This is a genomic window from Nonomuraea antimicrobica (assembly GCF_039536965.1).
Taxonomy (GTDB): domain Bacteria; phylum Actinomycetota; class Actinomycetes; order Streptosporangiales; family Streptosporangiaceae; genus Nonomuraea; species Nonomuraea antimicrobica.
In genome coordinates this window covers 1-57,671 of sequence record NZ_BAAAZP010000170.1, presented here as the reverse complement: position 1 = coordinate 57,671, position 57,671 = coordinate 1, and the positions used below count along the sequence as shown (strand labels likewise).

At 69.9% G+C, this 57,671-nt stretch carries 49 protein-coding genes (1 of these 49 running past the window's edge); 26 read left to right on the top strand and 23 right to left on the bottom strand.

Translation table 11 applies throughout. The annotated features are described in order from the left end of the window. From ABD844_RS40910 to ABD844_RS40855, 12 genes are all read right to left on the bottom strand, one after another. Positions 1 to 138 carry part of the coding region annotated (locus tag ABD844_RS40910) for an acetyl-CoA carboxylase carboxyltransferase subunit beta (RefSeq protein ID WP_344890949.1) on the bottom strand (this coding region is incomplete at its 3' end). The annotated region extends 651 nt beyond the left edge of the window, so 138 of the 789 annotated nt are shown. Next, positions 135 to 272 carry a hypothetical protein gene (locus ABD844_RS40905; RefSeq protein WP_344890946.1) on the bottom strand — a complete coding sequence of 46 codons (138 nt, stop codon included), beginning with the start codon at positions 270 to 272 and terminating at the stop codon, positions 135 to 137. The genes ABD844_RS40905 and ABD844_RS40910, both read right to left, overlap by 4 nt. A 13-nt stretch (positions 273 to 285) precedes the next feature. Beyond that, a complete protein-coding gene (locus tag ABD844_RS40900; protein WP_344890942.1) occupies positions 286 to 579 on the bottom strand; it encodes an antibiotic biosynthesis monooxygenase family protein in 294 nt (97 codons plus the stop codon). Continuing rightward, positions 576 to 884 (bottom strand): antibiotic biosynthesis monooxygenase family protein, encoded by a 309-nt coding sequence (locus ABD844_RS40895; RefSeq protein WP_344890938.1) that lies wholly within the window; start codon positions 882 to 884, stop codon positions 576 to 578. The genes ABD844_RS40900 and ABD844_RS40895 overlap by 4 nt, the downstream gene beginning before the upstream one ends. A 1-nt stretch (position 885) precedes the next feature. Beyond that, complete coding sequence (locus ABD844_RS40890; RefSeq protein ID WP_344890935.1) at positions 886 to 1,629, bottom strand: SDR family oxidoreductase; 744 nt, start codon at positions 1,627 to 1,629, stop codon at positions 886 to 888. Continuing rightward, positions 1,629 to 2,096, bottom strand: a complete 468-nt coding sequence (locus tag ABD844_RS40885) for an anthrone oxygenase family protein (protein WP_344890931.1) — start codon at positions 2,094 to 2,096, stop codon at positions 1,629 to 1,631. Before ABD844_RS40885 ends, ABD844_RS40890 begins: the two co-directional genes overlap by 1 nt. Continuing rightward, a complete protein-coding gene (locus tag ABD844_RS40880; RefSeq protein WP_344890928.1) occupies positions 2,093 to 2,548 on the bottom strand; it encodes an SRPBCC family protein in 456 nt (151 codons plus the stop codon). The genes ABD844_RS40885 and ABD844_RS40880 overlap by 4 nt, the downstream gene beginning before the upstream one ends. Further along, entirely contained in the window at positions 2,545 to 2,802 is a 258-nt protein-coding gene (locus ABD844_RS40875; protein WP_344890925.1) for an acyl carrier protein, read from the bottom strand. Before ABD844_RS40875 ends, ABD844_RS40880 begins: the two co-directional genes overlap by 4 nt. A 41-nt stretch (positions 2,803 to 2,843) precedes the next feature. Beyond that, positions 2,844 to 4,055, bottom strand: coding sequence for a ketosynthase chain-length factor (locus ABD844_RS40870; RefSeq protein WP_344890922.1), 1,212 nt, complete (start codon positions 4,053 to 4,055; stop codon positions 2,844 to 2,846). Next, complete coding sequence (locus ABD844_RS40865) at positions 4,055 to 5,320, bottom strand: beta-ketoacyl-[acyl-carrier-protein] synthase family protein (protein WP_344890919.1); 1,266 nt, start codon at positions 5,318 to 5,320, stop codon at positions 4,055 to 4,057. The genes ABD844_RS40870 and ABD844_RS40865 overlap by 1 nt, the downstream gene beginning before the upstream one ends. Then, positions 5,310 to 5,750 (bottom strand): cupin domain-containing protein, encoded by a 441-nt coding sequence (locus ABD844_RS40860; protein ID WP_344890916.1) that lies wholly within the window; start codon positions 5,748 to 5,750, stop codon positions 5,310 to 5,312. Before ABD844_RS40860 ends, ABD844_RS40865 begins: the two co-directional genes overlap by 11 nt. Further along, entirely contained in the window at positions 5,747 to 6,067 is a 321-nt protein-coding gene (locus ABD844_RS40855; protein WP_344890913.1) for a TcmI family type II polyketide cyclase, read from the bottom strand. The genes ABD844_RS40860 and ABD844_RS40855 overlap by 4 nt, the downstream gene beginning before the upstream one ends. Positions 6,068 to 6,258: 191 nt before the next feature. On the opposite strand from ABD844_RS40855, the gene ABD844_RS40850 reads away from it, so the two are divergent. The 5 genes from ABD844_RS40850 to ABD844_RS40830 are packed head-to-tail and all read left to right on the top strand — an operon-like array spanning position 6,259 to position 12,700. Next, complete coding sequence (locus tag ABD844_RS40850) at positions 6,259 to 6,717, top strand: anthrone oxygenase family protein (RefSeq protein WP_344890909.1); 459 nt, start codon at positions 6,259 to 6,261, stop codon at positions 6,715 to 6,717. After that, positions 6,714 to 9,188, top strand: a complete 2,475-nt coding sequence (locus ABD844_RS40845; RefSeq protein ID WP_344890905.1) for an MFS transporter — start codon at positions 6,714 to 6,716, stop codon at positions 9,186 to 9,188. Before ABD844_RS40850 ends, ABD844_RS40845 begins: the two co-directional genes overlap by 4 nt. Next, positions 9,158 to 9,541 (top strand): SchA/CurD-like domain-containing protein, encoded by a 384-nt coding sequence (locus tag ABD844_RS40840; RefSeq protein WP_344890902.1) that lies wholly within the window; start codon positions 9,158 to 9,160, stop codon positions 9,539 to 9,541. The genes ABD844_RS40845 and ABD844_RS40840 overlap by 31 nt, the downstream gene beginning before the upstream one ends. Before the next feature lie 9 nt (positions 9,542 to 9,550). Beyond that, positions 9,551 to 11,767 (top strand): multicopper oxidase family protein, encoded by a 2,217-nt coding sequence (locus ABD844_RS40835; protein ID WP_344890899.1) that lies wholly within the window; start codon positions 9,551 to 9,553, stop codon positions 11,765 to 11,767. A 12-nt stretch (positions 11,768 to 11,779) separates the two neighbouring features. Beyond that, a complete protein-coding gene (locus ABD844_RS40830) occupies positions 11,780 to 12,700 on the top strand; it encodes a DUF6410 domain-containing protein (protein ID WP_344890894.1) in 921 nt (306 codons plus the stop codon). A 46-nt stretch (positions 12,701 to 12,746) separates the two neighbouring features. Here ABD844_RS40830 and ABD844_RS40825 read toward each other — a convergent pair whose 3' ends face one another. The 5 genes from ABD844_RS40825 to ABD844_RS40805 form a co-directional block, all read right to left on the bottom strand. Beyond that, complete coding sequence (locus ABD844_RS40825) at positions 12,747 to 13,190, bottom strand: response regulator transcription factor (RefSeq protein ID WP_344890891.1); 444 nt, start codon at positions 13,188 to 13,190, stop codon at positions 12,747 to 12,749. Positions 13,191 to 13,992: 802 nt separating this feature from the next. Then, positions 13,993 to 14,799, bottom strand: a complete 807-nt coding sequence (locus tag ABD844_RS40820; RefSeq protein ID WP_344890888.1) for an AfsR/SARP family transcriptional regulator — start codon at positions 14,797 to 14,799, stop codon at positions 13,993 to 13,995. A gap of 370 nt (positions 14,800 to 15,169) precedes the next feature. Next, positions 15,170 to 16,108 (bottom strand): cytochrome d ubiquinol oxidase subunit II, encoded by a 939-nt coding sequence (locus ABD844_RS40815; protein ID WP_344890885.1) that lies wholly within the window; start codon positions 16,106 to 16,108, stop codon positions 15,170 to 15,172. After that, entirely contained in the window at positions 16,108 to 17,355 is a 1,248-nt protein-coding gene (locus ABD844_RS40810; protein WP_344890882.1) for a cytochrome ubiquinol oxidase subunit I, read from the bottom strand. Before ABD844_RS40810 ends, ABD844_RS40815 begins: the two co-directional genes overlap by 1 nt. A gap of 3 nt (positions 17,356 to 17,358) precedes the next feature. Beyond that, positions 17,359 to 17,568 (bottom strand): hypothetical protein, encoded by a 210-nt coding sequence (locus ABD844_RS40805; protein ID WP_344890879.1) that lies wholly within the window; start codon positions 17,566 to 17,568, stop codon positions 17,359 to 17,361. Positions 17,569 to 17,943: 375 nt separating this feature from the next. Between ABD844_RS40805 and ABD844_RS40800 the strand changes: the two genes are divergently transcribed. The 18 genes from ABD844_RS40800 to ABD844_RS40715 all read left to right on the top strand — a co-directional run bounded on the left by ABD844_RS40800 (position 17,944) and on the right by ABD844_RS40715 (position 47,202). After that, positions 17,944 to 18,966, top strand: coding sequence for a methyltransferase (locus ABD844_RS40800; protein WP_344890875.1), 1,023 nt, complete (start codon positions 17,944 to 17,946; stop codon positions 18,964 to 18,966). Between the two features lie 9 nt (positions 18,967 to 18,975). Continuing rightward, the gene (locus ABD844_RS40795) at positions 18,976 to 20,601 is read left to right on the top strand and encodes an FAD-dependent monooxygenase (protein WP_344890870.1); all 1,626 of its coding nucleotides are present in this window, start codon (positions 18,976 to 18,978) and stop codon (positions 20,599 to 20,601) included. Next, entirely contained in the window at positions 20,598 to 29,795 is a 9,198-nt protein-coding gene (locus tag ABD844_RS40790) for a type I polyketide synthase (protein WP_344890866.1), read from the top strand. The genes ABD844_RS40795 and ABD844_RS40790 overlap by 4 nt, the downstream gene beginning before the upstream one ends. 83 nt (positions 29,796 to 29,878) lie before the next feature. Continuing rightward, entirely contained in the window at positions 29,879 to 31,699 is a 1,821-nt protein-coding gene (locus tag ABD844_RS40785; protein WP_344890863.1) for an asparagine synthetase B family protein, read from the top strand. Then, positions 31,696 to 32,742: a PLP-dependent cysteine synthase family protein gene (locus ABD844_RS40780; protein WP_344890860.1), complete on the top strand. Its 1,047-nt coding sequence runs from the start codon at positions 31,696 to 31,698 to the stop codon at positions 32,740 to 32,742. Before ABD844_RS40785 ends, ABD844_RS40780 begins: the two co-directional genes overlap by 4 nt. 14 nt (positions 32,743 to 32,756) lie before the next feature. Then, on the top strand, positions 32,757 to 33,974 hold the full coding sequence (locus ABD844_RS40775) for a M24 family metallopeptidase (protein WP_344890856.1): 1,218 nt from the start codon (positions 32,757 to 32,759) through the stop codon (positions 33,972 to 33,974). Then, complete coding sequence (locus ABD844_RS40770) at positions 33,971 to 35,770, top strand: carbamoyltransferase family protein (protein WP_344890853.1); 1,800 nt, start codon at positions 33,971 to 33,973, stop codon at positions 35,768 to 35,770. Before ABD844_RS40775 ends, ABD844_RS40770 begins: the two co-directional genes overlap by 4 nt. Before the next feature lie 16 nt (positions 35,771 to 35,786). Further along, a complete protein-coding gene (locus ABD844_RS40765; protein WP_344890850.1) occupies positions 35,787 to 37,877 on the top strand; it encodes a hypothetical protein in 2,091 nt (696 codons plus the stop codon). Between the two features lie 611 nt (positions 37,878 to 38,488). Continuing rightward, on the top strand, positions 38,489 to 38,926 hold the full coding sequence (locus ABD844_RS40760; protein WP_344890846.1) for a Fur family transcriptional regulator: 438 nt from the start codon (positions 38,489 to 38,491) through the stop codon (positions 38,924 to 38,926). 35 nt (positions 38,927 to 38,961) lie between these two features. Further along, positions 38,962 to 41,181: a catalase/peroxidase HPI gene (gene katG, locus ABD844_RS40755; protein ID WP_344890843.1), complete on the top strand. Its 2,220-nt coding sequence runs from the start codon at positions 38,962 to 38,964 to the stop codon at positions 41,179 to 41,181. Between the two features lie 165 nt (positions 41,182 to 41,346). Next, a complete protein-coding gene (locus tag ABD844_RS40750) occupies positions 41,347 to 41,787 on the top strand; it encodes a hypothetical protein (protein ID WP_344890840.1) in 441 nt (146 codons plus the stop codon). 120 nt (positions 41,788 to 41,907) lie between these two features. Next, positions 41,908 to 42,822: a hypothetical protein gene (locus ABD844_RS40745; protein ID WP_344890837.1), complete on the top strand. Its 915-nt coding sequence runs from the start codon at positions 41,908 to 41,910 to the stop codon at positions 42,820 to 42,822. A 499-nt stretch (positions 42,823 to 43,321) separates the two neighbouring features. Further along, positions 43,322 to 43,630, top strand: a complete 309-nt coding sequence (locus ABD844_RS40740; RefSeq protein WP_344890834.1) for a hypothetical protein — start codon at positions 43,322 to 43,324, stop codon at positions 43,628 to 43,630. 635 nt (positions 43,631 to 44,265) lie between these two features. Beyond that, entirely contained in the window at positions 44,266 to 44,424 is a 159-nt protein-coding gene (locus ABD844_RS40735) for an ATP-binding protein (RefSeq protein ID WP_344890830.1), read from the top strand. After that, positions 44,415 to 45,212 (top strand): hypothetical protein, encoded by a 798-nt coding sequence (locus ABD844_RS40730; protein ID WP_344890827.1) that lies wholly within the window; start codon positions 44,415 to 44,417, stop codon positions 45,210 to 45,212. Before ABD844_RS40735 ends, ABD844_RS40730 begins: the two co-directional genes overlap by 10 nt. 122 nt (positions 45,213 to 45,334) lie before the next feature. Then, the gene (locus ABD844_RS40725; protein ID WP_344890824.1) at positions 45,335 to 45,868 is read left to right on the top strand and encodes a hypothetical protein; all 534 of its coding nucleotides are present in this window, start codon (positions 45,335 to 45,337) and stop codon (positions 45,866 to 45,868) included. A gap of 470 nt (positions 45,869 to 46,338) precedes the next feature. After that, a complete protein-coding gene (locus ABD844_RS40720; protein ID WP_344890820.1) occupies positions 46,339 to 46,758 on the top strand; it encodes a hypothetical protein in 420 nt (139 codons plus the stop codon). A 237-nt stretch (positions 46,759 to 46,995) separates the two neighbouring features. Beyond that, positions 46,996 to 47,202, top strand: a complete 207-nt coding sequence (locus ABD844_RS40715; RefSeq protein WP_344890817.1) for a site-specific integrase — start codon at positions 46,996 to 46,998, stop codon at positions 47,200 to 47,202. A gap of 151 nt (positions 47,203 to 47,353) precedes the next feature. On the opposite strand, the gene ABD844_RS40710 is transcribed toward ABD844_RS40715, so the two are convergent. Together ABD844_RS40710 and ABD844_RS40705 are read right to left on the bottom strand one after the other, a co-directional pair. Further along, entirely contained in the window at positions 47,354 to 48,604 is a 1,251-nt protein-coding gene (locus ABD844_RS40710) for a hypothetical protein (protein WP_344890814.1), read from the bottom strand. 340 nt (positions 48,605 to 48,944) lie between these two features. Then, a complete protein-coding gene (locus ABD844_RS40705; RefSeq protein ID WP_344890811.1) occupies positions 48,945 to 49,262 on the bottom strand; it encodes a hypothetical protein in 318 nt (105 codons plus the stop codon). 465 nt (positions 49,263 to 49,727) lie between these two features. On the opposite strand from ABD844_RS40705, the gene ABD844_RS40700 reads away from it, so the two are divergent. After that, positions 49,728 to 50,471: a DUF6928 family protein gene (locus tag ABD844_RS40700; protein WP_344890808.1), complete on the top strand. Its 744-nt coding sequence runs from the start codon at positions 49,728 to 49,730 to the stop codon at positions 50,469 to 50,471. A 272-nt stretch (positions 50,472 to 50,743) separates the two neighbouring features. Here ABD844_RS40700 and ABD844_RS40695 read toward each other — a convergent pair whose 3' ends face one another. From ABD844_RS40695 to ABD844_RS40685, 3 genes are all read right to left on the bottom strand, one after another. Next, a complete protein-coding gene (locus ABD844_RS40695) occupies positions 50,744 to 51,016 on the bottom strand; it encodes a hypothetical protein (RefSeq protein WP_344890805.1) in 273 nt (90 codons plus the stop codon). A 342-nt stretch (positions 51,017 to 51,358) separates the two neighbouring features. Beyond that, positions 51,359 to 52,303 (bottom strand): DUF6924 domain-containing protein, encoded by a 945-nt coding sequence (locus tag ABD844_RS40690; protein ID WP_344890802.1) that lies wholly within the window; start codon positions 52,301 to 52,303, stop codon positions 51,359 to 51,361. 781 nt (positions 52,304 to 53,084) lie between these two features. Further along, positions 53,085 to 53,795, bottom strand: a complete 711-nt coding sequence (locus ABD844_RS40685; RefSeq protein WP_344890799.1) for a hypothetical protein — start codon at positions 53,793 to 53,795, stop codon at positions 53,085 to 53,087. A gap of 645 nt (positions 53,796 to 54,440) precedes the next feature. Here ABD844_RS40685 and ABD844_RS40680 point away from each other — a divergent pair. After that, positions 54,441 to 54,998 carry a DUF4365 domain-containing protein gene (locus ABD844_RS40680; protein WP_344890795.1) on the top strand — a complete coding sequence of 186 codons (558 nt, stop codon included), beginning with the start codon at positions 54,441 to 54,443 and terminating at the stop codon, positions 54,996 to 54,998. Beyond that, the gene (locus tag ABD844_RS40675) at positions 54,998 to 56,296 is read left to right on the top strand and encodes a hypothetical protein (protein ID WP_344890792.1); all 1,299 of its coding nucleotides are present in this window, start codon (positions 54,998 to 55,000) and stop codon (positions 56,294 to 56,296) included. Before ABD844_RS40680 ends, ABD844_RS40675 begins: the two co-directional genes overlap by 1 nt. Positions 56,297 to 56,721: 425 nt before the next feature. Here the strand turns inward: ABD844_RS40675 and ABD844_RS40670 are convergent, their stop codons facing one another. Further along, entirely contained in the window at positions 56,722 to 57,063 is a 342-nt protein-coding gene (locus ABD844_RS40670) for a hypothetical protein (protein ID WP_344890788.1), read from the bottom strand. Positions 57,064 to 57,671: the final 608 nt, after the last annotated feature.

Sequence of the window (57,671 nt, the reverse complement as noted above, 5' to 3'; positions counted from 1 at the left end):
GCGCTGGGGGGCGCTCAGCCGGGTGTGGTGCCCGCACTCGGGGCACACGCCCAGCTCGCGGGCCAGGCGGTTGCCGTACACCAGGGACCGGCAGCCGCCGCAGGCCAGCCAGGCCGCCGCGGGTGCGGTCGTCGTCATCGCCACGGGTCCTCCCACGTTTCCTCTTGGCCCGGCGGCGGCAGGGGCGGAACCCCGAACCACCACAGGCCCGTCGCCGCGAACGCGTCCAGGAGCGTGCGCAGCCAGCGGGCCCACAGGCGGCTGTCGTCCACGTGTTCCTCGGTGTCAGAAGGCGGATACCACTTCATAGATCTCGTACCGGTCGGCGTAGGGGCGCAGCGGGGACGTGGCGGGCCGGTGGTCGATCCCCTGCTCCCACTTCTGGAAGCTGGCCAGGCTCTCCCACTCGCTCATCACCATCACCCGCAAGGGGTCGTCGAGCCGCCTGAGCAGTTCGTTGCCGAGCAGGCCGGGGGTGCCGGCGAGGTCGCCGCTGATCTGGTCGTAGGCGCGTTCGACGGCGCCCGGGTCGTCCCCGGGGGCGACGTACCACACCAGGACGCGTGCGCGACCGCTCACGCCGCGGCCCCGCGCAGCTCGTGGACGACGCTCATCGTGTTCATCGAGCCACCCCTGCGGTACGGGTGCAGCTTCTTGCGGTGCTCGACGTGCTCGTCGCTGTGCTCGAACTCGCGGAAGCGCTCCTCGTTCACCCAGTCGCTGATGACGTAGTAGATGCCGGCCTCGTCGGAGCCCCGCAGCAGCCACTGACCGATGTTCGCCGGGTGGCCGGTGATGACGGAGCCGATCGACAGCCAGGTGTCCTCGAACCCCTTCTCCATCCCGGGGTTGATCTCGAAACGCAGCAGTACGCGGAAGGTCATGTCAGATTCCTCCATCGACCCGGATGGTGGTGCCGGTGACATAGCGGGATTGGGGACCGGCCAGGAACAACACCACGTCGGCCACCTCGTCCGGGGTCCCCAGGCGGCCGAGTGAGGTCAGGGCGCGGTAGCGGGCCTGGAGCGCGGCGTACTGCTCCTCGCTCAGACGGGCCGCGGCCTCGGTCTCGATCACGCCGGGCTCCACGACGTTGACGCGGATCCCGCGCCCCCCCAGCTCCTTGGCCAGCGAGCGGAAGAAGCCCACCAGGCCCAGCTTGGCCGCGGTGTAGTGGGTGCGCTGGGCGAGGCCGACGGTGGCCACCCGCGAGCCGATCCCGATGATGGACGAGCCCTCGGACAGCACCGGCAGCGCGGCGCGTACGAGCAGGTAGGCGGCGGTGAGGTTGGTGTCCACGACGCGGTGCCACTCGTCCGGCTCGATGTCCTCGGCGGACAGGTGGCTGATCACGCCCGCGTTGTGCACGACGACGTCCAGACCGCCCGGACGGAACTCGTCGACGAGCATCGCCACGTCGTCGGGCCTGCGGACGTCGGCCCGCAGCACCCGGTGGTCCCCGGGGATCTTCTTCAGCTCTCGCGCCAGATCGTCGGCGGCCTCACCGCCGGAGACGTGGCAGGTCACCACGTTCGCCCCGGCGCGGGCCAGCCCCAGGGCGATGCCCCGGCCGATGCCCCGCGATCCTCCGGTGACCAGGGCGTTCTTTCCACTCAGTTGCAGATCCATCAGACTCCTCCGAGCACGACGGCGGCGGCCACGGCGTTGCCGGCCAGTGCGGTCACGGCGAACGCGGTGCGCAGCAGGTTCCAGTTGCGCCAGCGGACCCTGGGGTCCGCCGCCGCCCAGTCCTCCGGCAGGGCCTGCGGGTCGAGCCCCGCCACGTAACGGTTGATCGGGACGTTCTTGCCGAGCGAGACGTAGATCGCCCCCAGCAGCGCGGCCAGCGCCACGGCCAGCGGGATCCTGGTCGCCTCTGGGGCGGTGAACAGGAGCAGCACGTCGCACACCGTCGCGGTGACCATGCAGATCGGCATGAACGGGTCAAAGCGGGTCACCAGGAACTGGTGCACCGGCACGTACTGCTCGCGCGGCAGCCTCTCCAGCAGCGGGGCGCCGCCGAGAGAGGCGATCATCAGCCCGCCGGCGGCGAGTCCGCCGCCGGCCAGCGCCAAGGGGAGGAGCAGCCAGGTCATCGGCCCGCCGCGGCCTCCTCGATCCGCTGCTTGATGGCGGCCATCTGGATGGCGGTGTTCTTCTTCAGGTGCGCGGCCATCTCCTCGTCGCCGTAGGACATCGCCTCGTTGACGTGGAACTCCTGCACCCAGCGCATCTGGACGCCGCCATCGTGCTCCGTGTAGTCCCAGTAGATGTTCATGTAGTCGAAGGCGTGCGACTCCACCCGGCGGGCGCGCACCGTGCGCGTCTTCGGGTCGGCCGTGCGCTCCGACTCCCAGGCGTGCACACTGCCGTTCTCGTCGGGGTGCATGGTCAGGCGGAACCGTACGGTGTCGCCGTCGCGTTCGAGCACCTCGACCTTGGCGTACTCGGTGAACAGGTTCGGCCAGTTCTCGAGGTCGTTGGTCATGTCCCAGACCACGTCCATGGACGCGTCGATGACGACCGTGGCCTCCGTGCGCCCGCTCATGAGGCGACCGCCCCTTCCTGGTTGACGAAGCCGATCAGCTTGCGAGGGGTCTCCAGCTCGACGATCAGGTCGTCGGGGATCGCGACCCCGAACTCCTTCTGGATCTTGTTCGCGATCTCCAGCACGGCCAGCGAGTCGTACCCGAGCTCCCCGAACGGCACATCCACGATGTCGCCGTCCAGGTCGACCGAGTCGTCGACGCCGACCGTGCCGCGGATCACCACGCGCAGGTCTTCGGCGGTGAACTCCGGCATTGCCTCTCCTTCCTGAGGTCCTCCCTTGGGGCGGCCCTCTCTTAGGCGGCGCGCACTACGAGCGCCGAGTTGAAGCCCCCGTGACCGCGGGCGAGCACGAGCGCCGTACGGACTTGCGACGGCCGCGGGCCCTCGCGGACGAGGTCGATGGAGCAGCCGGCCGCCAGCCGGGTGACGTTGACGGTCGGGGGGATGAGCCCGTCCCTGATGGACAGCAGCGCGGCGGCCACGTCGAGCGCGCCCGCCCCGGCGTAGATGCGGCCGGTCATCGTCTTGGGCGCGGTGACCGGCACCCCGTACGGGCCGAAGACCGCGGAGATGGCCTCCGCCTCGACGAGGTCCAGCTCGGGCACGCCGTAGGCGTCGGCGAAGACGACGTCCACGTCGCGCGGGTCGGCCTGCGCGTCCGCCAGGGCCTGCCGCATGGCCCGTTGCAGGCCGGGCGGCCGACCGGTGCCGGGGCGCGGGTCGAAGGTGGCGGCGTACCCGGCGATCTCGCCGTAGATCGTGGGCGCCCCGCGCTCACGGGCCGAGTCCGCGTCCTCGACCACGAGGAGGGCGCCGCCCTCCCCGCCCACGTAACCGTTCGCGTCGGCGTCGAAGGGCAGGTACGCGCGGCTCGGCTCGGCCCGGGTGCTCAGGTTCCGCGTGGGGATCTGGGCGACCACGCCGGCCGGCGACAGCGCCGACTCGGTGCCACCCGCCATGATCATGCGGTGGTCGGCGCGCAGCGCGCGGCGGGCCTGCCCGAGCGCGTCGAGGCCGCCGGCCTGCTCCGACAGCACCACGCCGCAGTGGCCGCGCAGCTTGTGCCGGATCGACAGTTGCCCCGTCGTCGCCGCGAAGAACCAGGCGATCGACATGTACGCGCTGACGTGGCTCGGCCCCTGGCTCCACAGGTTCTGCAGCTCCCGCTGGCCGAACTCGACGCCGCCGGTGGCGTTGGCGGTGATGACGCCCCGCTCGTACTCGGGCAGGTCGGCCGGGTCGAGCCGGGCGTCCGCCAGCGCCAGCTCGGCGGCGGCGAAGGCGATGTGGCTCATCATCGAGGTCTCCGGCCGCAGCCGTCCCGGCACGTGCTCGGCCGCGTCGAACGAGGCCAGCTCGCCCGCCAGCGTCACCGGGTAACCCGTGCAGTCGAAGCGCCGGATCCGGTCGATGCCGCTCTTGCCGTCGCAGACGGCCGACCAGTACTGCTCCGCCCCCATGCCGTTCGGGGCGACGACCCCGAGGCCGGTCACCACGGCGCTCATCACGCCACCCCCGCGAAGAGCACGGCGCTCTGGAACCCGCCGAACCCGCTGCCCACCGACAGCGCCACGTCCGTGCGGTGCTCCCGCGCGGTCAGCGGCACGTAGTCGAGGTCGCACTCGGGATCCTTGGTGTGCAGATTGGCCGTGGGCGGGACCACGTTCCTGTCGATGGCCAGCGCGCACGCCGCCGCCTCGATGGCGCCGATGGCGCCGAGCGAGTGGCCGACCATGGATTTGATCGAACTCATGGGAACCTCGTGGGCGCGGGGGCCGAGGGCCCGTTTGACCGCGGCCGTCTCGTGGCGGTCGTTCTGCTTGGTGCCCGAGCCGTGCGCGTTGACGTAGTCGACCCGGTCGGGCGAGATCTTGGCGCGGTCCAGCGCGATCCTGATGGCCTCGGCCATCTCCCGCCCGTCCGGCTTGAGCCCCGTCATGTGGAAGCCGTTGGCCCGGGTCGCGTAGCCGGGGATCGAGCAGTAGACGCGCGCTCCCCTGCGGCGGGCACTGGCCAGCGTCTCCAGCACGAACATGGCCGACCCCTCGCCGAGCACGAGACCCTTGCGGTCGGCGTCGAACGGCCGGCACGCCTCCTCCGGCCGGTCGTTGAGCGTGGAGGTCGCCTTGATCGCGTCGAAGCAGGCCACGGTGATCGGCGACAGCGGGGCGTCCGTGGCGCCGGCCACGACCACGTCCGCCGCGCCCTCCTCCAGGAGGCCGACCGCGTAGCCGAGCGCGTCGATGCCGGAGGTGCAACCGGACGACACCACCGCTACTGGGCCCTCCGCGGCGCAGTCCCAGGCGACCTCGCGGCCCAGCGAGCTGGGGGCGAAGTAGTCGTACAGCTCGGGGACGGCGTACTCGTGGTCGACGACCCACTTGCGGCCGCCGTCGCTCACGACCGTGTACTCGCGCTCCAGGCCCATCGTGCAGCCCACGGCGTTGCCCACCGACACCGCCGTGCGCTCGGGCCGCAGCTCGGGACTGCCCGCGTCGGCCAGCGCCTCCCGCGAGGCGACGACCGCGAGCTGCGCCGCGCGGTCCATCCTGCGGATCTCCTGGGGCGTCAGCCCCGCCGCGCGCGGGTCGAAGTCGCATTCCGCCGCCACCTGGCAGCGGAACCCCTCGGGGTCGAAGAACGTGATCCGCCGGGTCGCCGTCCTGCCTGACGTGATGCGCTCCCAGAACGCCTCACGCCCGAACCCGCCCGGCGCCACCACGCCGATGCCCGTCACCACGACGGTGCGCTCGTCTGCGCTACCTGCCACCGCCGACCCGCCCTTCTCCCGGAGCGCCCACCTGGAGCTGCGGCTGATGCTCGGCTCCTGGCAGGGTCTCCAGGTCCACGTGGCCCAGCTCAGGGCGCGGGGCCAGCGGGCCCAGATGGAAGATCACGTACGCCTGCTCGTCTCCGTCGTTCTCCATGCGGTGCCGTACGCCGATGGGCACCATCAACGCGTCGCCCGGGCCGAGCCGCTGGGGCTCCCCGTCGACCCGCATGATGAGCGAGCCGCGCACCACGTGGATGAACTCCTCCGAGTAGGGGTGATAGTGCTCGCAGATGTACTGGCCGGGCTCAAGAGTGAGCGCGCCGCCGAAGCCCGAGGTCGACTCGACGGTCCGCGGGCTGAGCAGCACCCTGACGTCTCCGCCCCGACGCCGGTTCGACACGACGTCGTCCCAGGTCACGACCTTCATTCGCGCGTCCAGGAGTAGAAGGGCTCGGCCATGGCGTCCTTCGGCTCGCGCCAGTTGGGGTCGTAGGGCGTCATGTACTCCGCGAGCTTGTTGTGGATGTCCTGGTACAGCGGGTGGCTGCGCGCGCGGTAGAGGTTCTCGGTGATGTCCTTGTCCGCCTCGATGAGCTGGAAATAGAGCCCGTGGAAGCGGAAGAGGGTACGCCGGTCGACGCCGATCATGTGGGGCAGTTCGGTCGCATCTGATTCCGTCCAGACCCGCGCGACCCGCTCGGTGTCGCTCGGGTCCATGCGCGCGACGATCAATGCACGGTGCACGGTTCCTCCCTCTCGCGGCCCGCGCCTCCCGGGCCAACGCTGAGCACGCTCGCACCCCCGCCTCGCGTCCCGGTCCAGCACCGCTGGAGACCCGCGTTCCAGCACGGCCCCACCCTCCCTCGAAGCGCGGGCGGCACCCTGGCGGCTGGTCCTCTGGCGAAACTCGGACAAGGCGAAGAGGTGACCGGCGCATGTTCACCGCGCTCTTGGAGGTCGTCGCGATCGTCGGCAGCGGCATCGTCGCCGGCGTCTTCCTCGCGATCGCCGTCAGCGTGCTGCCCGCACTGCGCGCGCTGCCCGCCGACCGCTACATCGACATGCACCGGCGACTGGGCAAGGGGTATCACCCGATCATGCCGCTGACGGTGAACGGCGGCATGTTCGCCGACCTCGTCCTGGTCTTCCTGGCGCCCGTCCCGGCCCGCTATCTGTTCGCCGCGGCGTTCGTCCTGATGCTCGGCACGCAGGGCGTCTCCCACCTGGCGAACGTCCCGATCAACAAGCGCATCCACGCGATGGACCCGGCGGCGCTCACCCCCGACTGGGACGACCCCCGCCCCCTGTGGCAGAACTGGCACCTGCTCAGGACCGTGCTGGCCGTCGCCGCGCTGGCCGTCAACGCCGCCGGCGCCGCCCTGGCGGCGTCATGAGGAGCCGCCTGGTGATGGCGGCCATGCTGCCGGTCGCCTTCCTGGGGTTCTTCGAGGTCAGCGTCATCTACGTGATCGCGCCCGCGATCCGGCACGACCTGGACGCCTCGCACACGGCCACCCAGATGATCATCCTCGCCTACACGCTGCCCTTCGCCCTGCTGGTGGTGACCGGCGGCCGGCTGGGGGACCTGTGGGGGATCCGCCGGGTGTTCCTCGCCGGGGTCAGCGGCTTCGCCGCCGCGTCCCTGCTGGCGGCGGTGGCCTGGGACGTCCCGTCGCTGCTCGCCGCCCGGGGGGCGCAGGGCATGTCGGCGGCTCTCATGACCCCGCAGGTGCTGGCCGCCATCAGGTATCTCGTGCCGGCCGCGAGCCGGGGGAAGTCGTTCGCCCTCTATGCGGTGGTGGCGTGCCTGGCGGGCGCGTGCGGACCGCTGGTCGGCGGCTTCCTCTCCCAGACCGCGCTCGGCTGGCGGATCGTCTTCCTCATCAACGTGCCGATCGCCCTGATCGCGGTGGTCGTCGGCGCCCTGTGCCTGCCCGGCCCCGGCGAACGCACGGTGAAGCCGCAGATCGACCTGGTCGGGACGCTGCTCGCGGCGGCGACCGTGCTGCTGCTCATCTACCCGCTCACGACGGGCATGTCGTGGGAGTGGGCGCTGCTGCCGTTCGCGGCGGTCCCGCTGGCGCTCTTCGTCCGGCACGAGCGGCGCGTCGAACGGGCCGGCGGGCAGCCCCTGGTGTCGCTCGGGCTGTTCAGGGTGCGGGTCTTCACCGCGGGCCTGATCGTCTCCGTGCTGGTCGCGGCCATCATCAACGCGTTCTTCCTGCTCTTCGTCATCCTCCTCCAGGACGGCCTGCGCCTCGACGGGCCGAGCATCGGCCTGACCATCACCCCGTGGGCGATCGGCACGGCGCTCGGCGCGATGCTGGCCACGCCCCTGGTCCGCAGCTCAGGGCGCAAGGCGCTGGCCGGCGGCGCCGTGCTGATGACGCTGGGCACGGCCGCCTTCGTCTACGTCGTGCCCGCCGCCTACACAGGAGGCGGCTCGCAGGTGCCGCTGGCGCTGGCCCTGCTGGCCACGGGCGTCGGCACCAGTCTCGTCACCACGCCGGTGCTCGACCTGGTCATGAGCGCGGTGCCGGTCACCGAGGCGGGCAGCGCGGCCGGCATGTTCACCACGTTCCGGCAGGTCGGCTCGGCCGTCGGGGTGGCCGTGGCGGGCGCGGTCTTCTACGTGCTGCTCGGCGATCCGGCCGTGGCCGGGCGGGAGGCGTACGTCGAGGCGCTCGCCATCACGGTCCTGCTCTACGTCGTCCTCTGTCTGATCACCCTGAGGTTGGTCTTCATGCTGCCACGTTCAGCGGCCACCGCCGAAACCGCCGCCGAAACCGCCGACGTCCCGGCCCCGCCCACGCCCGCCACCCCGTCCGCCCGGCCGGTCGCGCTGCTCTTCCCCGGCCAGGGCGCGCAGTCCGCCCGGATGGCCGCCGGGCTCTACGGGCACGTGCCGGTCTTCACCGACACCATGGACACGGCCTTCTCCCTGCTCGGCCGCGACGGCGAGCAGCTCCGCGCCGAGTGGCTGGGCGAGCGGCCCAGCGCGCTGTTCGACGACGTCACCCGGGCCCAGCCGCTGCTGTACGCGATCAACTGCGCCCTGGGCAGGACCGTCATCGACTGGGGCGTACGCCCGGCCGCGCTGCTCGGCCACAGCGTGGGCGAGATGGCCGCCGCCACGCTGGCCGGTGTCTTCGACTTCGAAGAGGGCCTGCGGCTCATGCGCGACCGGGTCGACCAGATCAAGGACAGCCCGGCGGGCGGCATGCTGGCGGTGGCCGGCTCCCCCGGCGACCTCGAACCGTACCTGAGCGGGCACGTCGTCGTCGGCGCGGTCAACGCGCCCAGGCAGACCCTGCTCGCCGGCCCCGCCGAACCGCTCGACGAGGTCAGGAAGCGCCTGGTCGCCGACGGTTTCACCTGCCGCCCGACGCGCGCGCTGCAGGCGTTCCACAGCCCCGCGCTCGCGGAGCAGGCCGCCGCCTCGGTGCCGGCCTGGCACGCGGCCCGGCTGCGCCCGCCCGCCCTGCCGCTCTATTCCGCCTACCGCCCCGGCCCGCTGGGTGAGGACGACGTCCTGGACCCCGAGTTCTGGGCGGCCCAACCGGCGCAGCCCGTGCTGTTCATGACCGCGCTCGACCGGCTGCTCGACGACGGCGACTTCCTGCTGGTGGAGGCCGGCCCGGGGCAGGGACTGTGCGCGCTGGCCCGCCGCCATCCGGCGGTGCTCGCCAGGCGCAGCGCCGTGACCGGGCTGCTGCCCGCCCGCTCGGGCGACGACGCCAAGGACCGCGAGGCGGTCGCCGCCGCATTCGACCGAATCCACGCCGAAGGGCATCCGCTCGACCCGGCGTTCCTGGTGAATCTCGAAGGAGGATCATGCCGTACGCAGCAATCACCTACAGGGTAAAGCCCGGCAACGAGGACGAGATCGAGAAGATCTTCGCCGGCTTCCGGCGCGTGAGCACCCCGGTCATCCGCAACGAGGCCGGTGAGAAGGTCGGCGAACTGCTCGGCAGCGCCGTCTTCATCAAGGACGAGTTCATGGTCCGGGTCATCCACTACGAGGGCTCCATCATCGAGGTCGGCAAGCACATGGCCACCCAGTCGGGCGTGCACGACCTGGAGGAGAAGCTCGCCCCCTACCTCGCCCAGCAACGTGACACCAAGACGCCCGAGGGGTTCAGGCAGCACTTCGCGAACTCGATCATGAGATCGATCGCGCAGCTCACGCCCGAGAACTACCCCGGCGAAAACGCGTAAGGACGGCACATGTACCGGGCCGACTACTTCGAGGAACTGCTCAACATCGACGTCGTGCTGTCGCTCGCGGTCCTGCTGCCGTGGTGGTGGGCCGCCCACGCCGCCTACCGCCTGGCGTACCGCGCGCCGGGGCGGCGGCTGCGGGTGGGCGCGTGGGTCCTCCTCGCGGTGCTCGCCCTCGCCACCCTGCTGGTCGCGGCCCGCGTGGTCACCAGTGTCCGGCTCCTCGGCTACGGCTGGGAGTTCGGCGCGGACCGGGTGCTGGTGGCCGGTCCGGTCGTGCTGCTCCCGCTCGTGGCGGTGGCCTGGTGGACGGTGCCGCGCCTGTGGCGGCTGCGCTCGCGTACGGACGGGGCGGACGCCCCCGCCACACCAGGCGCCACACCAGGCGCCACACCAGGCGACACGGACGACCCAGCGGACACCACCGCGGACTCTCAGCACGTATTGCCGGAGGAGGCGACGGTCCCGGGCAGCATGCCCGACGGGCCGCGCAGGGCCGCCGCCGACCCCAGGCTCGCCTGGCCCGTGCAGACGACCGCGCTCGGTGCGGCCGTCGGGTTCATGCTGGCCTTCCCCTGGCCGATCACCCCGCCGTTCACGGGTGACGCGCTGATCGCCTACGCCGTGTTCATTCTGGGCTCGGCGGTGTTGTGGACGAGGCTCGCGCGGCGCGTCCGCGACACCGTTCCCGACCGCCCCCGCCTGCGGGTACGGGCCCTGCGCCGCCTCCTCGCCGGAACGCTGGTCGTGGCGCTCGTCGGCGGCTGCGGGGCGTTGTCGGCCCGCACCAGCGAGCACCCCTCGGTCATGGCCATGCACGGTCCTGAGCATTCGGCCGCCCACGGTTCCGCGCAGTCGCCGTTCTTCGGGGACGCGCCGGGGTCCGCGGAGCGCGCCGACGACGCGGCGAGCGTCACCGAGCTGACCGAGCCGGACACCGGCCCGCCGGACCGCCGGTTCAGGCTGGAGGCCGGCGAGATGACCGTCCGGCTCGCCTCCGGGGCGCTCGTCGACGCGTGGGCGTTCAACGGGCAGGTGCCCGGGCCGGAGCTGCGGGTGCGCGAGGGCGAGCTGATCGAGGTCACGCTCGTGAACCGGCTGCCGTCGGCCGAGGTGACCGTGCACTGGCACGGCGTGGACGTGCCGAACGCGGCCGACGGCGTCCCCGGCGTCACCCAGGACGCGGTGCGGCCCGGCGGGACCTACACCTACCGCTTCCGCGTGCCCATGGGAGACGTCGGCACCCACTGGTACCACTCCCACCAGGCCTCCTCCGAGCAGGTGCGCCGCGGCCTGTTCGGCTCGATGATCATCGAACCCGCGGCCGGGCTCGGCGACGAGGACATCGTGGACCGTACGGTGATGCTGCACACGTGGCAGTCGCAGGGCCGCGACCACCGCGCGTTCGGGATCGCCGACCGGCTCGACCGCTGGGCCATCCCGGCAGGTCGCAAGGTGCGGCTGCGCCTGGTCGTCTCGGCGCCCACGCCGAGGTTCTTCACGATCGACGGAACCTCGTTCATGATTACGGCCGTGGACGGCAATCCGATCAACGGCCCCACCCCGTTGTCCGGCGTACGCCTGATGCTCGGCGCGGGCGGCCGCTACGACATCGAGTTCACGATGCCCGACGGCCCGCTGCGGATCACCGAGTCGGAGGCGATGGACGCCGGCCTGCTGATCAGCCCCGACGGCACCGGCGAGGTCACCCCGGGGCGCAACCTGCCCGACTTCGACCTCACCACGTACGGCAAGCCCGCCGCGACGGAGTTCGACCACACGAGCCGCTTCGACCGGACCTTCACCTACGTCTTCGACAACCGGCCCGGCTTCTACAACGGCTCGTTCACGTTCCTGTGGACGATCAACGGCAAGGTCTTCCCCGACGTGCCCACCCCGGTGGTGCGCGAGGGCGAGCTGATCAAACTGCGCTTCTTCAACCGCAGCCGCCTGGACCATCCCATGCACCTGCACGGCCACCACGTGCAACTGCTCACCAGGAACGGGCGGCCGGTGACGGGCAGCCCGCTCCGGCGCGACGTCGTGGACGTCCAGCAGGGCGAGGTCTGGGAGGTCGGCTTCCGCGCCGACAACCCCGGCGCCTGGATGGACCACTGCCACAACCTGCTGCACGCGGTGGCCGGGCAGATGATGCACCTCATGTACGACAACGTGGAGTCTCCCTACAAGACAGGCAGCTCCACGCCCAACAACCCCCTATGACGGAGGCGTGCGGTGACGGCGACGGAGAGCTTCCCCCTGTTCATCATCGGCCGTGACACGGGTCCGGCGGGCCGGATCTTCCGGCTGCTGGCCGGCCTGGCCGGGCTAGGGCTCCTCGCCCACCGCCTGACCGGGGCCACCCTCGGGTACATCGGTCTGGTGGTGGTGTTCTTCCTGCTGCTGGTCGCGGCGTACGCGGCGTTCTGGCGGCTGCTGGCGGACCGGTTCATCGCCCGGGTCAGCCCGTGGGTCACCAGCGCGCTGCTGCTCCTGCCGGTGATGGCGTACGCCACCGACCCGGGCGGCTCGGCGTTCTTCAACGGCATAGCCGGTTACCTGTCGACCTCGCTCATCGTCAACGCGGCCAGCGGCTACGGAGGCGTCGAGGCGGCCGCCATCCCGGCGGTGCTGTGGCGGCGCAGGTATCCCACCTACAGTCCCTTCAACACCGTGGACCTGCTGGAGCGGGCCTACCGTGAGCGGTCTCCCGGGGCCGCGTCCGCGGTCGCGACCGTGGTGTCCGCGACGATCTCGGCGCTGGTGTTCGCCGCCTACTGGCTGGTCCCGCTGTTGGCCTATCTTCCGTCGGTCGCCTCGTTCGGGGAGGACCTGCCCGGCGTGGCCGCGGCGGTGCTGCTCGTCCCTGCGGCGCTGTTCGGCTACGAGGCGCTGCGCCGGCGCTCGGCGACGGCCAGGTTCGACCCCGTGCAGGGTACCGCCGCGGGCGCGGCGCTGCTGCTCACGCCCGCATTCGTCGTCCTGTCCGATCAGGGTGGCGGCCCTCAGGGCATCCTGTGGGGGTTGATCACGCTCGTCGGTCTGATCGTCGGCGTGGTCGCTCTGGTGCGGCGGCTGGTGTCGGGACGCGTGGTGGGCGAGAAGGCCGAGCCGTCTCCCAGCGCGACTCCGTCCGCGGGCGGGCCATCGCAGTGACGTGCACACGTGCAGGCCGCCGGTGGTCGCGCCGGTGGCCTGCCGTTCAGGCTCCCGCGGTTCCCGTGGCTCCCGGCGACGCGGGCCGGTTGGTCACCACACCCCCTTTGATCACGGCGTCCATGCGCGAAACGGCTCCCAGCTTGCCGAAGATGTTGCGCAGGTGGCGCTTGACCGTTCCCTCCGTGATTCCCATGCGGTTGGCGACCTGCGCGTTGCTCAGCGCCTCCGCCACCAGCGACAGCACCTCGCGTTCGCGGGGTGAGAGCGCGCTCGGCAGCGGGTCGTCGTCCGGTTGGTCGGGGACCTCGTCGGCGAGCGCGCCCACGCCGACGATGATGACCGTGGAGTGCGCGGGCGCGGCCTGGCGCAGTGCCTGAACCGTCGTCGAGAACTCGTTCTCAAATGCAATGATTTCCGCAATCGCCTCCCGGGTGCGCTGATCTCCACCTAGAACCAGGACGGTGTCGTCGTTTACCTTCTGCTTCATTTTAGATTTCCTCGCCAGACCTCTGACCGCGTCGAGCAGGCTTAATCACATCCGGTGAAGAATGCCGTACGGGACCGACCGGATAATTCTCCATACCTGTTGATCGCGGGCTTTTCCAGGCAAAGCTTTGGGAATATAAGTCATCCAGAACGCACGACGGGAAGACCGCGTACGCCGGAGACGCCGGCAGACCGTTCACGGGACCGGAGAACGGGCCGGGGCGAGGTGCGGGACCACCGGACGGCCGGCGCGGCACCTGTCGCGCGGATGGCCGTCGGGAATGACCGGACGCCTAAGGTGAGCGGACGGCATGGGCGACCGGAGAGGTGGTGCCATGAGGGCGACTGGGGGTGGCCGGTCGGTGGCCCCGTTCGCGGCGGTGGCGGGCGAACTGGAAAATGTGGGCGCCGACCTGGGCTTTCATGGCCCCGGCGAGCTTCCGGACGATGCGTGTCGCGACAGGCGCGGGCGGTGGGCGGTAGATGGGCGCGGCGAGGTCGCCCTCTTCGGTGTCGGCTGGGTTGACGGGACAGGGACTGACGGTGAGCACAGGTGTGCCTTCCCGACCGACGCGGGCGCGCCGGTCATGCATGAGACCTAAGTGATCACCGGACAAGGCCAGTCCCTCCCCCGAAGATCTGCCAGGTTCTTTGCACTTTCGTCGTCAAACAAGCTTGACAAAATTGCGCTCAGTTTCACAGAGATGCTATGTCGCCTCACGGGGCGTGTCTAGGCAATAACTACACATCCGATCCAGGAAAATCGATTTCCGAGGACGTTGAATTCACTCGGGCTTCTGCTCTTACTTCAGCCCCAGTGACCCCACTGGAGACACGAGCCCGTTACGTTCCGTGTCTTGGTCGAGCGCCGGCTCGGCGCCGTCGAGGATGGAGCGCTGGAGGCGCTGCAGCGGAGCGGCGGGTTCGAGCCCGAGTTCGTCACGCAGAGTCATCCGCATGTCCTGGTACGCCCGCAGCGCCTCCCCGCGGCGACCCGCGCGGTATAGCGCCTCGATGAGGCGGGCGTGGAACCACTCGTTGAGCGGATGGAGAACGACCAGCGAACGCAGCTCGGCGATGAGAGTACGGGCCCTGCCGAGCCGCATGTCGGCCTCGATCCGGGTGGCCAGCGCGCGTATCCGCAGCTCTTCGAGGTGTACGGCGTGCGCCTGGAGCAGCACCCCGCACGGGGTGTTGGCCAGCGGCGGCCCCTTCCACAGGGCCAGTGCCTCGCTCAGCACGTCGGACGCCTCGCTCGGGCGCCCCTCCTCCAGCAATCGGTTACCCTTGTCGATCAGCTTCTCGCACGATCGCGCGTCGAGCTCGTCCCCGTCGAGCCTGAGCAGGTAGCCGGGCGGTTTCGTGATCAAGCGCTGGGTGTCGCGGTTGAGCTCCTTGCGGAGCTGGTAGATGTAGGTCTGCGTGGTCGTGACGGCGCTCATCGGCGGCCGGTCACCCCACAGTTCGGCAATGACCGACTGCATATCCACGACACTGTCGGCCCGAAGAAGCAGCAGACCTAAAACTCGGCGCAATTTCGGCGCGCTCGGTGTCCTGACACAGTCGTCGCGGTATACCTCGAGTGGACCAAGAACCTTGAATCGTAACATGACGCCCCCTGGCGACCGGCACGATCTTAATATGTCAGGAATTAGCGTAGGCGCAGCCTCATTGCCGGGCAAGGTTGGTGCCCATAAAGGGGGACGTATGCCTCGAAGGGCGCATGTGCATTCGAGCGGGCCTCGACCACTCCTCCATTACCCCTCAATACCCTCGCGCAAAACCCACACAGCCGAACAGGAAGTCTCATGCCGAATCGAATTCTGCGTGGCGGCTTCGCACCCGTTCAGAACGGGTCAAACGCCGTCGAGCTGCGAGTCGAGGGGGTCGTGGGGTCGTTCCTGAGGCCCGAGCGCGGCGCTCGCACCGGCGTGCCGCCCAGGAGCGGCACGCCGGTCAGGAGAGGGATGGAGACATGGGTCAGAAGAACGTCACCGAGCGCTCGTTCAGCCGGTGCCGGTTGACCCACCAGAGCACCGCCTGGGCGACGAGCAGGAACGGCAGGATCGGCATCGCCAGCAGCGTGAGCTGGTCGATCGCGCCCTGCCCTGCCACCCCGTCCAGCAACCGCTCGGCCATCAGCGCGCCGACGGTCAGCGGCAGGAAGACGGCCGCGACGGCGGTCGAGGCGAACGTCAGCCCGTCGCCGCCCCTCCTGACGCCCAGCCAGGCCACCGCGGCGGCGACCGGGCCGACCAGCCCGAGGACGAACGCGATGGGCGTGACCCCGGTCGCCGTCACGAGCGGCGCCGTGCCGATCAGGGCCAGCAGGAGCACGACCACGACGGGCGCCAGCCGCCCGGCCGTGTGCCTGGCCCGCTCGCGCAGCTCCCCCGTGGTACGCAGCGCGAGGAACGCCGTACCGTGCAGGGCGAACAGCGCCGTCACCGCGAGCCCGCACAGCAGCGCGTACGGGTTGAGCAGCCACAGCAGACCGTCACCGGGAGTCTGGACGGCGCTGCCGAGGAAGAGCCCGGTCGCCGCCGCGAACACCACGCTCGCCACGGCCTGGGTCGTCTCCCACCGCGCCTGCCACCGGGCCTCGGGCCGGCGCGCGCGGAACCACATGCCCGCGTCGCGCACCAGCCACGCGGCGATCATCAGCACCAGCACCGGGTACAGCGAGATGAACAGCCCGGCCTTGGCCTCCGGGAACGTCACCGCCAGCACCCCGGCGAAGGCGATCAGCCAGACCTCGTTGGCCAGGAAGAACGGCCCGACGGCGGCGACCACCCGGCGCCTGGCCGGGGCGTCGCCCTTCAGCCTGGACAGGAACATGCCCGCGCCGAGGCTGAAGCCGTCGAGCCCGGACCAGCCGGCCAGCAGCAGGCCGACGATGACCAGCCAGACGATCTCCATCAGCGCTCCCCGGCTAGTTGGGCGGTGGGCTCCTCGGACTCGCCCAGGACGCTCCCGAGCACGAGCGACTCAGGGCCTCTCCTGGCGATCCTGGCGATCAGCACGTAACCGATGATCACCAGGGCGACGTAGAGGGTCGTGAAGATCACCAGCGAGGCCAGGATGCTCCCGGCGCTCACGTTCGAGACGGCCTCACTGGTGGGCAGGACGTCGTAGATGATCCAGGGCTGGCGGCCGATCTCCCGGACCGTCCAGCCGAGGATGACGGTCACGAAGGGCACCGGGATCGTCCAGACGCCTATCCCGAGCAGGAAGCGCCGCCGTTCGATCCGGCCCTTGCCGAGCATCACGATCGGGACGAGCGCGCCGATCACGTAGACGTAGGCGACCGCCAGCATCAGGCTGAGCGCGAGGGGGACCCAGGTGGGCGCCATGTAGTCGCCCGGGCCGTGTTCTGCGACCATCTGCGCCACGACCTGCTCGGCGCCCGCGCCGAGCTTCGTGGGCTGGTTGTTCACCACCCACAGCACCGAGGCGTCGCCGAACCCGATCGTGAAGAACGTGGCGACGTAGCCGACCACGAGCCCGAGCCGCATGGAGAAGCGGAAGAAGGGCACCTCGCCGGTGCCGCGGCGGAAGTGCCACGCGCTGACGCCGGCCATGAAGAACCCGGCGACCATGAAGGAGGCGGGCAGGATGTGGCCGACGGCGAGCAGGGCGGCCGGGTTGCTGAACACGGCGGCGATGTCGACGACCCGCAGGACCTCGCCTTCCTGGACGAAGCCCACCGGGTTCTGCAGGAAGCCGTTGGCGACCACGATCAGATAGGCCGAGCCGATCGCCGCGATCGCGACCACGTAGAACGTCAGCAGGTGCAGCACCTTCGGCATCCGGCCCCAGCCGAAGATCCACAACCCGAGGAACGTCGACTCGATGAAGAACGCGTACAGCGTCTCCATCGCCATGGGAGCGCCGAACAGCTCACCGGCGAAGTGCGTCAGGCCGCTCCAGTTGAGACTGAACTGGAACTCCAGCAGCAGGCCCGAGATGATGCCCAGGCCGTAGTTGACGATGTAGATCTGTCCCCAGAACTTCGTCAGCCGCTCGAACAGGGGATTCTTGCGCACGACCCAGGCGGTCTGCAGGAAGGCGATGAGCGGCGCCATGCCGAGCGTCAGGGCGACGAACAGGAAGTGCATGCTCGTCGTCAGCCCGAACTCGAGCCTGGCTAAGGTGAGCGCGTCCATGTCTCAGCGCCCGGCCCGCCGGAAGATCCCGAACTCGAGCAGCACGCCCAGCAACGCGCCACCGCCGAAGGCGATGAGCTCGTCGAAGCCGAGACCGGTGTCCCGGTTCATCAACAGGGTGACCACCACGTTGCCGATGACGATCCCCACGACGATGAGGATGACGAGCCTCACCGTGGGTGCGACAGATCCTTTGGCCTGGTTGTCGCTCATCAAGAATGCCCCTTCCAGGTGAGCCGGAGACGCCTCAACAGTAGACAGCCTACATGTACAGCGCGGAGTCGCGATCATACTCGGGGATAAGTCACGCTCATACCGTCGATTAAGGGACGCGTCATATTCCGGGAGGCGGCACGCCACTTCGCGCGGCGCAGCCTGGGCGACCCCCATCACTCTCCTCCCCCGTGGCGGTCATGTCACGATCTCGTGACGTGACCCTGTGACACGACTCCGTTACCCGGCCATCGTCCGCCCGCCACCTCGAACTCCGGTCGAGCACGCGTGGAAGGCCCCGCCCCAGTCACGGTCGACCCTCCCTCTAGAACGGCCGGTCACCCTTGCCCTCGGAACCCCTCACAGGAGGACGACGTGGACGAGATCACGGGCCCCCGGACGGCCGGTCCCCCGGACCGGGCTTCCGTCGTCGCGGCGGCGCGCGCGTACTGGGCCGCGAAGGTCCTGCTCAGCGCCGTCGAACTCGGCCTGTTCAAGCGGCTGGGACGCGGCCCCGCGGCCGGCGCGGACATCATGCGTGACTGCGGGATCCACCCCCGGACCGGCGGCGACTTCCTGGACGCGCTGGTCGGCCTGGGATACCTGGAGCGCGAGGGGGACGTCTACGCCAACGCGCCGGCCACCGCCCGGTTCTTCGCCGAGGGCCCCGACTCTCTCGACGGCCTGATGCGGCTGCTCAACTCGCACTTCCCCGTGTGGGCCGAGCTGACCGGCCAGCTCAGGGACGGCGGCCACCGGGCCGTCCAGAGCCGGGACTTCAAGAAGTTCTACGAGTACCCGGCCTCCGTCGAGCGGTTCATGGCCATGATGGACGCGGCCAGCGCCGAGATCGGCCCCGCGCTGGCCCTGGCCCACGACTGGGCCGCCCGCGGCTCGTTCGTGGACCTGGGCGGAGCGCGCGGCAACGTGGCCGCGTCCGTCGTCCGGGTCCACCCCCACCTCCAGGCGGGCGTGGCCGACCTGCCCGCGGTCGAGGACGCCTTCGGCCGACACATGGACCGGCTGGGCCTGACGGGCAAGGTCCGCTTCCACGCCCTCGACTTCTTCACCGACCCGCTGCCGGAGGCCGAGGTGATGGTCCTTGGGCACGTCCTGCACGACTGGAACGCCGAGCAGTGCGTGAAGCTGCTGCGCCGCGTCCACGAGGCGCTCCCTCCCGGCGGGCGAGTGCTGATCTACGACTCGATGATCGACGACGAGCGCCGCGACCCTGACCGCCTGCTGCTCAGCATCAACATGAAGCTGATCACCCCCGGGGGCACCGGTTACACCCCCGGGCAGGCGCGGTCGTGGCTGGCCGAGGCGGGGTTCGCGGAGAGCGCGGCCACGCCACTCACCGATTCAGACACCCTGGTCGAAGGCCGCAAGGCCGGTTGAGGAGCGAGCGTGCGTGAGGAAACCACACCCGTCCTGATCGTCGGAGGGGGCTCCGTCGGACTGTCGGCGTCGCTGTTCCTTTCGTGGCTGGGCGTACGGTCCGTCCTGGTCGAGCGGCACCCGACCACGTCCATCCACCCCCGGGCGTGGGGCTGGTACCCGCGCACGCTGGAGCTGTTCCGCCAGGTGGGCGCCGCGGACCGGGTCCTGCACGAGAGCCTGGGCTTCGTCGGGCACAACGCCAACGGCAAGGTCGAGTCGCTGGCGGGCAAGGAGATCCACGTCTCCCGCATCCCCGAGCCGGAGGAGGTCGGCGGCGTCAGCCCCATCCCCCGGATCATCTCGCTGCCGCAGGACCGCGTGGACCCGATCATCCGCGCCCGCGCCGAGGAGCTGGGCGGCGACCTGCGCTTCGGCACCGAGCTGAGCGACCTCGCCCAGGAGGGCGACGGGGTCGTCGCCACCGTCGTGAAGGACGGCGTCAAGCAGACCATCAGAGCCCAGTACGTGATCGCCGCCGACGGCGCCCGCGGCCGCCTGCGCGAGTCGCTCGGCATCGCCCGCCACGGCCGGGGCGTGCTGCGCCACCAGATCAGCATCCTGTTCCGCGCCGACCTGCGGCAGGCGCTGGGCGAGCGCCGCTTCGCGGTCTGCCAGGTGGAGAACGCCGAGGTCGACGGCGTGCTCGGCCACGACGACACGCTGCGGCAGGGCACCCTGATCATCACCTTCCACCCGGAGAAGGGCGAGCGGGCCGAGGACTACACCCCCGAGCGCTGCGTCCACCTGGTCAGGGCCGCGGTCGGCGTGCCGGACCTCGACGTCGAGCTGCGTGACGTGCTCCCGTGGGAGATGGGCTCGCTGGCCGCCGAGACGTACGCGGCGGGCCGGGTGTTCCTGGCCGGCGACGCCGCCCACGTGATCCCGCCCATCGGCGGGTACGGCGCGGGCACCGGCATCCAGGACGTGCACAACCTGGCCTGGAAGCTCCGGGCGGTGCTGTCCGGCTACGCCTCCCCCAGCCTGCTGGACACCTACGACGCCGAGCGCCGCCCCGTCGGCGTCGCCACGATCGAGCAGGCGGGGCTCCGCCTGGCCGCCCGCGCCGGGTTCGCCACCCCCGAGCAGGCGGCGAAGGTCGCGGACACGATTTCGGTCACGTTCGGCTACGCCTACCGCTCGCCGTCGATCGTCCAGGAGGAGCCGTCGGCCGCCCCCGGCGGGGAGCCGGTCTTCGTGCACCCGCGCGAGCTGACCGGCCGCCCCGGGACGCGCGCGCCGCACCTCTGGGTGCGCCGCGACGGCGCCGTCAGCTCCGTACTCGACCTGTTCGGCGCCCAGCCGGTCCTGCTGGCCGGAGAGGACGCCGCCGACTGGTACGCCGCCGCCGGCGAGGCCGCTGGGGCCCTCGGGGTGCCGCTGCGCGTGCACCGGTTCGGCCACGACCTGCTGCCCACGGACGGCGAGGACCGCTCCCCGTACGACGTGTACGGCATCACCCCGTCGGGGGCGGTGCTGGTGCGGCCGGACGGGTTCGTGTGCTGGCGGTCGCCCTCATCCGGTTCCTCCCCCGAGACCACCGTCGGCGAGGCCCTCGCCGCGATGCTGGGCCGACAGCCCGAGGAAGGCTCATGAGGTCATCCGAGACACCCATCGCGATCATCGGCGTCTCCTGCCGACTGCCCGGGGCCGCGGACCCCCGCGCGTACTGGCGGCTGCTCCACGAGGGTGCGAGCGCCGTGCGTGACACTCCGCCGCCCGGGCGGGAGGGCCCGCTCGGGCCTGGCGGGTACCTGGAGCGGGTGGAGGAGTTCGACGCGGACTTCTTCGGGATCGCGCCACGCGAGGTGGCCGCGATGGACCCGCAGCAGCGGCTCGTGCTGGAGCTGTGCTGGGAGGCCCTGGAGGACGCGCGGGTCGTGCCCGCGCGACTGCGGGGCAGCCGGACCGGGATCGTCATGGGGGCGGCCTCCGACGACTACCTGGCCATGACGTACGGGCAGGCCGCCGAGATCGGCCCGCACACCCTCACCGGCCTGCAACGCGCCATGATCGCCAACCGGGTCTCCCATGTGCTGGGCCTGCGCGGCCCGAGCCTCACCGTGGACGCGGGCCAGTGCTCCTCGCTGGTCGCCGTGCACGAGGCGTGCGCCAAGCTGCGTACCGGGGAGGCCGACCTGGTGCTGGCCGGCGGCGTCAACCTGATCCTGACCGAGGCCGGCAGCCTGAGCGCCCGCCGGTCGGGCGCCCTGTCGCCGGACGGCCGCTGCTTCACCTTCGACGCCCGCGCCAACGGCTACGTACGGGGCGAGGGCGGGGCCGCTCTCGTGCTCAAGCCGCTGCCCGCCGCGCAGGCCGACGGCGACCGCGTCTACTGCGTCATCCGGGGCAGCGCGGTGAACAACGACGGCCCGGCGGACGCCCTCACCGTGCCCAGCGGGCAGGCCCAGGAGGAGGTGCTGCGCGAGGCGTACCGGCGGGCGTGGGTGAACCCGGCCGAGGTCGGCTACGTCGAGCTGCACGGCACGGGCACGCCCATCGGTGACCCGGTCGAGGCGGCCGCGCTCGGCGCGGTCCTGGGCGCGGCCCGCGCGGCGGGCGCCCCGCTGCCGGTCGGCTCGGTCAAGACCAACATCGGCCACCTGGAGGGCGGCGCGGGGATCGCCGGGCTGCTCAAGGCGGCGCTCAGCATCCACGAGGGCGTGATCCCGCCCAGCCTGAACTTCGCCTCGCCCAACCCGCGCATCCCCCTGGACGAGCTGCGGCTGCGCGTACCCGTCGAGCCGGAGCCGTGGGACGGCGGGCCGCGGGTGGCGGGCGTCTCCTCCTTCGGTCTCGGGGGCACGAACTGCCACGTCGTGCTCTCCCAGGCCCCCGCCCCGCCGGAGACCGTCGCGGGGAGCGCGCCCGCGGGCGTGCCCTGGCTGATCTCGGGACGCTCCGACGCGGCACTGCGGGCCCAGGCCGCGGCGCTCGTCCCCTTGGCGGACGCCGACCCGGGCGACGTGGGCTTCTCGCTGGCCACCACGCGAACCGCCTTCCCCCACAGGGCTGCCGTGGTCGGCGGCCACGCCACGGGCCTGGCGGCCCTCGCCCAGGGCGAACCCGCCCAGAACGTGGTGACCGGTACGCCCGCCGAAGGCGATCTGGCCTTCCTCTTCCCCGGCCAGGGCAGCCAGTACGCCGACATGGGCGCCGCCCTGTACGCGGCGTTCCCTGCGTACGCGGAGGCGTTCGACCTGGTCACGGCCGAGCTGGACCCCCTGCTGCCGCGCCCGCTGAGCGAGGCGCTGCGCTCCGGCACGGCGCTGCGGGACACCCGCTACACCCAGGCGGGCCTGTTCGCCGTCGGCGTCGGGCTCTACCGGCTGTTCGAGAGCTGGGGCGTGCGCCCCGACTGGGTGGCCGGCCACTCCATCGGGGAGATCGCCGCCGTGCACGTGGCCGGCGCGCTGCCGCTGGCCGACGCCTGCAGGCTGGTCGCGGCCAGGGGCACGCTGATGTCCGAGATGGACGACAGCGGCGTCATGGTCTCGGTCCAGGCCGCGGAGTCCGACGTGCTGCCCCTCCTCGACGGGGACGACCGGGTCGCGATCGCCGCCGTCAACGGCCCCCGCTCGACCGTGATCTCCGGTGCCGAGGCCGAGGTGACGCGGGTGGCCGAGCGGCTCGCGGCCATGGGCAGGCGTACCAGGAGGCTCGACACCGGCCGGGCCTTCCACTCCCCGCACATCGACCCCATCATGGAACGCCTCGCGGCCACGGCCGGCGAGCTGGGATTCGGCGACCTCGACGGGATCCGGATCGTCTCCACGGTCACCGGCCGTCCCCTCACCGCCGCCGAGCTGGGCGAGCCCGGCTACTGGGCGCGTCAGGCCCGCCTGCCCGTCCGGTACGGCGACGCCGTGGCCGCCCTGCACGCGGCCGGGGTGCGTACGTTCTGCGAGCTGGGCCCCGGCGCGCAGCTCAGCACGATGGGCCGCGCCTGCCTCACCGACTCCGCGGCGGCCTTCGTGGCCTCCCTGCGCCGGGGGGACGAGGAGCACTCGGTCATGCGGGCGCTGGCGGGCCTGTGGGTGCGCGGCGTGGAGGCCGACTGGGCCGCCGTGTTCGGTGCCGGGCGGCGGGTGGTGGACCTGCCGACGTACCGGTTCCAGCGCCGCCGCCACTGGCTGACCGACTCCGACGCGCCCGCGCCCGAAACGTCCGCCGCCGCTCCCGCCGACCCCCTGCACCTCGTACGCGCGCACACCGCCGCCGTGCTCGGCCACTCCGGCGCCGACGCCGTCGACGCGGGGCGTACGTTCAAGGACCTGGGCATCACCTCGGTCACGGCCGTCGAGCTGAGCACCGCGCTCTCCCAGGCGCTCGACCGCGACCTCCCGGCCACCCTCGTGTTCGACCACCCCACCCCGGCCGCCCTCGCCGCGCACCTGACCGAGGCCCCGCTCCAGGAGCACACGCCCCGGGCCACGGCGCACGCGGATGCGCCCCTGGCGATCATCGGCATGGGCTGCCGCTATCCCGGAGGCGCCGCCTCCCCGCAGGACCTGTGGCGGCTCGTCGCCGAGGGCCGCGACGCGATCTCCCCGTTCCCCTCCGACCGCGGCTGGGACCTCGCCCGCGTCTACGCCGCCGACTCCGAACGCCCCGGCACCTCCTACTCCCGACACGGCGGGTTCCTCGACGACGTGGCCGGCTTCGACGCCGACTTCTTCGGCATCAACCCCAAGGAGGCCGAGGCCATGGACCCGCAGCAGCGGCTGCTGCTGGAGGTGTCCTGGGAGGCGCTCGAACGGGCCCGTCTCCACCCGGCGCGGGCGGCGGAGCGGCGCGTGGGCGTGTTCGTCGGCGCCACCGCCCAGGAGTACGCCCCGCGCCTCCAGGACGCCGGGCCCACCGGCGGCTACGCGTTCACCGGCAGCACGGTCAGCGTCGCCTCGGGGCGCATCGCGTACTGCCTCGGGCTGACAGGACCCGCGCTCACCGTGGACACCGCGTGCTCGTCGTCGCTGGTGGCGATCCACCTGGCGGCGCGGTCGCTGCGCAGCGGCGAGTGCGATCTCGCGCTGGCCGGCGGGGTGACCGTCATGTCGACGCCGGGCATGTTCGTGGAGTTCAGCAGGCAGCGCGGGCTCGCGCCCGACGGGCGGTGCAAGCCGTTCGCCGCCGCGGCCGACGGCACCGCCTGGGCCGAGGGGGCGGGCATGCTGGTGCTCGCCCGCCTGGAGGACGCCGTGGCCGCGGGCCATCCGGTCCTCGCCGTCCTGCGCGGCAGCGCGATCAACCAGGACGGCGCCAGCAACGGGCTGACCGCCCCGAGCATGCGCGCCCAGGTACGCGTCATCCAGGAGGCACTGGCCGACGCCGGGCTGCGGCCGCAGGACGTGGACGCCGTGGAGGCGCACGGCACCGGCACCACGCTCGGCGACCCGATCGAGGCCGGTGCGCTCATCGAGGCGTACGGCCGGGGACGCGACCCGGAGCGGCCGCTCTGGCTGGGCTCGCTCAAGTCCAACCTCGGGCACACGCAGGCCGCCGCCGGGGTGGCCGGCGTGATCAAGATGGTGGAGGCGATGCGTCAGGGCGCGCTGCCCAGGATGTTGCACCTCGACGAGCCGTCGCCGCACGTGGACTGGTCGTCGGGCACGGTCGTGCCGCTGGGCGAGGAGCGGCCCTGGCCCCAGGACGGGCGGCCGCGCCGCTGCGGCGTCTCCTCCTTCGGCATCAGCGGCACCAACGCCCACGTCATCCTCGAACAGGCCCCCACCGCCACGAACCCGACCAGCCAGACCCCACCCGACACGACCGGTCAGTCCTTCTCCGGCCGCGCCATCGGCACGGGTGCGACCGGTGACGAGGCTCCCGGTCTCGTTCCGCTGCTCGTGTCGGCCAAGGGCGAGGCCGCGCTGCGGGCCCAGGCCGAGCGGCTCGGCACCCTGCTCGACACCCCGCCGGACACCCAGCCGGACACCCAGCCGGACGCCCCGCCCGGCACTCCGCCGGACACCCTGCCGGATGCCCTGCCCGGCACTCCGCCGGACACCCTGCCCGGCGCGGTGAGCGAGGCGGCTCCGCGTCTGGCGGGCCTGGGCCGCGCGCTGGCCACGAGCCGTGCGCGCTTCCCCCACCGGGCCGTGGTGCTGGCCGACCCCGCCGACCCGGCCTCGGCCCGTGACGGGCTCGCCGCGCTGGCGGACGGCCGCAGCGCCGGGAACCTCGTCCGCGGCAGGGCCGTCCCCGGCCGTACCGTGTTCGTCTTCCCCGGCCAGGGGGCCCAGTGGGCGGGCATGGGGGTGGAGCTGGCCGTGGCCGAGCCCGTCTTCGGCGAGCGTCTGCGCGAATGCGCCGACGCTCTGGCCCCGCACACCGGCTGGTCCCTGATGGACGTGCTGCGCGGCGCTCCCGGCAGCCCCGGGCTCGACCGGGTGGACGTCATCCAGCCCGCCCTCTTCGCGATGATGGTGTCGCTGGCCGCGCTCTGGGAGTCGCGCGGCGTACGCCCCGACGCCGTGGTCGGCCACTCGCAGGGGGAGATCGCCGCGGCCTGCGTCGCGGGGGCGCTCTCCCTGGAGGACGCCGCCACGGTGGCGGCGCTGCGCAGCCAGGTGATCGCGGAGCTGGGCGGCACCGGCGGCATGGGCTCGATCGCTCTGTCCGCCGACGAGGTACGCGACCGCCTGCGCGGCACCGGCCTGCACGTGGCCGCGATCAACGGCCCCGCGTCCGTGGTGGTGGCGGGCGAGGCGGCGGAGCTGGCGGACTTCCTGGCCCGCGCCGAGGCGGACGGCCTGCACGCGCGCCGGGTCAACGTCGACTACGCCTCGCACACACCCCTCATGGAGCCGATCCGCGAACGGGTCCTGAGCCACCTGGCTGGCATCGAGCCGCGGGCGGCGTCCGTGCCGTTCCGGTCCACGACCCGCGGCGAGCTGCTGTCGGGCACCGAGCTGGACGCCGCGTACTGGTACGAGAACCTGCGCTCGCCCGTGCTCTTCGAGGACGGCGTCGCCTCGCTCGCCGGGACGGGGCACGGCCTGTTCATCGAGGTCAGCCCGCATCCCGTGCTGACACTCGGAGTGAGCGACACCCTGGAGTCGCGCGGTGCCACGGCCGCCGCCATGGGCACCATCCAGCGCGACGACGGCGGACGGACGCGTTTCCTGACCGCCCTGGCCGAGGCGTACGCGCACGGCGCGCAGGTGGCGTGGGAGGGGCTGCTCGGCAGCGGGCACACCGATGTCGATCTCCCCACGTATCCCTTCCAGCGCCGCCGGTTCTGGCACCTCCCGACGGCCGGGGCGGACCTGCGTGAGGCCGGGCTGTCGGCCAACCGCCACCCCTTCCTCGGCGCCAGGACCGAGCTGCCAGGGACCGGCGGTCTGCTGCTGGCCGGACGCCTCTCGCAGGAGAGCTGGCTGCGGGACCACGCGGTCTCGGGCCGGGCGATCCTGCCCGGGACGGCGTACCTTGACATCGCCGCCCACGTCGGGGAGCTGACGGGCCTGGTCCGCGTCGGCGAGCTGACCATGGAGCACCCCATCGCGCTCCCTGAGGAGGGCGGGCTGCGGCTGCGGGTCACGTCCGAGGACGGCGGGCGCCGACTCAGCGTGCACTCCCAGCCCGAGGACGACACCGGCCAGGCCCCCTGGACCCTGCACGCCACCGGCACGCTGCGGCCCGCCGGACCTGAGGGCGACGTCCCCTCCCTCACCTGGCCGCCGCGCGGAGCGGACGAGATCGACCTGGACGGCGCGTACGCCGACCTCGCGGCGCGCGGCCACGGCTACGGCCCGGCCTTCCGCGGGCTGCGGCGTGCACTCCGGCTCGGCGACGAGGTGTTCGCCGAGGTGGCACTGCCGTCCGAGCTGACCGGCGACCTGACCGGCGCCCCGGCCGACGCGACTGGCGGCCCGGCCAGCGCGACTGGCGGCACGGCTGGCGGCACGGCTGGCGGCACGGCTGGGGACGCGGCTGGGGATGGGTTCGCCGTGCACCCGGCGCTGCTCGACGCGGCCCTGCACGCCTGGCTGCTGGCGCGGGAGTCCCGTGTGGTGCTGCCCTTCGCCTGGCGGGACGTCCGGATCCACGCTCGCGCCGCCACGGAGCTGCGCGTGCGGATGGCCCCGGTCCCGGGCACCGGCGAGATCTCGCTCACCGCGACGGACGCCACCGGGCGGCCGGTGTTGTCGGTGGCCGGGCTCACGCTCCGCCCGGCGCCCGCCGGGGACCGGGACTCGCTGTTCCAGGTGCGCTGGCGGCCCGCGGACCTGCCCGAGGCGCCCGCGGAGTACCGCTACGCCGTCATCGGCAACGTCGCGGGCCTCGTCACCGCTGAGTCCGCGGCCACCGGCGAGGTGTCCGCGCACGGCGACCGGTACCCGGACCCACCGGCCCTCGCGGCGGCCCTCGCACCGGGCCACGCAACGGGCACGGACACCGGCGCGCCCGCCCCGTCGTTCGCCGTGACCACGATCTACTCCTCGCACCCCGACGAGGCCGCCCGCGAGGCGCTGGCGGTGCTGCGTTCGTGGCTGGCCACCGACGGCCTGGAGGACGTCCGCCTGGTCCTCGTCATCCGCCCCGGCCCGGCGCACGCCCCCGTGGCGGGCCTGATGAGAACCGCCCAGTCGGAGAACCCCGGACGCATCACCCTCCTGGAGACGGCCGAACCGTTCACCGCCTCCGCCCTTGCCCGCGCCGCCGCGGGCGACGAGCCGCACCTGCTCTTCGACGGCACCCGGTTCCGCGTGCCCCGGCTGTCCCGGCCCTCGGCCGACGACGTCCTCGACCCGCCGAAGGACGGGCCGTGGCGGCTCGACCTGACAGAGAAGGGCCTCATCGAGAACCTCACGATCGTCCCGGCCGAGCGCGGGCCGCTGGGCCCCGGGATGGTGCGGGTGGGTGTTCGCGCGGCGGGGATGAACTTCCGCGACGTCGTCGTGGCGCTCGGCCTGGTGCCGGGTGAGGAGGGCCTCGGGCTCGAAGGCGCCGGCGTGGTGCTGGAGACCGGACCCGGCGTGACGGGGCCGCGTCCTGGCGACCGGGTGTTCGGGCTGCTCAAGGACGCCTTCGGCCCCGAAGCCGTGGCCGACGCCCGTACGCTGGTGCCGATCCCGGACGGCTGGACGTTCGCCCAGGCCGCCTCGGTCCCCGTCGTGTTCCTCACCGCCTACCTGGGCCTGGTGGACGTGACGGGGCTGCGGCCGGGGGAGCGGCTGCTCGTGCACGCCGCGGCGGGCGGCGTGGGCATGGCCGCCGTACAGCTCGGCCGGCACCTGGGGGCCGAGGTCTTCGGCACCGCCCATCCGCGCAAATGGGATCTCCTGCGCACGATGGGCCTCGACGACGCGCACATCGCCTCCTCCCGCTCCACCGACTTCGCCGACGCCTTCCCCGGCATGGACGTGGTGCTCAACTCGCTCGCCGGGACCTTCGTCGACGCCTCGCTCCGCCTCCTCGGGCCGGGCGGGCGCTTCGCGGAGATGGGCAAGACCGATCTGCGCGATCCGCGGGCGGTGGAGGCGGAGCATCCTGAGGTCACGTACCGGCCGTTCAACCTGCCGGACGTGCCTCCCGACCGGATCCGCGAGATCTTCGCCGAGCTGATGCCGCTGTTCGAGCGCGGTGTGCTCCGTACGCTGCCGGTGACCGCGCGCGGCATCCGCCGGGCCCGCGCGGCGTTCCGCGAGATGAGCCGCAGCCGGCACACCGGCAAGGTCGTGCTGACCGTCCCCCACCCGATCGATCCGGAGGGGACCGTCCTGATCACCGGCGGCACCGGGACGCTGGCCGCCCGCGTGGCCAGGCACCTGGTGTCCCGCCACGGGGTCCGGCACGTCGTGCTCGCCGGGCGGCGCGGCCACACCCCGGCCACCGAGGAGCTGGCCGCCGAGCTGGCCGGGCACGGCGCGCGGGTGACGGCCGAGTCGTGCGACGTCGCCGACCGCGCGGCGCTCGAACGGCTGCTGTCCCGCCTGCCACGCCCGCTGACGGCCGTGGTCCACGCGGCCGGGGTGCTCGACGACGGCGTCGTCACCTCGCTCACGCCCGAACGGCTCGACCGGGTGCTGCGCCCGAAGGCGGTCGCCGCCCGCCACCTGCACGAGCTGACCCAGGCGATGGACCTGTCGGCGTTCGTGCTGTTCTCCTCGGCCTCGGGCGTGCTCGGCGAGCCCGGTCAGGGCAACTACGCCGCGGCCAACGCCTACCTGGACGAGCTGTCCCGGCACCGGCGGGAGCTGGGGCTGCCCGCGACCTCCATCGCGTGGGGCCTGTGGGCCGAGCGCAGCGGCATGACCGGGCATCTCGGGGAGGCCGACCTGGCGCGGATCCGGCGCTCGGGCATGGCGCCGCTGCCGACCCAGGAGGCGCTGGAGCTGTTCGACGCGGCGCTGGAGCTGGACGACGCCGACGCCGTACCGATGCGGCTGGACGCGCAGGCCGTACGCGGCTCCGGGATCCCCCCGATCCTGCGCGAGCTGGTCCGGCCCGTGGCCACGCAGGCGGCGGACAGCGCGTCCCCGGTCGCCGGAGAGCGGTTGCTGGAGCTGATCTGCGCCGAGGCCGCCGGCGCGCTCGGGTACGGCGAGGGCGCGGTGCTGCCCGAGCACGACCTCAAGGAGCTGGGCTTCGACTCGCTTACCGCGATCGAGCTGCGTAACCGGATCGCCGCGGCCACCGGCGTCCGGCCGGCGGCGAGCATGATCCTGCGCTCCCGCACCCCCTTGGCGATCTACCAGCGGCTGGCCGCTGAGCTGGCCGCGAGCGGCGCTCCAACCACGGTAGACGGGCCCTCGACGGGGCCCGGAGAAGCTGAGTTCGGCTGACCCGGCAAGTTCGGCTGATTCGGCCGGCTCGGCAGGTAAGGCACTCGTAGCAGTTCAGGCACTCGTACAGAAAGGGCGATCCGATGTCAGGTGTCGTCGGGTGGATCGACTACTCCAGAAACCTGGCCCTGGAGCGGCCGCTGATGAGCGTGCTCACGGGGAATCTCGCACAGCGCGGGCCGGACGGGGAGGCCGTATGGGTCTCGCCGCACGCCGCGATCGGCTACCGCGAGCTGTCGTTCGGGGACGACGGGCGGCCGTTCCAGCTCGAACCCGGGCCGGTCACGGTGTGCGTCGTGGGCTCCCCGTACAACCTGGGTGAGCTGCGCCACCGGCTGCCGTCCGCGCCCGCCCCCGAGGCGTCCGCGTCCGAGGTGGTCGCGCGCGCCTATCTCGAATGGGGCACCGAGTTCGTGCCGTGGCTGGACGGCCCGTTCGCGATCGTCATCTGGGACGGCCGCACGCGGGAGCTGGTCCTGGCCAGGGACCGCATCGGCGGGCAGCCCCTGTTCCACACGGCCACGCCGACCGGGGTGCTGTTCGCCTCGCGGCGGGAGACGCTGCTCGAACACCCCGAGGTCGCCCCCGTCGTCGACGTCGGCGGGCTGCGTCAGGTCATCTCGCACGCGCTCCCGACCGGCCCGATCTTCGCCGGGTTCGAGAGCGTGGGACCGGCCGAGATCGTCACGTTCGACGCCGACGGCCGCGCCCGCCGCGAGCGCTACTGGAGCCTGACCACCCAGGAGCACACCCACGACCTGGACGCCACCGTCGCGACGATCCGGGAGCTGCTGGAAGAGAGCATCCGGCTGAACATCCCGGAGGACCCCGCGCAACTGGTGGCCATGCTCTCCGGCGGCATCGACTCCTCCTCCGTGGCCGCGCTGGCCGCCGCCGAGCTGCGCCGCCGTGGGCTCGGCCCGCTGCGTACGTTCACGATCGACTACCTCGACAGCGAGTTCCAGGCCGACGTCATGCGCCGGACCAAGGACGAGCCGTACGCGCGCAAGGCCGCCTCCCACATCGGCGCGGCGCACACGGTGGTCACCCTGCGCCCCGCCGACATCCTGCACCCGCTGGTGCAGCAGGGCCTGCTGGCGGCCACCGAGGCGCCCGCGCGCATCTACGACATGGACGCCGGTCAGCACATCTTCCTGCGCCAGGCCGCCGCGCAGAACGGCAAGATCATCTTGACCGGGTTCGGCGGGGACAACGCGTTCCTCGGCTCCAACTGGGCGATCGACAGAGGGCTCGTGGAGTCGGGCACGTTCCCGTGGCTGGCGCTGGCGCAGCGGCACGGGGCGGCCAACGGCTTCGGCACCGGGCTGCTCAGCAAGGAGGCGCTGGACGTCCTGGACTTCCCCGTCTACTACCGCGACACGTACGCCACCGCGATCGCGAACGTGGTGCACCTGCCCGGCGAGGACGCCTGGCAGCGCGCCCTGCGGCGGGTCTCCTACCTGGTGATGACGCTGTTCAGGACCGACTACGCGATGTTCACCGCCGCGGGGCTCCAGGCGCGCTCGCCGATCAACGGCCACCGCCTCCTGGAGTACGCCTTCAACATCCCCGCCGACCTACAGGCCCACGGCGGCATCGAGAAGGGCCTGCTCAGAGCGGCCGTGAAGGACCTGCTGCCGGAGGAGATCATCCAGCGGCGGCGCAGCGCCACCCCGGTCGGCAACAACCCCGACTACCCGCGCCAGCTCCAGGTGGAGCTGAAGGAGATCCTCGCGGACACCGAGGCCCCCGTCCGTCCGCTGCTGGACCTCGACCTCGCGGCGGCCCGCGCCGGCGACCCGGCGATCCTCGCCGAGAACCGGCTCGCGCGGGCCGACGTCGAGATGATGATCCAGATCAACAACTGGCTCACCCGCTACCGGGTGCGATTGGCACTGCAGTGATCCACAACGACATCCTGAGCACGATCGGCGGCACGCCCGTGGTACGGCTGCGGCGGCTGACGATCCCCGGCACGGAGATCCTGATCAAGCTGGAGGGCTTCAACCCCGGCGGAAGCATCAAGGACCGCGCCGTCCTGTCCATGATCCGCCGGGCCGAGCTGAACGGACGCCTGCGGCCCGGCGGCACGATCATCGAGTCCACCTCGGGGAACGTCGGCAAGGCGCTGGCCCTGATCGGCGCGGTCAACGGCTACCGGGTCATCCTCGTCGTGGACCCGAACGCGCCCCGCTCGAAGCTCGACTACGTACGGGCGCTCGGCGCGGAGATCGTGGTCGTGGACACGGCCGACGACAGCGGCCTGTACCAGCGGCCCCGCATCGCCAGGGTCAAGCAGTTGCTGACCGAGATCCCCGGCTCCTTCTGGCCCGACCAGTACAACAACCCCGACAACCCGCGAGCCCACGCCGAGCAGACCGCGTACGAGGTGCTGAGCGACGTGCCCGCCTTCGACACCCTGGTGACGTCGGTGGGCACCGGCGGCCACATCAGCGGCCTGTCGTCGACGCTCAAACGCGAGCTGCCCGGCCTGACCACCGTCGGCGTCGACGCGCTCGGCTCGGCCGCCATGGGCTTCCCCTTCACCGGCTACCAGATGCGCGGCCTGGGGCTCCCGTGGCAGCCCGGCTGCCTCGACCCCGACCTCATCGACCACGCCCACCTCGTCACCGACCACGAGGGCATCGCCACCAGCATCGCGCTGGCCAGGACCGAGGGCATCCTCGTGGGCGAGTCGTCGGGGGCCGCGGTGTTCGGCGCGCTGCACCACGCCCACACCCATCCGGGCGCCCGGATCGTGGTGATCGCGGCGGACGACGGCATCCACTACCTCGGCGAGTCGTTCGACGAGGACTGGGTGCGCGGGCGGGGACTGCACGAGGCCGTCTTCGGGGCCGGGCTGACCGACCCTGAACGGCTGGTCGAGGCCGCGCGCAAGCCCACGTCCCCGCCGGTCCGGCTCGGCCTGCGGTACGCCACCACCTGATGAGGAGATGTCCGATGCCGGCGAACTTCGAGCGGCTGCGTGCGCGGATGGACGAGCTGGGTCTCGACGCCGTGGTCGCGACCACGAAGGAGAACGTCCTCTACCTGACGGGGATCTCCAACGTGACCCTGGACGTGCACCCCCACGGCGGGCAGTGCTACGTCCTGGTGACCCGTGACCGGCCCGACCGGCCGTACGTCGTCTCTCCCCGCTGCGACCTCGACCAGACGCTCGACGCCGACGTCGAGATCGCGGGGACGGTCGGCTTCGGCGACTTCTTCCGCGAGATCGACCCGGCGGCGAGCCTGGACCGGGACGAGCGCGACCTGCGCCGCGTGGCCGTCGACGGTCCGCACGCCGCGACCGCCCTGGACGCGCTGGTGCTGGCCGCCTCCCGTGCCGGGTGCGCGACCGGGACGATCGCGGTGGACGAGGACGGCGTGCCGTACGGCTTCCTCGACGCCGTCACGGAGGCGCTGCCCGACGCCCGCGTCCGTACGGGCGCCGACGTGCTGCGCTGGACCCGCAAGGTGAAGACGCCCGCGGAGATCGACCGGCTGACCCGGGCGGCGGCGATCACCGAGGACGCCATCAGGGCCGCCACCGCGATCGCCCGCCCGGGCGTCACGGAGATCGACCTGGTACGCGAGTTCGACCGGACGATCGTCGCGGCCGGGGCGCGTCCCGCGTTCACCCTGATCAAGTTCGGCCGCGCGGCGGTCGGCGGCCAGCGGCTCCCCCGCGACGTGCCGCTCCGGGCGGGCGAGACGGTCTGGATGGACGTGGGCTGCGTGCACCGCGGCTACTGGTCCGACCTGGCCCGCGTCTACAGCGTGGGCGAGCCGCCGGACAAGCTCGTCCGCTACCACGCGGCGATGAAGGCCGGCACCGACCGCGCGCTGGCCGAGGCCCGCCCCGGCATGAGCGGCAAGGAGCTGTTCGACATCGTCATGGAGGCCGTACGGGCGGCGGGCGTGCCCCACTATCGCCGCCAGCACGTCGGCCACGGCATCGGCGTGGAGATCTACGACCGCGTGCTCATCACGCCCACCAGCGACGACGTGCTGGAAGAAGGCACGGTCGTCAACGCGGAGACCCCCTACCACGAGCTCGGCTTCGGTGCCGTCCAGATCGAGGACCCCTTCGTCGTCGGACGGTCGGGCAACAGGCTGCTCACCTCCCTCGGCCGGGACCTGGCCACCATCGACATCCCAGGCGGTGAACCACAGTGATCATTGTTGGTATTTCTGCGCTGTTCCACGATTCCGCGTGCGCGGTCGTCATCGACGGCCGGCCCGTCGCCGCCGCGCACGAGGAGCGCTTCACCCGCCGCCGCTACGACCGGTCCATGCCGATCAACGCGTTCCGGGCGTGCCTGATGGACGCCGGGATCGGCATCGACGACGTCGACGCCGTGGCGTACTACGAGAACCCCGTGGCCAAGCTCTCACGCCAGTTGTGGGCGGGCATCCCGGGCAAGGACACCGATCCGATGCTGGAGTTCGACTACACGGCCGCGGGCATGCCGCGCCTGCACGGGGAGAGCCTGGCCCGCCTCGACGCCGCCCGCCCTGAGCGCGAGATCCGCGAGCTGCTCGGGTACGAGGGCCCGATCCACACCTTCACCCACCACGAGTCGCACGCGGCCAGCGCGTTCTACTGCTCCGGCTTCGGCGAGGCCGCGCTGTTCACCGCCGACGCGGTCGGGGAGTGGACGACCACCAGCTACGGCCACGCGAGCGCCGAGGGCCTGCGGCTGCTGGAGGAGGTGCGCTTCCCGCACTCGCTCGGCCTGTTCTACAGCGCGATCACCTCCTACCTGGGCTTCGCCGTGAACAGCGACGAGTACAAGGTCATGGCGCTGGCCTCGGCCGGCAAGCCCCGCTACGCGGACCGGATGCGGCAGATGCTCAGGAACGGGCCGGGCGGCGGCTTCGAGCTCGACCTGACGTACTTCTCCTTCGGCACCTCCGACCACATGTACACCCCGGCGGTCGCCGAACTCCTGGGCGCGCCGCCGCGGGTGCCGGAGAGCGCCATCGACTCCCTCCACGAGGACATCGCGAGCAGCCTTCAGGTCGTCCTGGAGGAGGTGCTGCTGGACAAGATCCGCCACCTGCACGACCTGACCGGCGCCGACAGCCTGGCGCTGGCCGGCGGGGTGGCGCTGAACTGCGTGGCCAACAGCCGCCTGCGCAGGGAGGGCCCCTTCCGCAACGTGTTCGTCCAGCCGGCCTCCGGCGACTCGGGCGGCGCCCTGGGCGCGGCGCTGCTCTGCCACCACCGCCTGACCGGCGCGTACGAGCCCGAGCCCCTGCGTGACGCCCGCCTCGGCCCGCGCTACGACGTCCGGCACGTCCACGACGCCCTGGTGCGCGCCGGGGTGCCGCACCGCGACTTCCGCGGGGACGAGCCCGGCCTGCTGCGCCTGACCGCCGAGCTGATCGCCGAAGGGGCGGTCGTCGGCTGGTATCAGGGCCCGATGGAGTTCGGCCCGCGGGCGCTCGGAGCCCGCTCGATCATCGCCGACCCGCGTGACGGCCGGATGCGCGACCACATCAACGCCCTGGTCAAGAAGCGGGAGGGGTTCCGCCCGTTCGCGCCCGCGGTTCCCGAGGAGCGCTGCGCGGAGTTCTTCGACTGGGACACGCCGGCGCCGTTCATGCTGGAGACCGCCCAGGTCCGCCGCGCTCCCGAGCTGCCGGCCATCACGCACGTGGACGGCTCGGCCCGGCTGCAGACCGTCAGCAGCGAGACCGATGCCCGCTTCCACGGCCTGCTCACGGAGTTCGGCCGGCTGACGGGCTTCCCGATCCTGCTCAACACCTCCTTCAACATGCGCGGCGAGCCGATCGTGTGCGACCCGGCGGACGCGCTGGCCTGCTTCATCCGGTGCGGCATCGACGTGCTCGTCCTCGACGAGCTGCTGATCCGGCGGGAGGACGTACCGGCAAGCTGGGCCATCGCCGAGGCGGCCATCCCGCGCCACCCGCCCGTGTCGAGAAGCGACAGCTACACGTTCTTCTAGAAGGGTCGTCGACACCATGCACACCAACAACAGGGACGGCAACCCTGCCGTCAGCCAGGACGGCGGCGCTGAGGTGGCCCGCCTCGCGGAGCTGCTCTCGGACACGCGCGGCGCGGAGATCCTCGCCGAGCTCCAGAAGCTCGAAAGGGCCTCCGGCACCGTGACCGGCTCGGCGGAGGCGTCCGGCGCGACGGCGGCCCAGCCCGGCCGGATCGGCGTGTGGGACACCGTCGCCACCGACGAGGGCGTGGCCCTGCACCGCCGCGACGACGCCGACTGGTACCGCTGGGCGGACGTGCCGCACGTCGCCGCGCCCGCGGGTTGGCGCAGGGTGGCGCTGACGGGCGAGTCCGTGGCCCGCGGCTGGCTGCTCGAACCCCGCTTCACCCCGGCCTCGGCCCTGACCCGGCTCCTCACCGGAGCCGCGCGCCCGCAGGGGGCGGACCACCGCAGGCTGGACCACCAGGTGGTGGACCTGGCCCGGAGCAACATCGACATCTGGACGCTGCGCGCGACCCTGCGCGCCCTCCCCCAGGCCGAACCGGACGTCGTGGTGCTGTTCGCCGGCAACAACTTCACCTTCGCGCCGCTCGACGACTCCTACCGCGACCTGCTGGCGGCGGCCGTCCGCCGGGGCGGGTACGCCGAGATGCGCCGGGTCTACGTCGAGGACGTCGTGCTGCCGGAGGTGGACGGGCTGCTGGAGGAGGTGGCGCGGCTCCGGGAGTCGGCGGAGGTCGTCCTCGTCGTGCCCCAGAGCAACCTCCTCGGCTGGCAGCCGGCCGCCGAGATCGAGGTGCCCGTCCTGCCCGCGCTGCGCCCCTGGTACGACCTGCGTGCCGCCGCGCTCACCGCCCTGGCCGGGAACGAGTGGGCCCAGGCCGCCGACCTCGCCACCCGGATGACGGAGCTGGACGGCGGGCTCAGCCCCGTCTCCTGGCACCTCCTGGGCCAGGCGCTGGCCGCGGGCGGAGAGGCCGTCAAGGCCCGCGACGCCCTCGAACACGCGCGTGACGCCACCCCCGGCCTCCTCCTCGACCACGTCACCGGCGTGATCACCCCCGTCCGCCGGCGGCTGATCGACTTCGCCACCGCCAACGACGTCCGCCTCGTGGACGCCGCCGACGCCCTCGCCTCGGCGGACGCGCCGGAGCTGCCCGACCCGTCGTTCTTCCTCGACCACATCCACCTCAGCGACGAGGGCGTCGAGCGGGTGATGGCCCGGGTGGCGGACGCCGTACTGGGCGTGCCCGACGGCACCACCGCGCCCGGCCCGGGTGCGGACCCGAAGACGCGCGCCCTGTCCCGGGCCCTGGCCGCGGGCTACCGCGCGCTGCGCAACCAGCCCGAGTCCGCCGTACGCGAGCAGGTGGACCTGGCGCTCCGGGCCGACGAGAAGAACGCCCGCGACTTCATCACCAAATATCTGGACATCCTGGAGACCCCCGGCCCACGCTGGACCCACTCCGCGCTGACCGCCCTGCACGCCGACCCCCAGACCCGGCAGGTCTGCTACCAGATCGCCCAGACCCGCGAACACTCACCCGGCTACTGGGCCTTCCGCGAGGTGGTCCAGGAGGCCCTCGGCCGCCGCCCCGACCCGGGCCTCGGCGGCTGGGACCGCATCGACCTGCTCGGCCTGCCGGACGGCCGCGGCTTCCGCGTCCCGAACTTCGCCCCCGGCACGGCCTACTACGAGGCCACCACGGAACGGACCACCCTCCGCCTGGCCCTGGCGGCGCCCGTGGGCGGCACGCTCCACCTCACCCACCGCCTCCCGTCCGGGACCGCCCACGTCAGCGTGAACGGCACCTCCGTCGGGCGGCTCCCCACCGCCTCCGCCTGGGCCCGTACGACCATCGAGGTCCCGGAATCGGCCACCCGCGAAGGAGTCAACTCCGTCGAGATCCACTGGCCGGTGCCCGAGCCCGGCTACGAGGCGTTCCTGGCAGCGGACGCCTCGGCCCTGGCCCGCCGGCTCTTCCCCCGCGTACTCCCCGTCTTCGGCGCCCTCTTCACCGCCGTGTTCGAGACGGAGGGCGCGCGCCCGAGCGCCGTACGGGCCTCGCGGGTGAGCGCCTCGACGGGCTGGCCGGTGCGCCTCTGACCGCCGGCTCCCGCCTCATCGGCCGCCGCCCGTACCAGCCGTACGGCGGCGGCCAAACGGCGCCTCTCCGCGTGTTTCCCGTGAAACACCCGCCCAACACCAGCCGCCACAGGGTTCGCACGGTGATCACCGTTCCCGGCGCGTCCCCCTGGCCCCTCCTGACCGCCCTGGGCGGCACCGACTTGTGGGTACAGGGGCTGTCGTACACCGAGCTGAACCCCGGCAGAGAGCTGTGCCGCAGTGACGGCGAGGTGCGGACGTTCACCGACCACGATCAGCGGGTGTCTGTGGCGAAGGTTTCACGCGCGGAGGTGCCGGCCGCCGCGGACATCCCCCGCGACACCGAGGAGCGGCGCCCTTTGGTCTGCGCCCGTTGGTCTGCGCCCGTTGGTCTGCGCCCGTTGGTCTGCGCCCGTTGGTCTGCGCCCGTTAGCCTGGGCGCGGAACGACGCCACCTGAAAACCACCGCCGCTGACGGCCCTTCCGTCGTGAGCCGATGATCCTTCGGATACCCCTCGCCTGACCAGGCGAAACCGTTGCCTGACTCAGACCTAAACTTGGGAGACTCGTTCTCTTGTAGCATTCGTGTTTGTCCGACTAAGTTTGGCAGCATGACCGCATCCAGGACTCCGTCCATCGCCGAGGAGCTGCGCGGTGCCGGCCTGCGAGTCACGGCCGCCCGCGTCGCGCTGCTCGCGACCGTCCGGGGCGGTGACCACCTCGGCGTCGAGGCGATCGCCTCCGGAGTGCGCGATCGTGTGGGTCACATCTCCCTGCAAGCCGTGTACGAGGCACTCAACGCGCTCACCGCCGCGGGGCTCGTACGCCGCATCGAGCCGGCCGGCAGCCCCGCCCGGTTCGAGGGACGTGTCGGCGACAACCACCACCACATCGTCTGCCGTTCGTGCGGTGCCGTCGCCGACGTCGACTGCGCGGTGGGGCACGCGCCATGCCTGACCGCGTCCGACGACCACGGATTCTCGATCGAGGAGGCCGAGGTCATCTACTGGGGCCTGTGCCCCGGTTGTTCCAGCAACCGCAGTTCATGAGCACCGTATTTCTCCCCTGATCCGGAAGGGTTTCCATGTCCGAGAACCATGAAGCAAACGTCCCCGAAGGCGAAGGCGCCTGCCCGGTCGTGCACGTACGCGCCGCGCACCCGACCCAGGGCGGAGGCAACCGCCAGTGGTGGCCGGAGCAGCTCAACCTGAAGATCCTTGCCAAGAACCCGGCCGTGGCCAACCCGCTCGGCGAGGAGTTCGACTACGCCGCGGCGTTCAAGACCCTCGATCTCCCGGCCGTGAAGCGGGACATCGCCGAGGTGCTGACGACCTCGCAGGACTTCTGGCCGGCCGACTTCGGCCACTACGGCCCGTTCATCATCCGGATGGCATGGCACAGCGCGGGCACGTACCGGATCAGTGACGGCCGCGGCGGCGCCGGGGCGGGCCAGCAGCGCTTCGCCCCGCTCAACAGCTGGCCGGACAACGGGAACCTGGACAAGGCCCGCCGCCTGCTGTGGCCGGTCAAGAAGAAGTACGGCCAGGGCCTCTCGTGGGCCGACCTCTTGATCCTGGCCGGCAACGTGGCCCTGGAGTCGATGGGCTTCAAGACCTTCGGCTTCGCCGGTGGCCGCGCCGACGTCTGGGAGCCCGACGAGGACGTCTACTGGGGCCCCGAGACCACCTGGCTCGGCGACGCGCGCTACACCGGCGACCGCGAGCTGGAGAGCCCGCTCGGCGCGGTGCAGATGGGCCTCATCTACGTCAACCCTGAGGGCCCGAACGGCAACCCCGACCCGCTGGCCGCCGCCCGCGACATCCGTGAGACGTTCCGCCGGATGGCGATGAACGACGAGGAGACGGTCGCCCTGATCGCCGGCGGTCACACGTTCGGCAAGACCCACGGCGCGGGCCCGGCCGAGCACGTCGGTCCCGACCCCGAGGGCGCCTCGATCGAGGACCAGGGCCTGGGCTGGAAGAGCACGTTCGGCACCGGCAAGGGCGGCGACGCGATCACCAGCGGCCTTGAGGGCATCTGGACGAACACCCCGACGGCCTGGGACAACAGCTTCTTCGACATCCTCTTCGGCTACGAGTGGGAGCTGTTCCAGAGCCCCGCGGGCGCGAACCAGTGGCGGCCGAAGGACGGCGCGGGCGCCGACACCGTCCCCGACGCCCACGACGCGTCCAAGAGCCACGCCCCGACGATGCTCACGACCGACCTGTCGCTGCGCGTCGACCCGGTCTACGAGCAGATCTCGCGGCGCTTCCACGCGAACCCCGACGAGTTCGCCGACGCCTTCGCCCGCGCCTGGTTCAAGCTGACCCACCGCGACATGGGCCCGATCGTGCGCTACCTCGGCTCCGAGGTCCCGTCCGAGGTGCTGCTGTGGCAGGACCCCCTGCCCGCGGTGACGCACCAGCTCGTGGACGCCGACGACGTCGCCGCCCTCAAGGCCCAGGTCCTCGCCTCGGGCCTGACGGTGTCGGAGCTCGTGTCCACGGCGTGGGCCGCGGCCTCGTCCTTCCGCGGCAGCGACAAGCGCGGCGGCGCCAACGGCGCCCGCATCCGCCTGCAGCCGCAGAGCGGCTGGGAGGTCAACGACCCCGACCAGCTCTCGACGGTGCTGGGCACGCTGGAGGGCATCCAGAAGTCCTTCAACGGCTCCCAGACCGGCGGCAAGCAGGTCTCGCTGGCCGACCTGATCGTGCTGGCCGGTGGCGCCGCCGTCGAGCAGGCCGCCAAGGACGCCGGCTTCGACGTCCAGGTGGCCTTCACACCGGGCCGTGCGGACGCCTCGCAGGAGCAGACGGACGTGGAGTCGTTCGCCGCGCTCGAGCCGACCGCCGACGGGTTCCGCAACTACGTCGGCAAGGGCAACCGGCTGCCGGCCGAGTACCTGCTGATCGACCGCGCCAACCTGCTGACGCTGAGCGCCCCCGAGCTGACCGTCCTCGTCGGCGGCCTGCGCGTCCTGGGCGCGAACCACCAGCAGACGGCGCACGGCGTCTTCACCACGGCTCCCGGCTCGCTGACCAACGACTTCTTCGTCAACCTGCTCGACCTGGGCACGACGTGGAAGGCGACGTCCGAGGACCAGAACACGTTCGAGGGCCGCGACTCGGCCACGGGCGAGGTCAAGTGGACCGGCACCCGGGTCGACCTGGTCTTCGGCTCCAACTCGGAGCTGCGGGCCCTCGCCGAGGTCTACGCGAGCGACGACGCCAAGGAGAAGTTCGTGAACGACTTCGTGGCCGCCTGGACCAAGGTCATGGACCTGGACCGGTTCGACCTGGCCTGATCGTCCCACTGGGTCGGGCCTCACCCGATCCACCAACGTCCGGGCCGGCCGTGGAAGGCCGTCCCGGACGTTTCACCTTCGGCACCAGGCGCGGCCCTGAGCTGTCGCGGCCTCAGCCTGGCGCCGAGACCCAGATCTGTCGGTACGCCTCACTACGATCGGCGCATGTTCGGCTTGGACACGGTGACGTCGATCCTCCTCATCCTGCTGCTGGTGATCGTCGGCGTCGGGATCGGCAGGTGGGCACGTCGCCGCAGGGTGACGCGCATTTACGTCGGCCTGGATCACATCACTCCTGTCGACGTCCAGGTCCGGGCCCATGACCTCATCGAGGCGGGCAGGTTCAGCGACGCCGTCGAGCTGATCCGCGCGGAGTCCCAGGTGTCCCGGCAGATCGCGGTGGAGGTCGCAGAGGTTCTGCGCGGGGGCGGGGTCCTGCCGGGCTTCCCAGTGTTCGACGAGGGTGACCTGACCACCCGGGTTCGCAGGCTGCTCGAAGCAGGCAACCGGAAGCAGGCCGTCTTCCTCACGCGAAGCACCGAGGAGATGAGCCAGGCGGAGGCCGAGGCATTCGTCGACTCCCTCTCACGAGAGCCGAACACCTGACGACCCGTTGCAACGAACCGCCGTCAGCCGTGAATCATCACCACTCGCCCCGCCGCCACGCGGCAGGCTTGAAACGTGAGCAAAGCCGTAACGGGGATCACAGGGCGACGAGCGGCGCCGGTGAGCATGGTCGCGATCCGTTCCCCACCTCCGCCAAGCGCCCGCCCGGAAGTTCAGCCCGGATGTCCCTTCACCAAAGGTCTGCCCATCACCCCGTACAAGGCCGGACGTGGACCGAGCGGATGGCCGACGGATCGGCGCATTGTGGCTGCTCGCGGCCCGATCGCCACGCTCTCTGATCTACCTGCCGATGCGCGCCACTCCGGCCGCCCCGGGATCAACCCCGACCAGGACAAGAAGGAGAGATACCCGGACCGGCCGCCTGACGCGGGCACTCGCATGATTGTTACGTTCATCCCCATGGACCACGGCGCAAGATCATTGAACCTGACGGATGTAACTACGGCATTGAACATCACGCTCGATGCGCTCGAAGCCGCGAAGACCGACACGGCGTACCGCGTGTGCGGCACAAGCGCCGCACTCCTGCAAGGCGTCCCGATCCCTGCCGGGGACATCGACATCCTGCTCGCCAGCCGGGAGGACGTGAACACGTTTGCCGCAGCACTCTCATCGTTCCGCTGCCTATATGCCGCCTCATGGTTCCCCGAATCGTCGCAGTACTTCACCAGGTTCGAGGTGAATGGCATCGAAGTGGAGCTCAGCACCGTCGAGCGGCAAGTCGATTCAGACGGAATGGAATGTGCGGGCAGCGGCCCGTGGCAGCATTACGTCCTGATCACGTGCGGCTCGCACCAGGTGCCGGTGGTTCGGCTGGAACTCCGGTTGGTCACGGAACTCCTGCGAGACCGGCCCGACCGATACGACCCTCTCCTCGACTACCTGGGTACGCACGGGTTCGACTCTGACCTGTTGCAACGGGCAATGAACGCCCACCAAATTCCCGCTCACCATCGGCGACTCACTCAAGACCGCCTCGCCCACTCCGCCTTCGACACTCCCCCACCTGCATAATCTTCCCACCTGCCTCGCCAATCCGGAGAGCAAGGGGCCAGGGGCAAAGGATGGCGAAGAAGGACCTTGGCCGGGGTATCGGTCGCCCCACGTGAGGGAAATTACGAGAGCAAACGTAACCCTGCCTTCTCACGGAATCAGGGCGATCGAGTGACCCACTTCGGCGTAGCCCGCCATCGCGACATAGCAGACATGGATGGCTTCGGCGATACAGCATGCCGGGGAGGTGCAGCACCGCAGTTTGCCGAGGACCCATTGCGCCGGCCGATAGCGCGTTCACTCGGCTTGCACGTCCGGGCATGAGCGCGGTTGGCGTACTTCTGCGACTCCTGCTCCCCGACTCATGATGGAAGTGAAGGTGTGATCCGCTAGGCTGACGTGACGTGAGAAGCATCGCGACATTCGACGCGATGATGACCGCCCGCCACTTGATCCGCCTCAGGCGGTTCGACAAGATGTTCCTCGATCGAACGTCCTGCGAAACCGAGGAGCTGACTTAGTGGACTTCACCGTGATGTGGCCAGTCGTTCTGGGTGTCGGATGTTTTCCAGTCGCCTTCGGAATATACCTGATGGTCACCAATAAAATTCCCCGTCCGATGCTCGGCAAGAGCGCAATAAATGCGCCTCGCCGCTTCGGTTCGGGCCAGCTATTCATAGGTCTTTTCTGCGTTTTCCTGGCACTGTCCAACATGGCGATGGGCTGGTCACGCACGCTGTCTCTGGCGCTGAACCTTCTGGCGGTCGGATGCACCCTGATAGGCTCGTACTTCATGCTCTCGGCGTTATTCCCTCGCCGCACACCTTGAGCACAAAGCAATGAATCACAAGCCAACGACGTGCCGTTTGCGCTGGTTGTATGTTGCACGTCTCCTGAGAGCCGCCTCTCCACAGTGCGCGTCGCAGGCAGAGCTAACTACTCCTGAGAAGGTATCGCCCAGACGCAGCCGCCGACTTGAAGCGACCGGTGTGACGGCACCAGAAGGGTGCGCTGTCCTCGTAGTTCGCTCGCAGCGCCGGCGGCCGGCTCCAACTGAGCCCTCATGATAGGGAGTCTGAAGCCATCCCGACGCCGAAGTTCGAGCGTTTCTCCGGGATTCCAGCCCCCCGAACGCCAGTGACCGATAATCCGTACGCTGGATCCCGGCCCGGCTTCCATAGCCATCGCCCGGAAGTGAAACGGCCCTCCTTCCCCGCGCGAGGCGACGCGGTACCGTTCTCCGCACCCGCCACACACACGCTCAGCAAGAAAAGGAGCAGCATCGGCCGCTGGGTCAGCTTCGTGCTGGATCACCCCCATACTGTAGGTCACGTAACCGAAAGGCATAAATCACGCCAAGTGGGCCTGAGCTGCTCCTACAAAGCCGCAAAAAGAGAGCCGCGATCAGCACGCGCCAACCAGCACACCCCGGTTTCCAGGTCGGCACTTTGCTACCGTTTGCCCATGCTGGTGGGGCGCGAGTCTGAGCAGGAGCGGATCGCTCGGCTCCTCTCCGATGCCCGGCTCGGGCGCAGCGGCGCGCTGGCGATCCACGGTGAGGCCGGCATCGGCAAATCCGCCTCCTCAAGTACGCCGTCACGACGGCACACGACATGGCCGTGATCTCCGCGGTCGGGATCGAGTCCGAGGCCGAAGTCCCGTTCGGTGCTCTCCATCTGCTCCTCCACCGCTACCCCGACCGCGTCGTGGCGCTGCCAGGCCCGCAGGCGACGGCACTGCGCGGGGCCTTCGGCCTCGCCGACACCGGCATGCGGGACCGTTTTCTCATCGGTGCGGCGTCCTTGACCCTCCTTGCCGACATCGCCGGTGAACGTCCCGTGCTCTACGTGGTCGACGACGCCCAGTGGCTCGATCAAGCCTCATCGGATGCCCTGCTGTTCGCCGCGCGGCGACTCAGCGACGATCCCATCACCATGCTTTTCGCCTTCCGCGACGAAGGTGACCGCTCCCCCGTGCCGGGGCTCGAGGGCGTCCGGCTCGCCGCCTTGAGCCCTGCCGCCGCAAACCAGCTCCTGAACGTACGGACACCCGGCCTGACGACGCCCGTTCAGAAGCGGGTGCTGGCCGAGGCCGACGGCAACCCGCTGGCCATCATCGAACTCGGCTCGGAGATCAGGTCCGGGCGTCCGGTTCCCGGTGACCAGGCCGGCCCACTGCGGGTCGCCGGCCGGGTCCAGGACGTCTTCCGCCCCCAACTCGCCGCGCTGCCCCCGGCCACCCGCCTGCTCATGGCGGTGGCGGCGGCCGCCGAGAACGCCGGTCTCAACGTGATCCTCCGCGCCGCCGCCCGGGCCGGTGCGGACGCGAGCGATCTGGGACCTGCTGAGCAGGCGCGGTTCATCTCGGTCTCAGGGGACGAGGTGAGGTTCCGGCATCCGCCGCCATACTGACCGGTCAGCGACACGCTGATCGCCGGACGTGGCACCGGGCGGCGGCGGTCACCGGGCCCGACGAGAAGATCGCCGGAGAGCTCGAACAAGTCGCGCGGCGGGCCCAGGACCGGGGCGGCACCATGGCGGTCGCCGCCGCGTACGAGCACGCGGCCCGCCTGAGCACCGACAAGGAGGGCAAGGCTCGTCGTATCGTCAACGCGGCGCGGGCAGCGTACGACGCCGGACGCCCCATGTGGGCCAACCGTCTCGCCACCGAAGCCGTCTCCTCGACGAACGAGCCCCGCTTGGCGGCCGAGGCGACCTTCATCCGTGCGCAGGTGGAGTACGAGGCCACCTCACCGGCGGCCGACGCCGCACTCGCCCTGGAGGTGATTCGGAGCTTGAACTGTCTGGAGAGGCTGGAGCTGTCGGCCGACTCCAGGCTTCGTCCCCTGGTCAGTGGCCTGATCGGCTGGGGCAGGCTCTTCGCTGGCAAGCCCGACTCCGCGGTCCCGTTGATGAGGTCACTGATCGGCGCCGCACCCACGGGAATGCCCTGGTGGAGGGACGGGCTGCAGTTGGGCGTGCTCGCCGTCGCGACGACCACGTTCGCCACGACGGTCCAGCTAGTGCGGCTCTCCGACCGTTCTGGACCCTCGGCGCGATCGTGCTGATAGTGGCGATCATCCGTGGATGGATACGGCTGGCGCTTCCCCTGGCGCTGGTCGCAGCGCTCGAGTCCAGCCGTTTTCTGGTCCTTCCGTAGAAGGCGCTGAGGGTAGCCGAATTCGGTCCCCCATATGTCGAGGTGTCGAGCATGGTGCCCTTCTGGGTGATCGCCGCGGGGCTGGCCGTCCACCGCCAGAAGGCCGCGACGACTATCCCGGCGCCGACCTCTCCGACACCTCGGACGCTTTCCCGCACGGCGATCAGCCAGGCTACCGAACCTGTTCGTTCGTCACCCTGACCACGCCATCCTTCGGCACCGTCCACGCCCGCCGCGAGCACAACGACAAGGCCCCCCGCCGGAGGCAAGAGCATCTGGCTGCACTTCACACGCGAATGCATCTCATGGTCAACTCGGGGAATGTCGGCGATCGTCACATCCATCATCGCGGTCACGGGGACCCTCCTAGGATCTCTGATGACATTCCTGCTCCAGCGTCGTTCCATCGACAGGTCGGAAAGGTTCGCTCGAGCGGAGCGGCTTCGAGGTGAGCAGATCAAGATCTACAGCGACTTCGCGCGTACGATTCTGGACTTCCGCAGTGCTCAACGACGGGCCTGGGGTAAGCGGGCCGAAGACGACAGGAACGGCGAGGCCTACCGCACGGCGGTGGATGACGTCCTGCGCGCACGTGCAGCGGGGTGGACGGCTCTGTATCAGGTAGAGCTGGTCACAGAGGATGTCGAGATCAGACGACTCGCGAACCACGCCATGGAGTTGGTCAAGAGCATGAACGAGGCCGAGACCGCGGATGCTGTGAAGGCTCTGACTCCGGAAGTTCGCGTGGCGGTGGAGGACTTCGTCCGTGCGGCGGGCGTCATGGTGCGGAAGGTATAGGTGTGCGCGGTCCGAGCGCGGGCGCACGCGAGAACGTCCCCCAGGCCGCACCCGCAGCGGGTGGCCGCGCTCGGGCGGCACTCCGCGCCGCCGCTTGACCGTGCGCCTCAATCGCCGCCAAGGTGTACCGACTCCTACGCGCGGTGCTGATGACGGCGGTCGACGAGGACAAGCTGATCAGTCGAAATCCATGCCGCATCAAGGGCGCGGGCAACGAAACACACCCCGGAACGGCCGGTGCTCACCGTGGCGCAGGTCTTCGAACTGGCCGACCGGATGGCAGACAGACGGTTCAAGGCACTGATCCTGCTGACCACGTTCGCGAGCCTGAGATGGGGAGAGGCGATCGCGCTGCGACGCTCCAGCATCGACCTGGAACGCCGCACCGTGGACGTCCGCGAACAGCTCCTCGAACTCGACGGCAGAGCGATGCGCCTCGGATGATCAGCTTCCGCCTCAGCCACCTACGGCTCTGCTCTCAGCACAGCGATCACCCGGAGCCGGAGTGCCCCCGCCGGAGGCTTCTTGTCACCCATCAGTCGCTCAGCCACCTCGGCCCGGCAGCGCGCCCGCGCCGCGCGACGGGGCCCAGTCCTCACCCCTCCCGGCTCCTGTAGGTGGCCCGCAGGTCGATCAGCTTCTCCCTGGCCACCTCGTCCAAGGCCCGGCGCTGATCCGGGTCCTCCTCCCAGGTGGCCTCCGCGCACAAGACCCTGGCCGCCTCGTGCGGCTCGGCGTCGCGCACCACGTACCAGACGGTGTCGCCACAGCCGTGCCTGCCGTGATCGCGGCGTAGGACCGTTACGATGCCGGAGACGAGGATCTGCCTGGTCCACGGGTTCCTGGCCAGAACCTGCCGATCCACTGTCAGCCCGTCGTCCATGACCTCGCCGCCGAGCATGTCGTCCTCCCACCGCCACACGCGGCGGCTGACACCCAGTGGTACATACAGGGCGCCACGGCCTTCGACGGGCACAGAGAACGTCCGGGTGCCGCTGCGGCACAACTCCTTGGCGATGCGCTCGCCGTCGGCGTACTCGCGCAGCAGATCCCCGCCTAGGTTTTGCCCGGAGAACGAGCCCCGCCACGCCTGCTCGGCGTAGTAGCGGTCGATCAGCGGATCCTTGAACCGCCCCGCACGCGCCCGCGGCGGGGTGCAGGAGGCCGGGGTGAGGTCCGCGCCGTCCTCGATGTCGACCCCGCCCTCGCGCAGCAACTCGTGAACGGTGACGCCCCTGCCCTCGGCCTTGCGGCGCAACCTACGCAGCCAGCCGTCGAAGGTGTCCAGGTCCGGGTCCACGCGCAGCGACGCCCAGTCCGCCACCGCCGAGACCGGCACCGGCACCTCCCGCCGCGCCGGCGGTTGCACGAGCTGCTCGGGCTCAAGGTCGATCGAGTAGTACAGCACTCCGCGCGCAATGTAGGAGAACGGCGCCGCATGCGTGATCGGGTCGAAGACATCCCGGATCGGCCAGAACCTCAGCAGCCATGTCTCGTCGCACTCACCCGTGGCATGCCCGTCGCCCGGCTCGGACTCACGCAGGTACATGTGCACGCCGTACTCGAAACGCGGCGGCCCGATCAGGAAGTCATGCCCCCTGCCGTCCATCATCGCGACGATCGTGACCACGCCACTCTCCGCGACGAACGTCGTCGAACTGACCGGCGTCCACGAGGCATCCGCGGGCCCCGGCTCGGCGTCCCAGGACTCCAGCCGCATGCCCGCGACGAAGTGGTAGATCTCGTCGGTGGGTGAGCTCCACGCCGGCAGGTCGGTGCCGTCCAGCCCAAACGTGTTGTACTGGATATAGACCTCGTCGTCGAGCCTCCGCAGCAACTGTGCCATGTCAACGCCTTCGCCCTTGTTGATGATCGTCCCGCCTTGGCGGAGTATGGCCCACCCCACTGACAATCCGATCCGCGCCGCACACATCTTGATCTCGAACGCTTCAGGCCTGCGGAAAATGATCGCCCATGAATCGCCCGATACGAGGAAGCCTTGGGACGGCCCTCACTGGCTCCGACGCATCCCATTTCCGCTTCGACCCTGACCTCTGCGAACGACCCAGCATGGCCGAGCTCCTTCAACCGGCTCAAGCAGTCCCAAGGCTGGCCACTCACTGCGACAAGACCGCGCCCACTGCGCTGTCACTCCTGCTCTGGCCGTAATCATTTGAAGACACGCTCTAGAGATCGGGCCATGTGCAGGTGGCGAGATAAGGGGACCGGCCGGTGACGAACCAGTTCTGAAGGTCATGGAGTCGTTCGATGGCGGCCTCGTAGTGCTGGGGTGGTTCGGGACCGGGGAAGTTCGGATGGCTGGTATGGCTGGGGACAGAATCGGCTATGTACCAGTAGCCTTCGACCAGCCACCGGTCGAGTCGCTCATTGGTCTTCTGCTCAGCGCAGACACACACCGGCAATACGCTGGCGGCCAACGCTGACACGTCCATCGGGGACCTCATGGCAAGGATGGGACACGCCAGCACGCGCGCCGTGCTCATCTACCAGCACTCCACCGACGAACGTCAGCGCGAGGTCGCCCAGAAGCACGACGGTCTCGCCTGCGGCGCGCTTGACAAGCCATCGGGCACGCAACGGGCACGAGGCCCCGAATACCTCCTTGGAAGATCGAAAGCCCAGGTCACTGACTTGGGCTTTTGTATGTGTGGAGCCTAGGAGCTTCGAACTCCTGACTTCCTGCTCGCAAAACGGTCCGATCTTCAAGCGCAACGGCCTCGACCTGCGCGGAGGACGGTCCTGTCCGCGAGTGACCGTGAGTGACCGCTGTTGACCGTCCTTAATGGCACGCTAGTGGCACGATGATCACGTTAGCTCGTGAACTGGAGTTGGACGCCAGCGTCAGCAAAGCATGGGGCCTCGACCGGCATTCCGGCGCCTGTCGCTGATGCGCCTGCTCGCTAGGGTTGGCCTGTTGTCGTGCCAGGCGACTGGAGACGGGGGAAGCCGTGGGAGCAAAGACCGGACTGCTTGGCTACGCCGACGGTGAGATCGTCGACGCGCTACGCCACGCCTCCGAGCCAAGCGCTGAAGAGACGACCACGATGGTCCGTTGCCTCCATCCCGGCTGGCACGTAGAGCCGGCCGACGACAGTTCGCTTGGCGATGGAACCTATCCACCTGATGGAATCACCTATGGGGCGAGCCATCCAGGCGTGGACATCATCTGCGACCGGCGCCTTATGATCGACTATCCCTCCCAGCTTCCCGATCATCTGATCAGAGCAAGCGCCGGACGGAAGCTGATCCTGCACGCGATGCACAGTGTGGTGGACTGGCTCGCCTTCGCCGTTTGGGAAGACGGTCACCTGATCCGCTCACTCAGTCTTTCACCGGACAACGGGATCATGGAGAACATCGGGCAGCCGTTCCCCTTCGAAGCCCCTTACTGGGCCGGGCACCGTCCTGTTCCCCCGGACCCCCACTGGGACGACCAAGAACCGTACGCGCTGCCGTTCCATCCTCTTGACCTAGGAGAAGAAGCACTTCGGGCCCTGTTCGGCTTCGTCCTGGAGGGTAGGCCGGAACCTGGTGACATCGACCCCGACGATGTCCGTCTGTATGGCTACCGGCTCACTAACCCCGCAGGTCCGGACCTAGCAGCAAGGAAAGCCGAGCTGGAAACAACCATCAAGGCAATGGGAAACCCACGACGCTTCCGGATGCTCTCTGATCGAGATGACAACGACTGATCAAGTGCCCGTTCCACAAGACCGCGTTCCCCTTACTCACCATCTCATCGAGCACGTGATGGGCCAGCCAGGGCGTCCAGTGGACTGGGCTGAGAAACGACGCCCTGGACCATCGATCTCCCCCAGTCACCTCGGCGGCTGGCCACGGATAGACAGTCTGGAAGGTAGTCCTTGCCGCAAAGATCATTCTGTACATATTCCGCGCGGACAATCAGCTTCGGCACGCGCCTGCCGGATCACCCAAGCCACGACGTCACTCAGCCGAATGCTGATCAAAACAGCATCCCCTCAGGGCTGTAGCCGAGAACCACACCGGAGATCCGTACACCGATCCGTGGATGATCGGCGAAGGTGTCGGCGGCGCGATCCCGGACGAGAGCACGCCCGGCGTGGGCATACGTGTGGATCGGATCGTCCACCTCTACGCCGATGCCAAAGGTGTGATGACAGAGCACTCGTCCCTTGACAAGGGAATCGACCTCGACAGTCGCCGACTTCACGGTGAAGCCGCCCGTGTCGAGATCATGCATGTCCCAGATCACCACGTCGCCGGCATCGCGGCCATCGGATCGGGAACAGGCGGGATGGCCGACTTGAGCGTCACGATCGCCGTTGCTCAGGCAGGGAGAGTGAGGCCAGCTCAGCTCCCTCCCCCAGCTCGGAAGCAGGCCGCAACCACACTGCTCGGTGAGCCGTCCTGAGGAACGAAGCACGGATCGTCGATGGCCCCAAGAATCTACGGCGACCGGCCATGCCGTGGCGATCGTAGGGCTGCTGCACCTGTGCGGCGGCGTGGCAACCCCGGTCGGCGAGGCCAGCGTGCGGTGCCCGGCCCGGTGTCCCGCCGCCGGCCGGGACCGGCCCCCAGGCCGCCGCAGCGATGAAGTTCAGGAGCCCTCCCACCATGGCTCCACACCCTCCTCGGCGACGAACTCGTGGAAGTCCATGTTGGCGATCTCCAGGTTGCACGCGAGCGACCCGACCATGCGGCATGGAAGGAGGGCGGGTTGTCCTGGGGTGTCGTACAGGTCGACAACGATCAGCGGTCGGCCGGGCTCGGCGAAGGTCCGATCGTCGGCGAGCGCGACCAACGTGGTGTGCTCCTCGGGCGGCACCAGCGCCGGGACCTGGCCCGGCTGGAGCCCCTCAAAGGCCCGGTCGTCGACGACCAGCGCCTCCAGCGGGTAGTGATCCACGTCGATCTCGTCCGGGTTCAGGTCCGCGCCGAGCCGCCCGTCCCCGTCGGCCCCGCCCAGCTCGTCCAGCAGAGCGCGCCAGCCCTGCTCGTCGTCGAAGGAGATGCGGACCAGCAGGGCCGTGGCGGTGGAGGGCAGTGCGGGGAAGGACCGGTACGGTGGCGCCGTCGGCACGGGGAAGGCCGGCCGGCCGCCGTCCCCCAGGTACATGCCGCAGGTGTCCATGTTGCGCACCAGGTCGTCGAAGGCGAGCGCGCCGCCCAGCAGGGCGGCCAGGATCTCGCCGAGCCGGGCCGGCGGAACCCGGACGCCGCGCCCGGGTATCGCCGCCAAGTCCACCAGCAGTGGCCCATCCCCGCCGTACACCACGGGGATGTCCGCCAAGACGACGACCGGCGGCACGGAGCCGCCGTCCAGGATGAGCGCCGGGACGTTACCGCCGTGCAGGTAATCCCATCCGGGGTTCTCGACCAGGCGCAGCCGCGCCCCGCTGCCCCCGAGGACGAGCACGTCGCCTTCTTGATGGCCTCCCATCTCGTCGAGCAGTTCGCCCCACAAGGCTTTGCCGTCCTCGTAGCACGTGCAGACCAATAGCACATCACCGGGCGCCGGCTGGGGAAGCTTGAGACGGGACATGACTCCTCCGAAGGACGACGCGAAGATCAGGACCCTACCGTGGAGGAGGGCGCAACCCACCACCCGCAGCGGCGCGGAACGGCGGGCAGCACCCGCGGCATCCACAGATGCCCAGCCTGCAACTGCCCCGGCCCATATGCTCCAGGAGCCCGGGAGTGGGCTCCCAGTTTTGAAGGTGTGAGTGCGCTAAGTCTGGCTACGGTTGCACGCGTGGCTGTACTCTGCAGCTGTGCAAGATCGAAAAGGCCACTTCCCGATCAGGGGGAGTGGCCTTTGACCTGTAGTGGAGCCTAGGAGATTCGAACTCCTGACTTCCTGCTTGCAAGTCGGTCTGATCTTCGAGGACGACCGCCTCGACCTGGACGACAGGCAGTCCGCCAGTGACCGTGACTGACCCCTGTTGACCACCCTCAATGGCACGCTAATGGCACGGCGATCAGCCCGCGACCTGGTGTTTTCCCGTGCGCCGCGCGCACCCTGCCCGCCTGATCATCCCGTCTGCCGTCGTCCCGCCCGAAGGGGAAGCGGGCCAGGGCCATGGGGCAAGGTGGAGCGCCCCACCGGACGAGCGACCTTGGCCCCGTGGCCCTAGTCTGCTCGGCTTGTCCCGCGTCGATGGCCGGCGGGATGATCAGGCTTCCACCTTAGCCACAGACCGACCTTGGCCACCGAGCAGGGATCATCCCGGAGTCAGAGGCCCCGGCCGGAGGCATGATTGGTTGTCACCGTGGCCGGGCGTGACTGCGGCATGTTCCCGGGCGTCGCCGCAGACCGGTTCCGCTCACCAGCTCAGCACCTTCGACCGGCCGGTTGGGGCCGATAGCCGCTCACGCAGCACCTGCGTGCCCAGCGGGACCAGCGCCACACACAGTAGGACGGTGACCAGCACATCGGGGATCGAGGCAGCCTTCAGCACGCCCATCCAGGTGCCTCCCGCCAGCAGCAGCATCAAGGCCCGGGCGGTGCCGAATATGCCGGAGCGCCAGGCTGCGATGGCCAGTAGGAGCGAGCCCGCGTACTGGCCGACCGAGGCCCAAACCGGTACCCGCCATGGCCCATAGGAGATGTCGACGTACTCCTTCATGATGGCGTTCGTCGCCTGGTCCAGTCCGAGGACCTCGGTGAGCTGGAAGGCGGTCTGGTCCGCACCGGTGAAGTACAGGCGGGCAAAGAGCCCGGCGACCAGCAGCGTGGCACCCCAAAACGCAAGGCCGCTCCCCACTCGCTGTGCCAGTGCGATGAAGGCAGGGAAGATCAGTACCGCCCCCAGCGCGAAGACCGCGTAGGAGAGCGTGAGCAGGGCGGGTGCTGATGTGTAGGCGAGGAGCTGGCCGTAGGCGGCGAACGGCTTCGTCTCGGCCCACGCCTGCTGCTGAGGGGTGAGGGCGGTGGTCGAGCTCAGGTAGCGCAGCAGGTATCCGGCGCACAGGACGACCGGCCCCAGAATGAGCGTCACGCCACCGATCCACCGTCCGGGGAAGTGCATGTTCATGGGAGCGAGCCTGTCGCGGATGGGTCGGATGGATCATCCGTCGATCGTCAGCTCGTACCCCTGTCGAAAGTCAGGTCAGCAGGTTGGCCGGTAGTGGCGGGACGGTCTGGATCAGGTAGCGATGGCTGCGTCGTGCTTCGTGGCCGTGCGGTCTCAGCACGGGCGCGCGCGAGAACGACCCCCAGGCCGCACGTGCAGCGTGCGGCCGAGCGCAGGGCCGCGCGGCGGCGCGGAGCGCCGCCCTTGAACGCCACACGGTGGACGTCCGGCAACAGTTCCTCGAACTCGACGGCGGGGAGATGCGCCTCGGCCCTCTCAAGTCACGAGCCGGCCTCGTACGGCGCGCTTTGCGAGCAAACCGCATTGTCAGCTCGGATCACAATCGTCCAGTACGGCGATGCCCGAACGGGTTCCCCCGTAGGGCGAAGGCAGGTGTCCCACACTTGAAGGCGTCTACGAGTTGAAGCTTCTGTACCTAGAGTTACAATACAAATAGGCTGGGATGAATATATGGATTTGCGCGACCGAAATGTTCGATCAAGCCTGCACACACAAAGACATAACTATCGCAGTCTCCATCTTTTCCGATATCGGCATATTGTCTACACTCGTGGTGGTCGTGAGTGCGGATAGTAGGAGGTCGGAGTGTCGGACGCGTTCATTGACGCTTACGGTTCGGCTCAAGACACAAGGTCTAAGCACTTCACGACATGCATGGAACAACTGCAGGAAGCGTACGTCATGGGGGTAGCATCAGCAGCAGGCTGCACCGTGGAGTTCAAACGACGCGACGTTTTCGGCATAGATATCCAGCTCATTCGTCCTCCCGAATCCACATCAGAGGAGGAGGTAAGCGTCTATGCGCAGCTCAAAAGCACGATGACTATCAAGCCGGACACGACTAAGAATTTTTTCAGCTATCAGTTCAAAAAGCGCCAGTACATGGAGCATCTAGTTAAGCGCAGAAGCAACCCGAAGGCAATACTGATAGTTATGGCAATGCCCACCGTCCAAGCCAACTGGACTCTTGCAACACACGAGAATTTGCTAATTTCACACTCCTGTTACTGGGTAAGCCTGGAAGGTGCAAATATAAAGCCGGGCGTACAAGCGCCATCGGTTCGCATACCTACGGGAAATATATTCGACGTTCGAGCGCTGAAGCAGATCATGGATAGGCTTGATCGCGGGGAGGCGTTATAGTGAATAACTCTGGCGACTCTTCAGTTCAGGGGCCAGTTGACCCAATCCGGCTAACTGTGCTACTGGAAGATGTGGGCTGGCGCTTGGTGGGTGGCCGGCGGGGCTCCTATAATCGCTTCATCCCTCCGGGTGAGGAGGATGACAGAAGCTCATCCATCCTCGTGCCCCTCGACGTTGAAGCGCCAGACTTCACAGATCTTATTACAGCTGCGATAGTTGAGATAAGATCATCACCGTATCGCGAGCAGTGGGATCGCCTTATCGCACCTCGCCTAATGGTCGATGCAGTCGACCAGTTCCAGTTTCGAAAAGAGACACGCCTTCCTTCAGGGCTAATTTCATGGACCGGCGGAGAAAATCTCATTGAAGCGGCCCGCTTGTCCCTGCTAGCTGGCGCCAAGTCCTATATGGAGAGAATGAGCTACTACGGCAATAAGCTTGGCTCATTCGCGAAGAGATACCTTGACAGTGTGCTTATGGGACAGACATCTCCTGGAAGTTACGTGGTCACCGCCTTCGCCCCCGTCGCCGAGCGAGTACCAATTCGCGCCAGCTCTTCTAACACGTTAGGCTTCGAAGGTATAGATGTAGTTCAGAGTCGTAAGCTCAATATCGCCGTCGTAAACTCTCTCGAAGCTACTGTCGAAGCCATTACACACTACCGGTCAACTGCTTCTTACTCAGGCTTTGATGTAGGAGTTGAGCGAGGCGTATCATACGAAATGACGGTGGCTCTGGCGCGAATTTCTGATAGCGCCGAAGAGGCCGACATCTCGATCGAATGGGATCCCCTATCGCCGGACCCAAACCTCCCAGCAACTCAACGATTTGAGCTGCGAAGCTCTGATACAGAGATCCTATATAAGGCGGCAACTCGGCTAGTGGCTCCTCCTCCTGCTCGACGGGTCACCGTGGTAGGAAGAGTCCACCTGCTAACTAAGAAGCATGTGGGCGGAGCCGGTGTGGTAGGCATCGAGGCTCTTAAGCCTGGGGAATACAAAAAACTGCGAGTACGCATGGAGTCGGCCGAAGATTATCATCGGGCCGTTCACGCCCATGATAATGATCTTGCCATCAGCGTAAGCGGTAATCTCTCCCGCGAGGGAAATATAAATTGGGTTTATGATGCTCGACTTGATGAAATTATTGGCCCCATCGAGAGTGTAACTCGCGGGTCGCGCAGCGGACCGACTCAATTGTATCCGGATCTCGATATTGATACGATTCGCCGAGCTTCCGACACATCTGCCGATGAGGTCAACAACAGTCCGCCAGATCGTGGCGAAATTGATCCCTAGGGTAGTCGGCATCGATCAACACGCACCCCACTCTGTGCCGCCGCGTATTAGCCGTGGCCGTTCCGGATCGCGGGCGTCAACCATGGAAACGCTCCATGATTCATTCCGGGTATATTCCGGGATAAGCGACAAACGGCCCACTCACGGCGGCATCCGGTTGCACGCCCCTGAAACGCAGAAGAGGTCCCGAAAGGCCTCTGACCTGCTGTTACTGCTGATGGCAGCTACAAGGTTCGAACTTGCGTAGGCTGAGCCGACAGTTTTACAGCACGTGACCGTTCCAGCGGAGGAACGGCCTTCTACCTGCAACAGGGCCTTGCGCCGCGGCCATGAGGCTCATGATCATTGCACGCATATTGCACGGCCACCGCTGGGACCGGAACAGCCGGAAGACTGAACACGGTGACCAGGCTTCCACCTGCGCCCTACGCCGTATCTTCTTCTGCTGGGCGTGCGGTCTTTCCGGCGAGCAGGGCACAGAGCAGGGCCGTGAGCATGAAGCCGACCACCACGGGGATCCCGATCAGCATGCCGAACGCAAGGGTCTCGTTGGACACCCAGGAGCCATACTGCGGCTGGAGTACGACGACCGCCAGCATGACGAAGGGGGCCACCAGACCAACGGCCGGCCAGTAGGGCAGGCGGCCCACCCACGCAGCCAACATGCTGAGCGGGAAGGGCGCCAGCGCGAACGCCATTGCCAACTTGAGCTGAGAATCCGAGTCGTTGGCCGGCCAGGCAAGGAGAAGCAGCAGTAAGACCGCCACCGTGGACCCCGCCAAGGCCGACCGCAATAAGAGACGCACAGGGAGATTGTCCCGGATCAAGAACTGGCCGGTCGACAGCCGTCAACTGCTCGACTGAAACTCGACGACGAGTCAGGGCCAAGTGCAGACGACGGCCTCCCGACCATGCATCCTGGAGCACGTGATCGCGCCGCAACTCCCCGACCCGCTGCCGCACTTCTACGACTGTGGCTGCCCGGACATCTACTTCTGCCCCAACGTCCGAAGAGGTCGAGTGCCCTCGCCACAGCGGGTTCTCCGTCTGCTGCGGCAACATACCCGGCCATATCCCCGTGCGGACGCACGCGCGTCTCACCTGATCATCCCGTCCGCCGTCGTCCCGCCCGAAGGGGAAGCGGACATGGGCCACGGGGTCAAGGTGGAGCACCCCGCCGGACGAACCACCTTGACGCCGTGGTTCATGTCTGCTCGGCTTGTCCCGGGTCGAAGGCGGGCGGGATGATCAGGCTTCCACCTCAACCACCTACGGCGCCTGTCCCTGGCTCGGCGATCATCCCGGAGCCAGAGGCTGTCCGTGGCCGTGCAAAAGTAGCCGCAGGTGGCCGGGTTGAGGTCACCGCTGGTGGCCA

Excerpts from the sequence above, each read along its gene's own strand:
- ABD844_RS40835 (WP_344890899.1), top strand. The coding sequence starts at position 9,551 with ATGTACCGGGCCGACTACTTCGAGGAACTGCTCAACATCGACGTCGTG.
- ABD844_RS40860 (WP_344890916.1), bottom strand. The coding sequence starts at position 5,750 with ATGAAGGTCGTGACCTGGGACGACGTCGTGTCGAACCGGCGTCGGGGC.
- ABD844_RS40885 (WP_344890931.1), bottom strand. The coding sequence starts at position 2,096 with ATGACCTGGCTGCTCCTCCCCTTGGCGCTGGCCGGCGGCGGACTCGCC.
- ABD844_RS40760 (WP_344890846.1), top strand. The coding sequence starts at position 38,489 with ATGACCGCATCCAGGACTCCGTCCATCGCCGAGGAGCTGCGCGGTGCC.
- ABD844_RS40725 (WP_344890824.1), top strand. The coding sequence starts at position 45,335 with ATGGCGGTCGCCGCCGCGTACGAGCACGCGGCCCGCCTGAGCACCGAC.
- ABD844_RS40690 (WP_344890802.1), bottom strand. The coding sequence starts at position 52,303 with ATGTCCCGTCTCAAGCTTCCCCAGCCGGCGCCCGGTGATGTGCTATTG.
- ABD844_RS40705 (WP_344890811.1), bottom strand. The coding sequence starts at position 49,262 with ATGAGCACGGCGCGCGTGCTGGCGTGTCCCATCCTTGCCATGAGGTCC.
- ABD844_RS40730 (WP_344890827.1), top strand. The coding sequence starts at position 44,415 with ATGGCCGTGATCTCCGCGGTCGGGATCGAGTCCGAGGCCGAAGTCCCG.
- ABD844_RS40805 (WP_344890879.1), bottom strand. The coding sequence starts at position 17,568 with ATGAGCGACAACCAGGCCAAAGGATCTGTCGCACCCACGGTGAGGCTC.
- ABD844_RS40880 (WP_344890928.1), bottom strand. The coding sequence starts at position 2,548 with ATGAGCGGGCGCACGGAGGCCACGGTCGTCATCGACGCGTCCATGGAC.
- ABD844_RS40875 (WP_344890925.1), bottom strand. The coding sequence starts at position 2,802 with ATGCCGGAGTTCACCGCCGAAGACCTGCGCGTGGTGATCCGCGGCACG.
- ABD844_RS40750 (WP_344890840.1), top strand. The coding sequence starts at position 41,347 with ATGTTCGGCTTGGACACGGTGACGTCGATCCTCCTCATCCTGCTGCTG.
- ABD844_RS40785 (WP_344890863.1), top strand. The coding sequence starts at position 29,879 with ATGTCAGGTGTCGTCGGGTGGATCGACTACTCCAGAAACCTGGCCCTG.
- ABD844_RS40720 (WP_344890820.1), top strand. The coding sequence starts at position 46,339 with ATGACATTCCTGCTCCAGCGTCGTTCCATCGACAGGTCGGAAAGGTTC.
- ABD844_RS40840 (WP_344890902.1), top strand. The coding sequence starts at position 9,158 with ATGCCGTACGCAGCAATCACCTACAGGGTAAAGCCCGGCAACGAGGAC.
- ABD844_RS40845 (WP_344890905.1), top strand. The coding sequence starts at position 6,714 with ATGAGGAGCCGCCTGGTGATGGCGGCCATGCTGCCGGTCGCCTTCCTG.
- ABD844_RS40735 (WP_344890830.1), top strand. The coding sequence starts at position 44,266 with ATGCTGGTGGGGCGCGAGTCTGAGCAGGAGCGGATCGCTCGGCTCCTC.
- ABD844_RS40850 (WP_344890909.1), top strand. The coding sequence starts at position 6,259 with ATGTTCACCGCGCTCTTGGAGGTCGTCGCGATCGTCGGCAGCGGCATC.
- ABD844_RS40825 (WP_344890891.1), bottom strand. The coding sequence starts at position 13,190 with ATGAAGCAGAAGGTAAACGACGACACCGTCCTGGTTCTAGGTGGAGAT.
- katG (WP_344890843.1), top strand. The coding sequence starts at position 38,962 with ATGTCCGAGAACCATGAAGCAAACGTCCCCGAAGGCGAAGGCGCCTGC.
- ABD844_RS40775 (WP_344890856.1), top strand. The coding sequence starts at position 32,757 with ATGCCGGCGAACTTCGAGCGGCTGCGTGCGCGGATGGACGAGCTGGGT.
- ABD844_RS40710 (WP_344890814.1), bottom strand. The coding sequence starts at position 48,604 with ATGGCACAGTTGCTGCGGAGGCTCGACGACGAGGTCTATATCCAGTAC.
- ABD844_RS40895 (WP_344890938.1), bottom strand. The coding sequence starts at position 884 with ATGACCTTCCGCGTACTGCTGCGTTTCGAGATCAACCCCGGGATGGAG.
- ABD844_RS40820 (WP_344890888.1), bottom strand. The coding sequence starts at position 14,799 with ATGTTACGATTCAAGGTTCTTGGTCCACTCGAGGTATACCGCGACGAC.
- ABD844_RS40890 (WP_344890935.1), bottom strand. The coding sequence starts at position 1,629 with ATGGATCTGCAACTGAGTGGAAAGAACGCCCTGGTCACCGGAGGATCG.
- ABD844_RS40810 (WP_344890882.1), bottom strand. The coding sequence starts at position 17,355 with ATGGACGCGCTCACCTTAGCCAGGCTCGAGTTCGGGCTGACGACGAGC.
- ABD844_RS40765 (WP_344890850.1), top strand. The coding sequence starts at position 35,787 with ATGCACACCAACAACAGGGACGGCAACCCTGCCGTCAGCCAGGACGGC.
- ABD844_RS40870 (WP_344890922.1), bottom strand. The coding sequence starts at position 4,055 with ATGAGCGCCGTGGTGACCGGCCTCGGGGTCGTCGCCCCGAACGGCATG.
- ABD844_RS40685 (WP_344890799.1), bottom strand. The coding sequence starts at position 53,795 with ATGAACATGCACTTCCCCGGACGGTGGATCGGTGGCGTGACGCTCATT.
- ABD844_RS40790 (WP_344890866.1), top strand. The coding sequence starts at position 20,598 with ATGAGGTCATCCGAGACACCCATCGCGATCATCGGCGTCTCCTGCCGA.
- ABD844_RS40815 (WP_344890885.1), bottom strand. The coding sequence starts at position 16,108 with ATGGAGATCGTCTGGCTGGTCATCGTCGGCCTGCTGCTGGCCGGCTGG.